We start from the raw sequence: 57,671 nt of genomic DNA, 5'->3' as shown, positions 1-57,671 counted from the left end.
ACTACTAAATTATCGGTTTTCGTGGCTATTTTTCGTTACTTTTTAATACTTTTATTACAATTATTTCTATAAAATACTAAATAATTGCTTAATTTTATATTTCATTTATTGACTTTCTAATATTTGTATGGTATTTTATTTAAGTATTGTAGGAGGTACATATATATGAAAAGCACAGGAATTGTTAGAAAGCTTGATGAGTTAGGAAGAATAACGCTTCCCATCGAGCTCAGAAGAACACTTGGAGTTGGGGAAAGAGATCCCCTTGAAATCTTTGTTGATGAGGACAGAATCATATTAAGAAAATATGAGCCTGCTGATATCTTTAACGGATCCAAAGATAATCTTATCGATTATCACGGAAAGAAGATTTCTAAAGAATCCATTATGGAGCTTGCAAAATTAGTAGGTATTATCGAATAATACAGCTCAAAGGAAAAGCCTGGAGAGATATGTTTTCAACATACAGTTCACTCCAGGCTCATTCTTTGCCTGAAATTCGTTTCCTTATTCCGATAACAGCTGCTGGTAAATCTCTCTCTTGGAAACACCTCTGTCGGCAGCTACTGCCTTCATGGCTTCTTTTTTATCCATCCCTTTGTCAAGGTAGAGCTTCATATGGTCATTAAGAGACAGGTCCGCATACTTTTCTCTTTCTTTTTCGGCCAATTCTTCAGCCTTCAGGCCATCTATTACCAAAACGCATTCACCCTTTGGCTCCTCTTCCTCATAATACCTTACGGCCTCCGCAAGGCTTGTAAGAAAAGCCGTTTCATGCTTCTTGGTCAGTTCTCTTATAACGGTCGCCTTTCTGTCTCCCAGATTCTCCGCCAGCTCCTTTAAGGTCCTCAGCAGTCTGTGGGGAGCTTCGTATATGATGATGGTTCTGGTCTCCGTCTTTAATCCTTTTAATATATTCTGCCTTTCCTTCTTATCTGAAGGCAAAAAGGCTTCAAAAGCAAAGCGCCTGGTAGGAAGACCGGAAAGGGTAAGCGCGGTAACAACCGCAGAAGGCCCCGGAAGGGAGGTTACGGCAATTCCCTCCTCATAGGCCATTTTAACAAGCTCTTCCCCCGGGTCTGAAATCCCCGGAGTACCGGCATCGGTAATCAGGGCTATATTTTTCCCTTCCTTTAAAAGTCCTGTCAGGTAATGTCCCTTGTCTATCTTATTATACTCATGATAGCTGGTCATGGGCGTATTTATTTCAAAATGGTTCAATAGCTTAATGCTATGCCTTGTATCTTCCGCCGCAATCAAATCCACCTCTTTTAAAGTACGAAGGACCCTTAATGTGATGTCTTCCAAATTGCCTATGGGGGTGGCACACAGATATAAAGTTCCGGCCATGGCTATCTTGTCCTCTTTTCTATATCAGTTGAATTCTGGTTTTTTCCTCTTCCAGATATAAAAGCCTGGAATATTTGGAATTTCTAGACTGCTGCAAATTGTATTCACTTCCGGAATTTAATAACCGTAAAGGTCATAGATTTCATCGGTATAGCGGTTCACTTCCCTGTAGACAATGAGCGGAGGTTCCACACTTAGCATGGAGCCTCCTCCCTTTACTGCTTCGATTAATACCATGTTAGGTTCTTTATCAACAAAGGGATGAACCATCTTCATCCTCTTGGTTTCCAGTTTATAGGCAGTCAGGGTATTGATGATTTCAATCAGCCGGAAAGGCCGGTGAACCAGATAAAACCTTCCGCCGGTCTTCAGGACTCTGGCCCCTTCCCTTATAACATCTTCCAGCGTACAGTATATCTCATGCCTTGCTATGGCCTTTGGCAGGTCCGGATTCTTAAGCCCATGGAGATTATTCATATAGGGCGGATTGCTGGTAACAACATGAAAGGAAGCTGCTCCGAAGATATTTCCCGCTTCCTTGATGTCTCCCGTTACGATGGATATCTTTTGTTCCAGCTTATTAAGCCTTACGCTTCTCCTTGCCATATCGGCACTTTCTTCCTGCAGTTCAAGCCCTGTAAAATGCTGCCCCTTGGTTTTCGCTTCCAAAAGTATCGGTATGATTCCCGTTCCGGTACCAAGGTCCAGCACCTTTTCTCCCTCTTTTACTTTCGCAAAGCCCGAAAGAAGTACCGCGTCCATGCCAAAGCAGAACTTTTTACTGTTTTGTATGATCTTATAGCCGTTACGCTGCAGCTCATCTATTCTCTCCCCTGGTAAAAGGGAACCTTCTTCACTTAGAGAAGCATCTTCACTTAAGGAACCAACTTCACTTGTGAAATCATCTTCCCTTGGGGTATTATTCTTATCACTCATAGCTTATACATCATCCAGATGGGACTTCCCTTCCTTCATCTCAAGCATTTCAAGAACCCGCAGCTCTTCGTCAAGAGCAACCTTTTCTTTCCGTTTTTTCGCTGTGAACTTAAGAGTAGAAGCCTTGTATTCCCGAACTTCTTTTTCATCGTTTTCAAGGGTCACGATTACCTTTACCAGCTGTTTTAATACCGTGACGCTCTGCACTTCACCCCGTAGGCCTTCACTTGTTGTAACCATATCACCAACACTGGGAAGTTTGCTGTTCAAATCCTCATAAGCTTCCTCCTCATGCTTTAAGCAGCACATAAGGCGCCCGCATACTCCCGAAATCTTGGTGGGATTCAGAGAAAGGTTCTGCTCCTTTGCCATCTTAATGGACACCGGAGCAAATTCAGAAAGGTGGGTATGGCAGCATAGAGGTCTTCCGCAGATACCAATGCCTCCGACCACCTTCGTTTCATCCCTGACCCCAATCTGTCTTAATTCAATACGGGTCTTAAATACACTTGCCAGATCCTTTACAAGCTCTCTGAAGTCAATTCTTCCGTCTGCTGTAAAGTAAAATAATACCTTATTGTTGTCAAAGGTATACTCCGAATCTATCAGCTTCATTTCCAGCTCATGCTTTTTAATTTTCTCCAGGCAGATTTGGAAAGCTTCCTTTTCCTTGACCTTATTTCTGGCCTCTATTTCATCGTCCTCTACAGTGGCAGTCCGGATAACCGGCTTTAAGGGCTGGATAATCTTATTTTCTTCCACATCCCTTGGCCCTATGACAACATTTCCATATTCAACCCCTCTTGCAGTTTCAACAATTACGTTGTCACCCTGCTTTATCTCATATCCGGCAGGATCAAAGAAATAAATCTTGCCGGCCCTTCTGAAGCGAACTCCTATTACATTCGTCATACTGATAACCATACCTTTCCCATATCCTGCAACCTTTGAGCCGCAGGCACTTTCCTTAGTTTTCTTTTATGGTAAGAAACATAAGCTCCATTACAATGTCAAAATTCACGTTGGCTTTAATCCGAACTTTTGCTTTTTCAACTGCCTTAATAATTTCCTCCAGGCCTTCATAGCTCCTCATATTAGCCTGCTTTAATATCTCCGAGTATTCACCCTTATATAATAAAAGGTTGATATCCTTTGTCACCTTGAACATCAGAATGTCCCTGTACCACAGGGTAATAAGATCAAGATATTCCTCTATGTTTTCTTTTTGCTCCGATATATCCTTAAGTCCCTCTATTAATTCATACAGCTCCATCTGGTCGATATAACGCAGCAGATGAAGAACCTTGTCCTTCATGGCTGCAAAGTTCTCGCTGGAAGCATAAGATACTGCTCTTCCCAGATTCCCCTGGGAAAACGCAGCGCTGAGCTCTGCCTGGTAATCAGGAATCTTATGAACCTCCATCAGATAGTTTTTGATATCTTCCTCTCTCACAGGATTTAATTTGAGAATAACACATCTGGAAAGAATCGTGGGAAGAAAGGCATTGATGTTATTTGTAAGCAAAATAATAACTCCATAGGCGGGCGGAGTTTCCAAAGTCTTAAGAAGGGCGTTCTGCGCCTGCTCCGTCATCTTTTCTCCCTCCTCTACAATATACACCTTTCGGCTGCTACTATAGGGCTTTACTAAAATATCGTTATTTATCTGATTTCTGATATCATCCACACCAAGACTGGCTTTTTCGTGGGTTACATAGATGATATCCGGATGATTTTTTGATTCCGCCTGCATACAGGATTTACAGCTGCCGCAGCTGTCCCCGTCTTCCTTTCCGCTTTCGCACTGGATTCCCCTGGCAAAAGCTGAGGCCAGTGTCCTCTTTCCCATGCCGTCTTCCCCGGCAAGGATATAAGCGTGGGAAACTGTCTGGGTCCTGATGGCAGTCTTTAAATGTTCTATTATTTGCTCATGACCAATTATCTGATGAAATCCAGCCATCCTTAACCCATCCCTTCGTTACGCAAGTATATCCAAAAGCAATCCCTTAATTTCATCTATTTTATTTAGTATCAAAATGGTATCCTTCTCATCCTTGATTAATTCCAGCGCCAGTTCATCCAGATTCTTATCGATGAGCTTTATCATGCCGTATACCCTGTGGCGGCCCCTTCTGTCCAGAAAATTTTCTCTGCTGAACTTATGGGAGCGGTTTACTATTTCGTTCATGAATTCCTTGATGAGCTCCCGGTATTTTTTCATGTCCCGGACATCCATGTGTTTCCCCAGCTTCTTGCCCTGCTGGGTAATTTCCTCCATCATCAGGTTCAGACGTTCCTTCAGCCCCTGCTCCTCAATATTGCTGATTAAAGTAAATTTAAAAGAGCCATCCGCCTCCGGTAGAGGTGCTGCGGGCTGGGCCTGTGTGACAGGCTGCATTTGATTTACCTTTATGTCCATCCTTTCCTCCCCCTTCCCTGGGCAGTTACATCCCTTAAATAATTTATATGAATAAAAATGAATATACAATTTCCAGTTTCCATTATAGCATAACAAAGGTAAAATAAATAGAAAAATTTTAATTTTCCATATTTGCCCTGATGTCCCTTATGATTTCCTCAAGGCAGCTTTTACTGTCTTCGTTTCTGTACCTTTTACCGACTCCAAGCTCCTTTAAATATTGTTCCTTAAAATCCTCTTCATCTGCCAGGAACCGGCGGCAAAGCTCTGCATACTTGGGCATTTTCTGAGTTTTCTCACGAAGGAGAGCCCTTTCTAAACGAAGCCCGTCTTCTACCTCCAGATAGACCGGATAAACTCTGTCTTCCCCGAAGTATTTACGAATCTGCCTATAGGATTCCAGGGTGCCGATCATAATAGAGCTGCCCTTTTCCAGGTCGACCTGTCCGTCATCCACGGTAAAATAATCCCATACGCCATGCATAGTATCATAAGCTCTGTGCTCAATGACCTTATCCGCCCTCTGATAGTCGGAAAGCCTTTCCTTGCTTACAAAGAAGTATTCCTCTCCATCCTTTTCCCCATCCCGTATGGGTCTTGTGGTGTAGCCTACGATTGTTTTCAAGGAAAGCTCTGAACTATGTGTGATTTCCTTAAATACCGTGTCTTTTCCCGATGCGCTTTTGCCCATAACAACAAACAGCTTATGCATACTCTTACCTAGTCCTTTTATTTATATTTGCTTCGGAGGTCAAATCTCAACTCTTATCCGAAGCATATTTTTGGTTTCAGTCCACAACCTTTATCCTATTGGCGCTGAAATCACACATTCCCTGAAGTGTAAGCCCCTGTTCCTTTAATGCTGTCATTTTAAGAAGAAGCTCTTCCGTTATTTCCTCCCCCGGTACCAAAAGAGGTATTCCCGGCGGATACAGGTATACATATTCCGCGGAAACTTTTCCTTTACTATTGCTTAGGGGAATACTTTCAGACGGAGCATTCAGTGCCTCCTCACAGGACATAATGACGGGGGGAGAGATAAATTCCATATTCCTTTCCTCCTGCACATCTTTCCGTACATCCTTCTGAATATCTTTCTTCCCGGACATCTCTTTATCTATTCTGAAAAGGGCCTCCCGCAATCTGTCGAAGCCTTCTTTTCTGTCACCAATGCTGGTCATCCCCAGGCAATAGTCCCCGGATACCATTTCCATCTGAATCTTATAGGTATTTAGAAGCTTCTCATACAGCTCTGTTCCGGTACACTCTGTTCCCTTTACGCTGAGAACAAGCTTGGAAGGATCAAAGCCAAAAGCGCCTTCCTCCCTTACAAGGTTATCGGTTAATAACCGGATATTCTTAAACTCTCCTGCTGCCTTGTAGAATTCCATTAAGAGATTATAATAGCTGTGAAAAAGTTCCTCTCCCCTGTTCTCCAAAAGCTCCCTGCATTGCTCCATACCTGCCATTAATATATAGGAAGGGCTTGTACTCTGGTAAATGGATAGGTATCTTAAAAGCTTTTCCTCCTTTACCAGGCTGCCGTTGGCATGAAGAAGGGCACTTTGGGTAAAGGCAGGCAGGGTCTTATGGATACTGTGTACAACAATATCAGCTCCCTGGGTGACAGAGCCCTTTGGAAATCCGGGATAAAGCCCCAGATGGGCACCGTGGGCCTCATCCACCATAAGAGGTATTCCATGGCGGTGGGCAATTTCGGCAATCCCTTCTATATCAGAGACTACCCCTTCATAGGTCGGAGAGGTTATGACGATAAGCTTGATGTCCTTCTCCCTCTTCAGCAGCTCTTTTGTAGCTTCTAAGGTAATACTTCCATTTATTCCAAAGGTCTTAATCATACGAGGATAAAGGTATATCGGTTTTAAGCCGTTTAAGTATATGGCATTGTAAACGGATTTGTGGCAGTTCCTGGCTACCAGGACCTTATCCCCTCTATTGGTACAGGCCGAGATGCCGGCCAGGATTCCCGCCGAGCTTCCTCCCACCAGGCAATAGGTATGCCTGGAATGATAGATTTTTGCCCAGTCCTCCATACCGCTTTTTAAAATACCCTCCGGCCTGTGAAGATTGTCAAAGCCCTCAATTTCTGTAATATCAATGGAATAGGGATTTACCATGGTAAGCAGCTCCGGATTTCTCTTATGCCCCGGCATATGCATGGGATAGCAGTCCTCATCCCTGTATTTTAATAAGCTGTCATATAGATTCACCTGAGTGTACCTGCCCTTTCGTCCTTGTGCTGTTCTTCTGATTTGTTATTTAACATCCATTGTATCAAATCCCCTGATAAAAACAATCTTTTTTCCTCTTTTCCGGAAAGAAATTACGTGATATGATTTATTAGGTAAAAACCAATATTACAGGAAACGAGGTGCCCTATGAAGGTTTTACTAATTAACGGAAGTCCCAATATACACGGCTGTACTTATACAGCACTGGAGGAAATCGCCAAGGTCTTGGAGGCAGAGGAGATTACAGCTGAGATATTTCACATAGGAAATAAACCCATCAGAGGATGTCTGGATTGCGGAGTCTGTTCCAAATTTCCCGGCAAATGTGCTTATGACAACGACACGGTCAACAAAGCGTTGGACCTGGCAAAGGAGGCCGACGGCTTTATCTTTGGCGCTCCTGTTCACTATGCTTCTGCCGCCGGAGCCATTACATCTTTCTTAGACCGCTTCTTTTATTGCGGCAATGATTTTTCCTATAAGCCGGGAGCTGCTGTGGTAAGCTGCAGGAGAGCCGGCTCTACGGCTTCCCTGGATCAGCTGAACAAATATTTTACCATTTCCAATATGCCTGTAGTATCTTCCCAGTACTGGAACATGGTACACGGAAATACGCCGGAGGAGGTTAAGCAGGATTTAGAGGGTATGCAGATCATGAGAACCCTGGGTAAAAATATGGCCTGGCTGTTAAAGTGCATAGAAGCCGGAAAGAAAGACGGTATTACTCTGCCTGAGAGGGAAGAGAGGGTATTTACAAATTTCATAAGATAACTGTTACTGACATAATTGCCTTAACCGAATTAAGTTAAAAGGCTGATAAAGTACATTTTGATTTTTAAACCAGCTACCAGTGCTTATTACAAGCATCCATAGATACCACTAAAGTAAAATGCAGAAAATACATAGCATTTTTATAGCCAAAGCAAGGGCTTCCTGTTTTCATCTCTAAAATTAGAGAAGTGAAGACATGAAGCCTTATTTTTTATAAGTAAATTTGATTCGGGTGTCAATCTCAGCTTTCATCTATGTATATTTGGAGTATAAAAATGCAACGAAGCGACTTTCACGGAGCTGAGTGTATTTTTATACCCCATGTATACATTTCTTAAACGTAACATTGACTTATGACATCTGAATCAAATTTCCCATTCACTATAAAATTATGTATGAAGCCTTGCGTAACCAAAGGTTTGGAATTATAATGTTTATATATTCCATATTATGGAATTATACTTTGTATAATAAGTAAGGAGGCTCTTATGAAAACAAGATTTCGTAACCTTTTGTCTGTACTGCTTACTCTGGCTCTGGTATTCGGATTGCTTACAGTTCCAGGCAATACAGCAAAGGCAGAAAGCAGCAGTGATGTAACCTTTACCCTGCTGGAAACCACAGACCTGCACGGACATATGGCAGAGGTCACCAATTTATCGGACAAGTCCACCAATCAATACCGTTTGGCTTATATGTCGAAGGTATTCGCTGACTACCGCAGCAAAGGGAATGTAATCCTATTAGACAGCGGTGATTCCTTCCAGGGAACCCCAATCTCCAACTTCTCCTATGGTAAATATGTGGTACAGGCATTCAATGCAATGGCTTATGATGCCCACGGACTCGGCAACCATGAATTTGACTGGGGCCTTGATACCGTTTTAACCAAGGACGGTACCTATCTTAACAGCACCGCGCCCGTACTGGCCTGCAATGTATACGCTGCGGGAACGAATAAAAGAATCCCCTATACCAAGGATTATACCATTATAAACCGCGGCGGAAAGAAGATTGCAGTCATAGGCTGGGCTGCTGAATACTCCGTAGATATCATGGCAGCCATGGTCGCACCCTACACCATCAGTGAGGATGTAAGCCTGGTGAATAATCTTGCAAGGAAATTAAAGGAAAGCAAAGAAGCAGATGCCGTTATCGTACTGGCCCACCAGGATGCCAAAGAAGCAGCTGAATTATTTGACCATACTTATGTGGATTTCTTATTTGGCGGCCACAGCCACAAGATAGAAAGCGGTAAAGCAGACAGCGGAATTCCCTATGCGGAAGGCAATTGCTATGGTTACGGCTATGCAAAAGCTGATATGACAATAAAGGCAAACGGAACCGTAACTGTGGAGAATCCGTCCTATGTATCCGTTTATGATAAAGCTAACCTTTCAAACCTGTTAAATACCCCTGAAAATGCCGCCAATCTGGACAGCCAGATAGTGACTATCAGCAACCTTTCCATTGACAGTGTTGGTCCGAAATTAAATAAAGTAATCGCAGACCTGCCGGTTGCCTTGACCAGAGATTACATCGGTGATTCCCTGACTACAACTATGGGAAACTTCGTAACAGACCTGATGCTGTACGGTGAGAAGGATGTGGATTTTGCCTTCTGCAATGACGGAGGTATCCGCTGTAACTTTGATGCCAAGAAGCTGACGGCATATGACATGTATACGGTCTTTCCTTTTAATAACCGGTTGTTTAAGGTCCAGATGACAGGCACCCAGGTGGTTAAGCTTTTGGAGCAGGTTGTCGGAAATGATTCCTCCAACATGCAGATGGCAGGTCTTACTGCCAAATACGACCTCACCCGCCCGGAGGACAATCAGGTATTTGATGTCCGCCTTGCTGACGGTACCCCTATGGACTTACATAAAACCTACACCGTCCTGACCAATGAATATATTGCTACAGGCGGAAACAAATACACCGTATTCCTATCCGATATTATTTCAAATAAGAATACCAATGCCCTCGACAATGAGACCGTCATAGCCTCCCTTAAGAAAATCGGTGAAGAGGGCATTTTAAATCCTGACCTCAATGCCAGATTCATTAAGGGTACCATGGAAATCCCCAGTACTACAGAGAAAGCTGCTATCTATGAAGGGAACAGCCTGCAGCTGGTATTGAATAATTTACTCGGAACTGCCAGGGTCAGCTACAGCAGCAGTAACAAGAACATTGCAACGGTAAGTACAAACGGATTAATAACCGCTATCAAAGCAGGTACCGTAACCATTACCTCTGCCGTTACCCAGGGAGCTATTACCTATAAGCTCCAGACCAATATTATAGTTAAGAAATCACACCTTACCCTTACTGCTTCAACCGGAACTATCAAGCTCGGTAAGAGTTTTACCTTCAAGGTAAGTGCCACCGGTGTAGCCGGTACTGCTAAGTGGACTTCCAGTGATAAATCCGTAGCTGTTGTTACAAGTACCGGCAAGGTAATCAGCAAAAAGGCGGGAACAACTGTAATTACTGCATCCATCGGAAGCCTTACGGTATCAAAGAAAATAAAGGTCGTAAAATAATAACCGGCATTATCCTTGACCCTGCACGATGAAAAAAATAACTGGTTGGAAAAGCTTTAACTTAAGGCTTCCCCAACCAGTTTTCTTTCTAAAAGAGGATACGGTTGACAGAATTTAATTTTTATCAGATTATCCATTGATACCCGAATCAAACTGATTAACTAAAGTATAAAATCTTATCCTTTCCGAATCTTTTATCAATCTCCTCCAAAAGGAACCGTTCTCCCTCTTCCCGTAATTCCGGCCTGTAGCAGTATTTTCCCATTCCCCTGCCCTTCATAAGCTCTTTATCATAAAGCTCCAGAGCTTCGGGAAAGGCTTCGTTGTTAATGCTTCTGTGAATAAAGCTATAGGTCATGAAAATAATTTCAATGAACATGGTTTTCTTTACCCTGGGTGAAAGCTTTTCCGCCAGTATATCCAGAAGCTCCGTATAAAGCGCCTTCCAGCCCTCTGTAAAGATAACCGGGGCTATTAATATTCCCACCGGGTAATCTGCTTCTGCCACTTTATTTAAGGCTTCTATCCGGTTGGCTAAGGATGCCGTTCCGATTTCCACATTATTGATGATAAAGGGGGGATTTACGGACATTCGAAAGATAATCCTGCCCTGATGGTTTATATTTAACATAGGCTCCACCATGCTGAATTTCGTTGGAAAGGTCAGTTTGCCCTTTTTTGCCTTTAAGAATTCTTCCAGTATCCAGGGAAGATTCCCCGTAACCGTATTTTCCAGCAGAAGGTCACTGTTGCTGCCTATTTCAAAGACATTTTCCTTCTCACTCTTTTCAGAAAACCGGATAAGCTTATTCATCATTTCCTCTCTGTTTACAAATACCCTGAGATAGGAGCATTTATTATAGTTGCAGACCAGGTAACAGTAAAGGCACATGGCTGTGCAGCCGGAAGAGGTAAAGGGTACCAGGTAATCCGACACCTTGAAATTCGGTGAATATTTATGGGTTTTCCTGGTGCCAAGGATAAGGAGGGTCTTTAACTCCTTAAACTCCTTGTTTTCCTTTGTTCTAAGCTCTTGAATATTGTTGTGGCTTTCGATTGGCACCCAGGGAAGATCTTTGTATTTCTCCTGCAGTTCCCTGCCTAACTGATAAGTTAAAACATCCGGCTCATAGTATATCTTGGAAGGTTTCATTCTGCTATCCTTTCTTTTATCTATCCGATTTATGATTGAATCTGCTATTAGTATCTTCCAAGACTTTATTATTTACTATTTTCAGGAATGGTTTTTTTAATTTATATTGATTTGGGTGTGTAATGTCATGTTTATTGAACTTATATTTGATTCGGGTGTAATAAGTCAATCTCAGCTTTTATCTATGTACATTTAGGGTATAAAGTGCAGCAAAGCGACTTTCACGGAGCTGAGTGTATCTTTATACTCCAAGTATACTTTCATTAAACATAACATTAACTTATGACATCGAATCAATATTTTTAGTATTAGAGCCAATCCGTTCTACTCCATATATCCGCCTTTCATAGGTGATACCGCATGCTTTGCATATATGTTTAATACACCAGTCCTGTACTTTGGTTCCCTGGGCTTCAGATGCTTTCTTCTTTCCTCCAGAACTTTCTCCATCTCTTCTTCCGTTAAGGGCTGTCCATTTACTCCTGTAAGCTTCAGAACACGGTTCTCGATATCCAATAATATCAAATCCCCTTCTTCCACAAGGGCAATGGGTCCCCCTTCCGCTGCCTCCGGTGAGACATGTCCGATAGCGGGCCCTTTGGAAGCGCCTGAAAAACGTCCGTCCGTAATGAGGGCAATTGTCTTGCCTAGCTCAGGGTCGGAAGAAATAGCCTCCGTAGTATAGAACATCTCCGGCATACCGCTCCCCTTTGGCCCTTCATAACGGATAATAACCCCATCTCCCGGCTTTATCCTCTTACTGAGAATTGCCTCTATTGCATCTTCCTCACAGTCAAAGGGTCTGGCAGTAAGAACCGCCTTATGCATTTCCCTGGGAACTGCCGAATGCTTTACCACAGCTCCTTCCGGTGCTAGGTTTCCCCTTAGAACTGCGATTGTTCCGTTCTTTCCGATGGGATTATCATAGGGACGGATAATATCTTCTTTCTTAAGGCCTGTCCCTTCCAGATAGGAATAACATTTCTCGTAGTAACCGTCTTTCTTTAATTCTTCCAGATTCTCTCCCAGTGTCTTTCCGGTAACCGTTAATACCTCCAGATGGAGGCTCTTCTTGATTTCCTCCATGATTGCCGGCACCCCTCCCGCATAATAAAAATACTGTGCGGGCCATTTTCCGGCAGGCCGTATGTCTAAAAGGTAATGGGCTCCCCGGTGGAGTCTGTCAAAGCTGTCACTGTCAAGATCTATTCCAAATTCCCTGGCTATGGAGGGCATATGCAAAAGACAGTTCGTAGATCCGGATATGGCCGCATGAACCATAACCGCATTCTCAAAGGATTTCAACGTTACAATATCCCTTGCTTTTACTCCCTCCTTTGCAAGCTTTACAACCTGTTCTCCCGCTGCCTTTGCCTGGGCCGGCAGGTCCCTGCACATGGCCGGCATCAGAGCACTTCCGGGAAGCATAAGTCCCAGAGCCTCTGCCATAATCTGCATACTGGAGGCTGTGCCCATAAAGGAGCAGGCCCCGCAGGAAGGACAGGCATTGTATTTATAATAATTTAACTTTTCTTCCGTTATCTCTCCCCGCCTGTACATAGCACTGTAGGCTCCTATCTGTTCCAGCGTTAACAGATCCGGTCCCGCATCCATTACTCCTCCTGTAACCATAATGGAGGGTATATTTACCCTGCCAATTCCCATCAAATGGGCCGGGACTCCTTTGTCACAGCTTGCTATAAAGACCCCGCCGTCAAAGGGAGTTGCCCCGGCATGAATCTCAATCATATTTGCAATGGTTTCTCTGGATACCAGAGAGTAATTAATCCCGTCATGGCCCTGTGCCATGCCATCGCAGATGTCCGTGGTAAAATATCTGGAGGCCTTGGCTCCCGTTTCCTCAATCCCCTCAACCGCCTTTTCCACCAGTCCAAAGAGATGGGCACTTCCCGGATGGCTGTCTCCGAAGGTACTCTCTATCATTATCTGCGGTTTCGATAAATCCTCCACACTCCAGCCCATTCCTCTTCTTAATGGGTCCAATTCCGGTGCAATCTTGCGTAGTCTCTGGCTTGGCAGCTTTTCTAAATCCATCTTATGTACTCCCTTCTGCGATTCCTGTTGATATTTTAAATAATTTTCATAGTTTCTAAAATATTTTTATATTATTTTTCTATATTATTATCCTGCTCTCATTACACTCATTTTGTCAATACTATCACTGCCGTTTTTTCTCAAAAGGGATATATCCCTGCATACATAAAGGCAGTTCCAGATGATTGGCTTCCAAAAGCTCCCTGTCCTTTAGAATGTCCACTGCCGGACCTTCCTTTACAATCCGTCCTTCGGAAATCAATACCACTCTGGAACAGGTCTCAAGAATCAAATCCAGGTCGTGGGAAGCAATCAGCTTTGTTAACTCCAGTCTGTTAAGGACATTGATAAGGGTCCTGCGGTTACTTGGGTCAAGGGCAATAGAAGGCTCATCAAATAAAAGAATATCCGGTGTCATAGACAGCAGGGTAGCAATGGAAGCCATCTTTTTCTCACCGCCCGACATTTTATATATCTGCTTGTCCTTTAAATGTGTAATGCCCATAGTGTGAAGGGCATCCATAACCCTTTTGTCAACCTCTTCCTCTCCAAGGCCATAATTTCTCGGAGCAAAAGCTACGTCCTGGTAAACGCTCTGGGTAAAAAGCTGATTATCGGAGTCTTGGAACAAATATCCCGCATGGGCTCTTACAGCCGCCAAGGTATCCCTTTTTACAGGAATCCTATCTATGAGAACCTCCCCGCCGAAAGCTGTTTCAAGGCCTACCAGGATTCGGAGAAGGGTGGATTTACCTGCCCCATTGGCACCTACTATACCAACAGCTTCCCCTTCCATAGTGGAGAACGTAATGTCCTTCAGTATTTCCGCCCCTTTCTCATAAGAAAAAGACAGCTGGCTGCATTCGATTAATCCCTTAAACTCATTCTCATCGTTTCTATTCTCATTGGTATTACTAATGGATTCCCTTCCCTTTGCCAACCTCATATTTACACCCATTGATACCGCAGGCAAGCCTGCGATACTGCCACAAAATAAAACGAGTGAAAGAATCTGTAAGTGGCATCCTTTCAAAATGATTTTTCCTTTCACTCTTCCCAATGCCTCTTTTTGGCATCACAAAAATAATGCATCCCAGACAATGCTGGAAGTCTTTCCCTAAATTAACAGCTTTATGCCAACATAAAGCACAGCAAACATTCCAAGCCACACAATAAGATAGACATAATCCTGTCCCCGTGCCTTTGTTCTCTTTATATAAGTAAATTCTCCGTTAAATCCACGCAGCAGCATACTTTCATATAGATTTCCCGCTCTGTCGATGGAGCGAAGCAACAACTGCCCCAGAAGAGAGCCCCATATCTTATATTTTACCCCTTTCTCTCCCGGTGCCCTTAAGGAATAGGCCTGGTATACCCCGTTGGCTTCCGCCATAAGTACCGTAATATAACGGTAGGTAAGCAATAGCTGTGTTACCAGTATGTTGGGCACATGCAAAAGCCTTAAGGCATAACAAATACCGTCAATCCCCGTAGTAGAAATTAAAAGAAAAGAGGCTGCTATACAATACATCCCCTTCAGGAACAAGGTAATCATGGAAATAACACCTCCGGATATTCCAAGACTGCCCATATACACAAGTGGTGCTCTGTCAAATATAGGATTGAAAATCCCTATAAATAAAAGCAGGGGAAGCAGTCCTTTTATTTTTTGCAGGCAGGTCATGACCGGAATGTCAGACAGCTTTAGGAGAAGTAAGGGATATAGAATAAACGGAAGCAGACCCAAAATATTATATTTATGAAAAGATACTACTATTATCATATATGTTAAGGTAACGACAAGCTTTACCAAAGGGTGCACCCTGTTAACCTCAAGCTTTCTTTCTGCCATTTCCTCCAATTCATGGACTGCAAATATAGCATCCGTAATTTTAGCCATAGTGTAGCTCCTTTCGTAAATAGCATATCTTGAATGATGGATTTCTATATGATGCATGAATAGGAAGGCAGTTCCCCTCTATGAAGAATCCGCCTTCCTAATTAAACCTGCTATCTTGAAAAATAAATTTCGATTCGGGTATCACACTAACTTTCATACCTTCCCAACGCGCCGCAAGATTGGGCTGAGGATTAGTAACTATTCAATATACATGACATACTTTTTCAATTATTAAGGATAAGTCTATGTAGTACTATCTTTTTTCCGGAACATTTTAAATAATACACTGCATCCGATGGTAAGAGCCGCCACGATTGCTGCCCCGATTATTCCGGAAAATGAGGTTCCGGCCGGAGAACTGCTGTCCGGGAAGGAATAATCCGGTAAGAGTGCGGTTTTTTCCTGTACCTTGGCTGCTGTCTCAACCGTATCTGCATATTTATCTTTTGTATCTACTTCGGTATTGCCTGTGATTTTTTCAATCGACCATTCAAGGCCGTCGGGATTTTTTGATGCCGCTAGGGATAAGCCGCCACCAATTAAAAATACTGCTATGCCAAGAATCACCATGACCTTTTGAAAGCTGAATTTTCCTTCCGGCGCATCCTTTTTAAGAAGCTCCGGTCTCGTATTATACAGGAAGATAACCACCGTTCCCGTAATCAGTCCCTCTACCGTACCAATGGCAAGGTGAATCGGCTGCATCAGTGCTAAAAACTGTCCAAAGGAAAGTGCCGTAATGCCGGAAAGTAATGTTTCCAATGTCACGCTGAAGGCCCCCAGCTGCAAGCTTATAACACTTCCTAAAACAGATGCTATCATAATTCTTTTTCGATTGAAAGTCTTTTTCGTCAGAGGACGATAGATTAAAAGATATCCTACAAAGCATCCGTAAAAGGCCATATTCCATATGTTAGCGCCAAGGGCTAATAAACCTCCGTCCGCAAACAGCAGGCATTGTATCAGAAGAACTGATACCATGGAAAGAAACCCTGCGTAAGGTCCCAATAATATGGATAAGAGCAGCCCTCCGCATAAATGGCCGCTGGAACCGGTGCCTGGGATGGTAAAATTAATCATCTGGGCAGCAAAAACAAACGCTGACATAATACCCATGGTCGGTATTTTCTTAGGATCATTTTCAAGCCTCACCCTTTTAATCGAGAAGGCCGTTGTCGCACCGGAAGCAGCATACATCGTTGCCGCAACAGCGGGTGCAATCAGAGCATCTGCCATATGCATAACTGATAATCTCCTTTGTGTTTATTAATCGATTAATCTATCCCCATGCAAATCGCAAGTTTACTTGCGATACTGCTTAAATAGAAATTTGAAAAACGCTCCGCATTTTTCAATCTATCTGAATTATAGCGGACTTCCGGCAGAAAACAAGCCTGTGGGGGGGATATTTTAGAGAAAAAAATAAGAGCAATTCAGATTGGTATTTAAAGGTATTCCGGGAGGTAAAATTCCAGAATTAAGATATTTGGAAATATAATATGCCCCGGATGGGGATAGGGGCATATTGTAAGACTGCACTTTAATATTTGCAGTAAATGTTCGTCTTATTTATTTAATAAATCTGTCTATGGCTTTATTCAGGTTCTCGATGGATTTATTATCCCCTGACTCAATAGCATCCACAATGCAGTTCTGTATATGGTCTTCCAGTATTATCTTACCCGTACTGTTAAGGGCAGCAATTACAGCAGAAAGCTGAATAAGCACCTCACTGCAATCCTTTCCGTCTTCTATCATACGTTTAACGGACTCAAGATGGCCTGATGCACGGGACAGACGGTTTAATACCGCCTTTGTATTTTGATGGCTGTGCTTATGTTCCGTACCATCCTCATGGCTGTGGACGCAGGTGGTACCGTCCTCCATAATATGTGGATGCACTTTGCTATTGGAACGGGCCGTATTTTTCTTTTCCATTTCTTTTCCTTTCTAATAAAAAGGATTTTCTTATCATGTCAGGAGCAAACCAGCAGTACTTTTGAAATCCTTTCATAAGCAGATATTACCCCTATCATAACATACTTTCCGTAAAAGCAACAGAATTTTATAGATTCAACCCCTCTTCCTCCTGGCAGCCAAGCATCAGGTTCAGGCATTGAATCGCTGCACCGGAAGCTCCCTTGCCCAGATTATCAAACTGTGCGGATAAAACAACCCTTTCCCCATTGCCGGTAACATAGATTTTAAGGCCGTCCCAGCCGGAACAGTCAATTCCGCTTAAAAAGCCCTTTTTCTCAGCTTCCCCGCCAAATGGCATGACCTTTATAAATAGCTTATTTTTATAATAGTCGGCAAAAAATTCATGAATAAGCTCCGGTGTCTGCTTTGCTGCCAGCATATCCGTATAGAAAGGAAGGGAGACCAGCATACCGCTGTAATAATCTGCTACAATAGGTGAGAATAAGGGCTCCCTTTTAAGTCCGGTTATAACCTTCATTTCTTTTAAATGCTTATGCTGCTGGTTTAAAGCATATTCTCTGGGCGCATCGTATTCGGCCGGACGGTTTTCCTCTTCATATTCTGCAATCATCTTCTTTCCGCCGCCGCTGTATCCGGTAAGGGAAAAACCGCTGACAGGATAGTCGGCAGGAAGAATTCCCTTTGCAATTAACGGATACACCAAAGAGATAAAGCCTGTTGCATGGCAGCCGGGTACAGCAATGCGTTTTCCCTTTTGAATCTTAGCCCTGTGCTCCGGGGAAAGCTCCGGGAAACCATATGCCCACTCGCTGTCCGTCCTGTGGGCTGTAGAGGTGTCAATAATTTTTACCTTCTCATTTTCCACCATGGCTACGGATTCCTTCGCAGCCGCATCAGGCAGGCAAAGGAAAGTAATATCGGAAGCATTGATAAGCCTCTTCCTTTCGGCTTCATCCTTTCTTAATTCCGGTGATATGGTCAGCAGCTCAATATCCTGGCGTTTCATAAAGCGTTCATGTATTCGAAGGCCGGTAGTTCCTTCACTTCCATCCACAAAAATCTTCGTTTTCATCTGTGATTCCTCCTCTGACTGGGCTGTTTTTCTTGCACATGTATAATTATTCAATGTTGAAACATACTACCATTGTATGTACGGTAACATATCTGTATCTTTAATATTGATTTTTCAGTATGTATTATAGCACTCAGAATATATTTCTGCAATAAAAATGTCATCTATATGCATTTTTATAAAATTATTATTCATTTTATTAACATATTCCTTTTATAAAAATCATTGCATAATATCCATGCATTTCACAAGTATATTTATGACCCTGGTCATATTTCCTTTTATGCGTCACACCATTACCAATCAACCTATAATAAAAGCTCCAATCCCAGATAGTAAACTTCTAAGATGGAGCCTGCAGCTGTGTGAATATTTACTTGAATAATTATCATATCAGACATGCTGTTTTAATGTTTTCAATGCTTTTACACCCAGCCATAGCATTGAAAATTCTTGTCATACTCCATCTCCAGGACTCCTCCGTATGCTATCACTCCTATGCCTGTATACCTTCTGATGACACCCCCATGAGCAACAACAATAATCTTTTCATACCCCAAATCATAATACTTATCCATTACAGGCTTGGTACGCAGTATGATTTCCGATATTGTTTCCCACTTTCTGGTCTCACCCTTTGGATATTCACCCATGCATTTTATAAAATCCTGATGCAGCAATGAATTCTCTTCCTCGCCCTTTACCATAAATGTCTTATCCGGAAAGAATTCATGTAAATCAACTTCAACAAGGATGTCAAGTCCAATATTTTTGGATATGATAGCCGCAGTATATAAGGCCCGTGTATAGGGGGAGGAAATAATGATCTGTCCTCCATGCAATAATGGACTGCCAGAAGCTTCCTTCGCCTGGGCAATTCCCGTATCTGTCAACGGAGCCATATCCCTTCCCAGTCCAATAAAGCCCTTTTCATCCACATAAGTTTTATCCGGCTCCCCATGTCTTACAAATATAATTTTCATAGAGCCTCCTTTCACGAGCAGTTAGTCTTTTGTATAGGCAAAACCTCTATCGTTTCACCGCGATATAATCAACAAAGCCCTGGCGGATGGGTATTCCTTCGAATATTCTTTCCACCACCCGGGTCTCCTTGAACAATATCTTCATATCTTTAAAATAGACGTCCGCTTCCTCTTCCTCATAATACGAATGTATAACCGGCATATTATCGTCCAGCTGTTCATATTGATTATCTCCCAGGTTGCCGCCCTGACCGCACCGAAAATCCTTTACCGTGAGAAAGTTAACAAAAAACAGTCCGTCTTTTTTTAATACCCGTTTCATTTCGTTGACGGACTTTAAAACTTCCTCCTTTTTCATATGAAACACTGAGTTATATGAATAAACAAAGCTGAATGTTTCATCGGCAAACTTTAGTTTTCTCATATCACCCTGTTCAATATTCAAGTTCTGGTTCTTCTTTTTTGCATACTTTTCCGCTTCTTCAAGCTGGCTTGTACTAAATTCAATTCCTTGGGTAAGGTATCCATATTCTGAAAATAAGCTTAAGGGCGGACAGTCTCCTCCGGCTCCGCAATCCAATACCGTTTTATCCAGTCCGGTATCATCACAATATGAAATAAAGCGGTACAGTGGTATTTGTTTAAATATTTCACTCATTGACCTTTATTCCTCCTTTAAGATAATTTCTAATACCTTTTAAAATTTCTGCTCCAAGGTTTCTCGAAAGATTGCTTTCAAAATCTCCTCCGGAATTGCCTGGTTATGATAAATTTGCAGCATGCCCTTTGGCGTTATCTTATATTCCCCTAATTCACCCTTACGAGAAAGGACTGCCTTTGCTTCTATATTAATATGGTCCTTAAATGGAATAATGCGAATAAAATTATTCTTCACGTAAAAGGACGGCAGCTTAGCCCATAACTTCTCATTGATACTTTGGGAGGTGCTTTCATAGATAAGTACATAAAGCTTGTGAAAACGCTGTCTGGTTTGTTCCTCAAACTTATCCAGACAGTTACAAACCTCTTCTGTCATTTATTCTCTCCTTCCCTTTCTTAACAAGTTATTTCAACCGATAATGGAGTATCATAAATTTTTTTGTGTGGTTTGTATTAATTATATAAAACTTTCCAGAAATTTTCTACCTTTTCTACTAGTTAAATTCTATAAAATCCCATTATATCTTTTCCTTAATAAATCCGTACAATTCCATTTTATCCAACCACTCCTCGGTACCTAATTCAAGTTTCTTTTTATTTGAACCACAGGGTTTATTTTCGTATAAAAAGGGACTGCCCACTAACTACTTTGCGGGGCAATCCCTTTTTACTTTTACCTTTTTACTTTTACCTTTTCAATTTATAACCCTATATTTTTAATTACAGCATCACTGCTATTCCAAATCTCTCTATTTTCTCCGGATACCCAGTATGTCAGCCACATCCATGATATTTTGTACATCTCTTTCCGATAACCTTCCCCGGGTGTCAGGGGGGAGGTTCACCACCATCAGATTATCCTGGGCTGTTACCTGCCTGTAGCAATCCGCTATATAATTCTTATCAATTAACGGTTTTTCCTCATATTGATCGGAATAGAACCAGCTGAAACCGTCTCTTGAGCAGATGGTCTGTTCAAAGGGCATATAGTAATTCTTTCCTTCACAGGTATAGATCTTAGGATCATCCTTTCTGCAGATATGGGGGTCCCATAGCCTGAAATCCGAAGGGTAATTTCTGATTGGGTCATATAACTGATAATTTTTCGGAAGATAACGCTCGTCCGGGTCACCAAGGCCAGGCTCCCCAATTGTATGGTTAATGCCTATCTGGCACTGGGGCTGCAGCCTTTTCACCAGATCATAAATCAGCTCATAACGCCACTGGGGGCACAGCTTCTTCCAGGGCCCGTCCATCCATAACTCAACGACTTCACCATATCTGCCATCCATCAGTTCTTCCAGCTGCTTTAGCATATAATTGATATAGCCCCTGTCAAAATTATCTGCAAAAGACGGTTCATGCTCATCCCACAGGGAATAATATAAGCCGAAGCTCAGGCCATATTTTTTGCAGGCCTCAGACACTTCTTTTACCACATCTGCCGTGTTTGGACTGTATTTAACACTGTACCTTGTCGTATCCGTATCCCACAGGCAGAAGCCGTCATGGTGCTTGGTTATCAGAATCACGAAATTCATGCCGGCTTCATAGGCCGTTCTGACCCATTGTTCCGCATCGATTGCAGCCGGCTGGTAGCTTTCTATGGGAATCTTTCCATCCGACCACTCCACATTGCCGAAGGTATTTATACCGAAGTGAAGAAACATCCCATATTTTCTGGCAATCTGCCTTTTCTGAGCTTCATTGGGCTCTGTGGATGGTTCCATTATAATTTTATTATTGCTGTCTCTTAGCATAATAACTCCTTTCCTGAATATTCGTTAATCCAGTCGAATAATCCAGTTTGTTTTAATACGCTCAATTTTTTTATCCCTTTACCGCCCCCGCCATAACACCGCTGATAATATATCTTTGCATGACCAGATATAATATAATAATCGGAATCATCGCCAGAACAAAGGCGGCAAATGCCATATTTAACTTAATACTGTATTGTCCGAAGAAGAAATACTGGGTCAGAGGAATTGTTCTGACAGCCTCCTTTTGTGCGATAATCAGGGAAATCTGAAAATCATTCCATACAGCCAGGGCATTCAGTATCAGGGTCGAGGAAACGATAGGCTTTAGCAGGGGGAAAACAATACTCCAAAAGGTCCGTAACCTGCCGGCACCGTCAATAAAGGCAGCCTCTTCCATTTGTATGGGGATACTCCTGATAAACCCTACGTAAACAAATACATTATATGCCAGCTGGAAGCCGCTGATGGTTAATATAAGCCCCAGCCTGCTGTTAAGCATTCCCGTACCTTTCAGCTGAACATAAAGAGGAAGCATAACTACCTGGAAGGATAAAAGAATGGCTCCCAGAAATATATAATAAATGCATTGATAGAATCTGGAGTGCATATTTCTGGCGATTACATAGGCTGCCATACTGCAGGCTATCATCAGCAAGGCCACACTGAAGACTGTCACGATAAGGCTGTTTTTTGTTGCATTCCAGAAATTAGACACTCTGATTGCTTCGGTGAAATTCTCCCAATGTATGCCAGTTGGAAATGCAAGGCCTGTTCTTGCTTTTTCCTCCGGAGATTTTACTGCGTATACAACAGCAATGTAAAACGGAGCCAGGAAGACCAATGCCATTGCAATCTTTCCAAGAGAAGCTGCGGCTGTTTTCAGTTCTTTTCCCATTACATGTCCACCTCCCGCTTTCTTAACAGTGTCGTAATCACACCGGTTACAATGAATATGGCAAACATCATCAATATGGCGGCTGCCTGCCCGTATCCCGCCCGGTTATAGGGGAAGGTGTAATTATATACATAAAGTGCCATAGTCTCCGAGGCTCTTCCCGGGCCGCCGTTGGTAGCAGCCATAACATAATCAAATACCTTTAAGCCCCATCCCAGGAATAGGGTAATATTAATGGTTATGGCAGGCGCCAGTAAAGGAAGGGTGATGTTGGTAAACCGTTTAAAGGCTCCTGCTCCGTCAATCTTGGCAGCTTCGTAATAGCCTTCGTCAATCCCCTGAAGCCCTGCCAGATAGATTAACATGGAATATCCGGTATCTCTCCAGACGCCCATAATGCAGACGCCCAGCATAACTGTTTTGGCATTTCCCAATAAGCTCTTTATGCCGAAAATTTTATATAATACGTCACTGTACATATAGCTCCACATAAATCCCGTCAGCACAAGGCTGATTACAAAGGGCATAAATACAAATGTACGCAATGTTTTGTTTAATTTTGTGTTGTTCTTTAAAGCCATCGCCACCAGCAAGCCTAACACATTATCTACGATAACTGTTACTACTGTGTAAAAAACGGAATTTTGAATCGGTCTTACAATACTCGGGTCCTTTAAAATATTGGTGTAATTTTTTAAGCCAATGTAATGATAAACCGGTGAGAATCCATCCCAATCCGTAAAGGAATACCTGATACCTTTAACAAAAGGCACCGCAACCGCAAATAGAAACAAGGCCATGGCTGGAAGTAAAAACAACAGATTCACCGCAGTTCTTTTTAAATGTGATTTCTGATACATATTAACTCCCATCTGTGCGCTTTCCCGCACATAGTAAACTGCCGCCGGCAGCTCTGCAATAGTACTGCCCGGATATATTTTACCGGGCAGTACCAGTGACTATTTACCGCTGACTTGAATTGCCTTTATCTCATCATCGAGCTTTTTGATATATTTGTCCACGTCTCTGTCCGTATCTGCTGCAAATTCTTCCTGCCATTTACGGAAGGTCGAATCAAACTGTCCTGTAAAAATTCCCTGGGCTTCATAATTATAGACCTTACCGTTTTTCTCGATATCAACAATTTCCTGTACAATCGGTGACAAAGTGCTGCTGTCAACCTCCAGGGAGCAGGGAATATCTTTTCCACCGGTATTCCACATGGCAGCTCCTTCAGGAGTCGCTAAAAATTCAATGAATTTTAAAGCTGCTTCCTTATGCTCGGATTGTGCGCAAAGCATATAGCTTCCATCGGAAGCAAGGCCAAGCACCGGGTTACTGTCATCAGAATTAGGTGTTGCAAAAAATCCAACCTTGTCATCCGCACCAAGATTAATAAATTCGCCAATTTCCCAGTTACCGCTGACAAGCATGGCAGCCTTTCCGTTAATCAGCATTTCCCTGGCCTGGGCACTGTCGGTACCAAAGTCATCACCGCTTTCAAAGCCCAGTCTGTCCGCTGTTCTTTGCACAACTTCCCTGAATTCCGGATAATCTGCAAACTGCTTTTCACCGGATTGGATTTCCTCAAACATCTTAGGGTTTTTCTCCAGGCAGTAACCATATAAATCACTTTGGATTTCACACTGTGCCGGCCAGGAATCCTTGTAGCCGTGTGCAAAGGGATAAATACCTGCATCCTGGAATTTCTTGCTGGCTGCCAGTAATTCCTCATGGGTCTTTGGAATTTCCACCCCATTCTTTTTGAAGACCTCTTTATTATAGAAAATACCCATTCCGCTCATATTGGTAGGTACGCCGTATACATTCCCGTCAATTGTCATGGACGCAAGGGATTCCTGTGAGACCTGGTCAAGGAAAGGCTGTCCTGATAAGGATTCAATATATCCGGCATCTATCAGATTCGCATACATTTTGGGCCGTCCCATAATGATATCCGGTGCATCTCCTCCTGCCAGTTTTGTCTTTAATATCGTATCATACTGGCTGTAATCGATGCCCTGTGCTTCAAACTTAATGCCCGGATTTCTTTCCTCCAGCAGTGCAAGCATCTTATCGAGATTATCCCTTCCGGTCTGCTCACCGATGTGATGGAAGATGGTTACTGTAATCTCTTTTTCGCCGCCTTTTGTGCCACTGTCATTTTTGGCATCACTGCTGCCGTTTTCTGTCTTTGCAGCATTGCCCGTACCGCTGTCAGCAGGTTCCGATTTGCTGCATCCGCCAAACATCCCAATTACCATGCACAAAGATAATACCAATGTAACAAGTTTCTTTTTCATAACTTTCCCTCCTTCATTTGATATATCCATTGTAGCTTTTTGGGATGGTAAAACCATTTTACTATTTTTACAATATATAAGTTTTTTTTACGGTTTTTATCAATTCGATGTATTTATTCACTGCTTAATCTGTCTGCGGTATTCACTAGGCGAAATCCCCTCGCTTTTACGGAATACTTGAAAGAAATATTCATAATTATTGTAACCGACAAGCTCTGTGATATCGGTAATCCGGACTCCCGGTTCATGAAGCAGCTGCTTGGCCCGCCGTATTCTGATATCCATCAGGATGTCCGTAAAATTTTCCCCGGTCTCCTGCTTTAACAGGCGGCTTAAATAGGAAGGGTTTACGGCAAGAAAGTCCGCCACCATAGTCAGGGATATGTCTTTCCCGTAATTTTCCTGGATATACTTTATAGCATCCTGCACCAAAGGATTGTACTGTACCCTTTCCTGCTTTAAATCCTTTCTGATTTCATCCATAAATTCATTTACATAGGCTCCTGCTGCTTCCAGATTAACCAGATTATCGATTTCATCAATCAGCTTTGTAATTTTCTCGTCCTTTCCCTTCTGGTTATAATGCCGGAGCACCGTAATACACAGCTCACTGAGCAGGCATTTAATCTGAAAGAGGTTGCCCCCGGTTCCCCTGGCAATATCCTCCACAAGCTTCTGCACCTCTCCCCTGATATTCTCCCGGTCGGAAGCTTCCAGTGCCAGAAACAGCTTATCAAAATCAGGAATTCTATAGCTGCTTTTCTTTCCCTTAAGCAGCTGATAATTTTCAACCTCCAAAATCTCTTCTTTTGTCATAAAAAAGTTATATTCCAGAACCTCCATTACCTGCCTGCCGCATTCCACTGCCTTCTCCAGCTGATTCGTCACATTTCCGATACATGCACAGATTTCAGGAAGCAGCTCATTCCGCAGCTGCCTGTTCATATAGATAATCTGATTCTTCATATATATTTTATGGGATCTGGAGCTTTTCTTCTCCTTATCCAGGACAAAGAACAGGATATCCTTCACGTTCCTCACTTCAAGGACCCTGACGTTTTTCGCTTTCTCATACTCATACATGTAGAAAATAATCTGATTCCAGACAGCCGTGCTCATTTGTTCATCCGAGGAACGCACTCTTGCCCCAAGGACCTGGATATGAACACCTGCAAGTCCCATTTCCTTTAGATACTCTTTGGAATACTCCCCGGAATTTCCCCTTCCCAGAAATAAATCGGAAAGTATTTTTCCCTGTATAGCCCTGATGGAGCTTCTGACCTTTGTCTGATAATCCGCATTTTCCTGCAGCAGCTTTTTCTCATACTCGGCGCGCTTTTCCTGCTGCCTCAATTCCTGTACGGTTTCGGCCACCACCCGCATTACATAATCGTTATTCAGAGGCTTTAAAAGGAAATCCTTCACATTCAGCTGTAAGGCCCTTCTGGCATATTCAAATTCCTGAAATCCGGTTATAATGATTACCTTGGAATCCGGCAGTATCCGGTTACTGTATTCTGTCAGCGCAAGTCCGTCCAAGCCGGGCATCCGGATATCGGCAATAAGTATTTCCGGCCTGATTTTGTCTATCATTTCTTTTGCTTTCAGCCCATCCTCCGCTTCTCCTGCAATGATACAGCCCAGCCGCTCCCAGGGAATCGATTTGATAAGTGCTTCTCTTATTAATGGAGTATCATCTGCTATAAACACTTTATAATGCTTCATCTTCTATTTCCCCCTCAAACCGGATCGGCATCCTGACTATAATGCTGGTTCCTTTTCCTTCTTCGCTTTTAATCTTTAACCCGTACTTTTCACCATAAAGTATCTGTATCCTTTTATGGACCGACATAATGCCCACCTTTGTATGCAGGGGGCTCCGGTCATCCGTTTCCATCAACAGGCCGTCCTTCATCTTCTCCGAAACAATTCCCATGCCGTCATCCTTCACCACAAGCAGCATATCCGTTCCTTCGCATACTGCATTCACCCATATATAACCCTTTCCAACCTTTGGAGCGACCCCGTGAATGAACGCGTTTTCGACCAGCGGCTGCAGAATCAGCTTTGGTATCAGCGTATCTGTCAGGGATTCCTCTGCATGAATCAAGATGTCTATTTTGTCTCCGCAGGATACCTTCTGGATTTTGATATAGTTCTGGATATTCTCAATCTCTTCCCAGAGATATACATATTTCCGTTTATTGCTGATGGTATCCCTTAAATAATTTCCAAGGAGATAAATGCTGTCTGCAATCTGTTCTTCTCCGTTGAGCTTTGCCATGCTGTTAATGCTTTCCAAGGTATTATATAAAAAATGGGGATTGATTTTAGCCTGTAGGGCATCATATTCGAACTGCAGTGTCTTTATCTCTGCGGATTTCATTTTTGTTTTTTCCTCACTGACTATCTCAATGAGATTCTGAATCTGCTTTGACATTTCATTGAATTTTAAAGCAAGCACACCTATCTCATCCTTGGATGCGGGAATGATTTCCGTTGTAAAATCCCCTCTTCCTATCATTTGGATTTTATGAAGCAGCTGTCCGATAGTACCTGCAATTCCCCTGGAAATCCCCCAGGCAATCAGCCCTGACAAGGCGCTTGCCAATATTGCGATATAAATAAAGGGCTTTAAAATCTTTCCCGATTCCTTTGAGATTACATCCAGGTCAATCAGCTCCATCAGCCAGAGGTTGTTGTCCTTTGAAAACCAGGTCACATAAATATAAGGCGTATCATGGTAATAAAACCTCCGCTGTCCCTGTACCGACGGCTGATAATACTTGACGGTAAGCTCGGCAGCCTCCCTTTTTGTCTCATCGGAAGACAGCATTATCTGATTATCGTCATTGAACAGAATTAAGGTATTGGCTTCCTCCGTTAAGGCATTTTTATAAAGCTCTTTCAGATATTCGGCATCGATTCCTATTGTAATGATACCGACCTTGTTCATACTGTTTTTATCAATAATTGCCCTGGATGCGAGAACCACTTGATTGCCGCAGGAATACAACTCGGTCTTCCCCCACCTCCCAAGGGTTTTCTCATAAGGAATGCTCCCGGTAATGTCCTGCTCCTTCACCGCCAGCCTGCTGTCTGCGGCATAATACAGTGCCTCCTTTAAATTTGAAATGACCACAAGCTTGATATTGCTGTTATAATTCATCAGATTATAGCTAAAGCTGCTGAAGAATTTATTCATCTCATATTTTTCTTTCCTCGTGGCCTTCCCATTGGACAGGAAGCTTACCAGCTCAGAATCAAAATACTGCCGGAACACAAAATCTGTAATCGTAGTTATGGCAGAATCATAGTTCTCACCCAGCTGCTCTACCACGCTGATGCTGGAAGTCTGGGATTTTTTCGTCAGCAGGTTCTTTACAAAAAGGTAGCCGGTCAGGCCAAGAAGCACCGTCATAATCAGAATAATGCTGATATTCATGATGTATAGCTTTTTTCGGATACTGTAATCCATAAATCTGTGATACAGGTACATAAATCTTCTTTTCATCCTTTACCCCCAATGCTGTACTTAAATTTCAGTCCTTTGGTAAACCATATCTTCCCTGCTAAGTCTGTGTAACGAATCCCGCTTCAAGTCCATAGCTTTAGTTTATCATAAAACATGAATTTTGTCAGTTTTGAAAGATAAATAGCATTTAAAGAGTTATTTGTTGTTAAAAAATACTTATGGTTTTATTAAATTCCATTACTGTTCTTAAATGCTGCACAAATAAGTAGAGTAAAATGCTATTCCTTTCATACCGGTGCTTGCAACCTATGACCCTTCTGGTACTGTATATTAAAAAAGCTGCGGTAACTCCAGTTAATATCAGAAAAAGCAAGAACTTTACTTTTACCGTATATAACTGCAATCACAACAGCTTCAGGTATTTATTATTTTGATATCTGCTTTAATTTACCGTCTAAAGCAACGCCGCCTCCGGCAGGAACATATATTTCCGTCAGAATATCCTTATATCTTACTTTGCAGTGTCCTCCTGTCTTAGAGGAGATAACAGCCCTTTCCAGTCTTCCCGTTTTCCATTTCATATCAACGGTAAAACCGCCCCTGGCACACAAGCCCATAATGGCATCAATTTGCAGGACGTCTTTTACCAGCAAGCTTGCGCCAAATGACTCTTGCCATAGCGGAGCAGCGGATTATTTTAGTCCGCGCCTTTTATGAAAAGCTGTTAAACGGAGCCTTTAACAATGAATTGGAGATTCTGGTAAATGCAAAATACCTGGAACTGGACTTAAAGGCTGACATGTATGCCTTTATCCTGTTTTCCTTTGGTACCGTCTTTCTATGAGGATATGGTAACGGAGCCCTCCTATTATTTCTATCCTAACGTAATAGAAATGAAGCTAAAGGGCCTTGTCGGCGCCGGAAATTTAGAAGAAACGGAGCAGTTACTGGATTATATCTTTACCGAGAACCTAAAGAAGAGGAACCTCTCACAAAGTACCATCATAAAGCTGTTTATGGATATGCAGACCGGCATTATCCGGCTTTTGCAGGAGTTCAAGCTGAATATCCATATACACGGGCTGTTTAAGGTTAATTTGAACAATCTGAATCCTGAGAATGAGTGTGACCGTATCCTGGAAGCATACAGGCGCATTATCGCTGCCATTAAGAGCACTCCTTCTGACAGCCTGCTCTTTGAAGATATGCTCCACTTTATAAATGAAAACTATCATGATAATTTACTGAGCGTCAGCCTGATGGCCAGAGAATTCCATATGTCGGAGTCCTACTTTTCCCAGTATTTTAAGAAATACGTGGACCAGACCTTCAGTAAGTATCTGGAGGCATTAAGAATTAACAAGGCCTGTGAGCTGATAAAACAAAGGGATACTACCATAGAGGAAATCGCCGAAAAGGTCGGCTATACCAGCTCCTTATCCTTTCGCAGGGCTTTTAAAAAGGTGGTAGGCATACCGCCTTCCGGTTACCGTTAGCTGCTATATTGGGGAATGATTGCTTTTTTGTTTAACAGAATTTTCCTAAGTTCCTTGACAAGCTTCAAATGCCCTACTACAATTAACTTACCGGTATGTTAATTATAGTAGGGAGGGATAACAATGACAAAGGATGTATCCAGGCACACACTCATTCAATCAATAATTCTGCACCTTTTCCCCGGAATTATAATGGTAATGGTAGACTTTCTTTTGGTGCCCCTTATCATGGGTTACGGAGTCCCAAACGATTTAGCCTATAATGCCGATACCGTACTGGCTCTGGTCCCTATACAGCTGGGAATATTGCTTTATGTTACAAAACGGAATACCGGTACCTATAAAATAGCCAGCCAGCTGCCCTATCTGGAAAAATCCAGCCTGAAAGAATACCTGATTTTCATACCCCTCATGGCTATCTGGGCAATTGCGGTAAATGATGTACTTACCCCTCTTGAAATCAATTTCAGGGATACTGTATTTACCTTCATTCCCACCAAATATTTTATTGGCAACTATGACCTGTCCTCCTTTTCTAATTGGAAAATCATCCTGACAAGCCTTGTCTGCTTACTCTTAAACGGCTTTACGGCCCCTATTATGGAGGAAATATATTTTCGAGGATATTTACTCCCACGCATTAATCTTTCCCAGAACAAGGCCATTCTCTTAAACGCCGCTCTATTTTCCCTATATCACTTTTTTACACCCTGGCACTTTTTCAGCCGCCTTCTTATGACTATTCCCCTGTATTACTGGGTCGTAAAAAAGAGAAATATCCGCTTTTCCATCGTCGCCCACATTATTGCCAATAGTGTAACGTCTTTGTCCATGCTGCTCTATTTGTCCTGATACTACAGCCGTTACTTTTCGGGTTCAAACGAAAAATGGGCATGCATTACTTTCCATATTCCATTGGTACATTCCAAATACAATGTGCTTCTGACCGCTGGAACAGGAAAACTTTTATATCTTGAAAGAAAGCATAGGCAAGCAGCCTCGCCCTTATGAAAAACATTGAAATTTTCTATAATGAGGGGTTCTACCTCACCGACTTCCGTTAATTTTCCATTGTTAAAAAAGTCAGATATCAATTTCAAATGTTCTTCTAAACTATAGGTATCATTATTTTTATGATTATCAAAATATATCAGGATATTATCATTTGTATCATAAAACTCTTTTAGACTGGCTAAATCCTTTTTGTAAAAACACTCGTTATATGCATTCAAAAAGTCCTTAAAAAGTTTTTCTGTGTGTTTATCCTGCAAAGCTTCTCCTATCGTTCTTTTAGAAAATCCCTGATACCCTTTTTTCATTTCTTCTTCCAGCCCCAATATCCCCTTTGCCTTCCAGCAATCTACCAAATAGAGCATTCCGCACATGCATGCATATTTATCATAATAGTTACCATATATTGCATCGTATAAGTATTTCTTTTGCTCAAGACTGTCAGTAGCAAATAAAGCCGACCTCATCATGCTTTTGCTTTTTGCTTTTACCTTCTGCAAGCTTTCACTATCCCATTGGACCATGTCGATATCCTTGTCATCATAAGAAACAAGATGTGCGAAACCTTCATGAAAGGTATTAGCATCAAGATTTATTATATAATCGCTGCTTTCTATATCAGCATCAATATCTTTAATTGTTTTTCCTATGCACACATGACATAATTCATGTGTAAGCAGATTATGTATAACACCTGTAATATCACATTTCCCTTCATATTTTGTCCATAAGCCTAAATCCAAAATAACATTATTCTGTCCATCAGGTTCTTTTAACACCGTAGCGTCATTAGGCTCCGGATACCCAATAATAAGATTAATTATAACGCTATCAAGTATTTCCTTCCAATTTGGGAACAAGGCATCCCATATTTTAAGATTGCAGGGGATAAAATTATCAATACTGTCTTTTATTTGTGTATAAATTCGCCTCACCGATTCTATATGGTCACTTTCATATGATGGTTCTGCATAGGAATAGCCCTGTGTATTAAAAAACCATTTATCACTATATGATATAATAGACTTTCCCTCTATATAATCACGTACAATATCTGCATTGATTTTCATTTGAACCTCCACGAAATAAACATTTAATTTATAAATTTACATAATATAATGCCTTCTAATTAATTAATGCTGTAAATTCCTATCTATCATTAGAAGCAGATCAATGTTCTAACCATACATCCGCATGATGGCCGCCCATCATATACCATCGAGGGCTGTCTAACTTCCATGGTTCTTTGCTGTTATACTTCTTCAGCAAGGCATTGGCAGCCTTGTGAGGGATAAAGCAATCGCGCACAGTTTTCATTTTGCCTTTTACAAGCTTCTCCTCTTTCACATAAATACCGACAGCAGTTATAATCTTATCACCCTGTGACTTTGCAGAACTGCTCACATTCCAATGCAAATTATTAGAAATGACAAATTGACCATTAATATATTGATAAATAGAGTAGTCGTGATTGTCCGCACCCGAACCTCCGCTGGAATAAATACATTGCTTATCCCAGTCAATAGCGGGGTTGCAGATTTCGGTAAAGGATTTGGAATAAATAAATGACGATGTCTTGGTATCCCACAGCCAGCAGTCATACCATGAATTAGAGTGAGCGCCGCTAAAACTGTTCAAAATAATTACATCCTTATAACCGTCGAAGTTTACATCAACAACGTGCAGACCCATCGTGTCTATCATTTGGTAGTATATTAGATTTCCTTCTACCTCATTCAAAGTGTCCGTAAAATCTTTCGAGAGAATTGCTGAACCGTTTTCATCGTAGACGGACAGACCCGTCACAAAAGCTGGTGCCCAATCACCCTCTGACATCGCCACATCTGTCGCCTTCCCCGTTGCAACAAAATGGTACTCAGGGAGACTTTCATGGAGACGGGCACGGACTTCGTATGTATATGTTTTCGGTGCGGGTTCTGACTCATTCTTTAGCTTTAGCGTTTCAGAAGGTGCAGATGATTCGCTATGACCTGTAATTATCTCCGGGGTATTGGGCACATTTCCTGCACCATTCTCCACCCGGGTACTACAGCCGCCTGCGCTTAGAAGAATTATGAGAAGAACAGAGATATAAACGATTTTTTTCATGTTTCACCACTCCCACTTTATATGAATTTTCTAACACTTTAATTGCTTTACTAAATTCTTATTTTATCGTTGGATTACTTCAATAATCTATTGACTCGCCCTGTCGGGTATCACCACTTTTAATCCAATAATTTTAACAGCTTAACCCCTAAAACAGTTGCAGGAATTCTGTATCCCGGAGGAAGATTGGATAATATTACAACAGCCGTACCCTTTTTTAAGTTGAATCCAATATAACTGTTATAATTATCAGTTCCTCCGTTGTGCCAAATTATATTATTTTCTTTATCTATAATCCATGCCATGCCTATTGCATCCATATTGATATCCATCATTTTATATTCTTCCGTTGATGCATTAATTTCCTTAATACTTTCATGGCATTGTTTAAAATAGTTATCTTCCTCCAGTTGCATCTTCGCATACGCTAACATATCAGAAATATCCGAGGTAATCGCTCCCGCTGATAAATAAGCATCTTTTTCTTTCCAATCCCAGTAATTGCTCAAATCACCATTTTTATCAGAAATTCTTGTATTTTTGAGTTGTAAGTCCTCCTCAATGAATTGGTTCATTAATACCCTATAATCTTTTTGGTATACTTTTTCAAGTAATAGACCTAATACGGCATAACCATAATTGGAATAATGAAATGGATGTTCATCAGCCGGTAAATCTATTGCAGATGCTTTATTCAAAACCATTTTCTTTGTGATACCATAAAAATCATTTCTCCTATATAAAAAATTTGAACTCATTGGATTTTCAAAATAATATGCCTTATACCCAGATGTATGGGTTAGCAATTCTTCTATGTCAGGATAATTCTTTCCTTCAGCCAAAGGAAGGTATTTATCAATCGTATCGTTTATATCTATTTTACCTTCTTGTATTGCTTTACTTATCATTGCAGCGGTGAAGGTTTTCGTAAGTGAACCAATCTCATAGGTGTGCATTTTTGCAGGCAGCTCTTTCCCATTCTCTCCATAGAGTGTATAGGCAGCTTGACCATCCTTAATAATTCCAACCGATATGATTGCATCTTCATTATTTTTCGTGGTATATTCAAGTGCATCTTGAAATGATAGTTTAGGAATCTTTCTCATTTGATGCATACCCCAAATATACCAGCCAAATACAGCAAGTACTGCAAAACCTGCGATACATATGATCACTCTTAATTTTTTTCTGTTCTTCATTTTTCTTAACCTCATTATCCCGCCAAGGTTATGCCCTATTACTGTCTCATAGAACTGATGATGATCATTCTCATAGACCCACTCACTGATATCAGTTACTTCCATGGCCTTTATTTTTTGTTTGTTCACATTTTTGATTATTCTTTTGCATGATTTAGTGGGGGTATTTTACATAATCGACCTCATACTCACTTAAATATAATATTAATAGCCCCATGCTTTATTAATGTAATTTACTCCATGCATCATTAACAATCCTATATTTTCCTTTGATATGAACTATACCTTATACGATAAAAATACTAATTTAAGATTAATTTTAATTGAAAGTATTTAACTTTACTATACCCTAAATGATATATTATCAGCTTACCATCCCGGACGCAACAAAAAGCCCTAACCCAGCAGCTCATCCGTCTGCCAACCTAGGACTTCATAGTGCTTTTTAGGCATATAGCTTGTATTTTTTGTTCGACTGGCACAATCTCCCTGTTTTGTACATAATAAGAAAGGGCCAACATCTGGAAGTTCATCCAGATGTTGGCCCTCTATAAAGTTATTAGTAATCATTTTTTTTACAACTTAATTAGAAAACTGGAATTTTTTGGTCTCGTATTACAGTTTTCTTGCTTTAAAGCATAGTGAAATAGGTATCATTTTTGCTTTCCTTGTCTTATCACTTATATCTTCCATTGATTCCATTGTTGCTGTGTCGTTTTGTTCAATCATCTGTTCAATAACAAATCCAGCCTTAGCCAAAGCATTAACATATGTTGATATTTTACGATTACATAAAATTATTTCACTATCATCAACAGGCATTGTAAAATACGATTCATCAAAATAGCTTTTACTGAAAACTAATTTGTCACTTTCAATAATATCTTTGCGTTCAGCACAAGACCACGCTACACAATAATTTAATGTATGATGCCAACTAAAGATTAAAATCCCATCTTTCCTTAAGTAGGAAGCTATCTTATCAAAAGTACCCTGTAAATCAGTTGTCCAACCTATTCCATAAATCGAATATACATAATCAAAATAGTTCTTAGGGACATCAAGTTCTGCTTCCATAGGGGAACATATAAGTTTTGCTGTATATCCGTTTTCAGATAAAAACTTTTCCGCATTATCGAGCTGTTTTTGAGATAAATCGACACCCCAAAGTTCACCTGCGTTTCTATCTGCATGATATTTTAATGAATGCCCACTACCACAACATATTTCCAACATCTTCTTACCCGAGACGTCTCCAAACAAATGCAAATCATCTTCTGTCACAAATTTCACTCCATATTCTGGAAGGGCGGTTGTTCCAAACCAAAAATCAGCATTTGCATTCCAATAGGATTTGTTATTTTCAATAATTTTACCATTATTCATCAAAGTTTCCCTCTCAAACAAATTCAAATTTATTAATGTTTTTCATCAATAGTTTTAGCCTATATCAATTTATGTAATTTTAAAACAAAATACATAATTTTACCATACCCAAATACTCCAAATACTATTTTAAGAAAAACCCAAATCTTATCCTTACCTATTCCAGATTATAATATAATCTTAAACATCTATTAGATACCTATTCCCCAATCACTTTCTACTATATTATAACATTCTTTTCACCCAATCTTTATTTTTTGACCGACGCTTGACCAACGAAAAAACAACACATTTTTCAGATTTGACCGACAAATGACCGACAAAATCATCTCCCCGACCTGTTCAGTATCAACTTGCCATGTCGGGTATCATCCCTTTAAAGTCAATTTTTCTCCTCATTCCACACTTCCCCGCAACCCCATGCAAACCCTCATTTTCACAGACCTTTTGTTGACTATCTCCTTATCAACCCGAACACAACAAAAAAGCCCTAACCCAGCAGCTCATCCGTCTGCCAAACTAGGACTTCATAGTGCGCCAACATTGGATTAAGTCTCTTTTTCTCTTAATGTATATATTTTTTATTCTCTTATTTTGCGACTATATTTACATATACATAGTAGCTCATGTTATATTTTCCCAAATACGGCACCTGTGTTTGAATTACGAAGCCATATCGACCAAGTGGTGCATTATTGGTAACATTGCTATTAATAATAATAGAGTTGTCAGTAACTTGGTAATCCACTCCTTCTACAAATTTATCTAAAAAGGGATTAAAGCCATTTTCATCCACTGAATCCATTACTAAATTCCATATAGCAGTGATGTCCTCAGCACCATTTAAATTATTCCATGCCTTTACATTAAATGTTATTGCACTACCCGTTGTTACATTTATGACTGTCTCGGGATTTTCAAGCTCAAAAGTATTAACGGCAGCTGGTGCAGATACCGGAACATAGTATTTCTTAGCAATTCCAAAATCCTCTTTATTCGTAGTAAACTCATAGTAGGTTCCATCAGCATTTAATGAAGGATAATCTGCTACTAACAGTTCTTGCATTATAACATTGGTAAAGTAAGGATTGTCTTTTATATAGCGTTCGTTTGATTCAAATATTTCCTTTGACTCTTTTTGTATTTCAGCGTAATTACTTTCTAATTCCGGAACCGTTTTGCTATTATTTATTAGACCGACCCATTTTGCCTCATTTCCATTAAGATATGCTATCCACTCACTATTAGATTTGTATTTATAAATTTTATCTGATATGTCAGCAACCGCATCCATGTACTTTGATTGCAGGACAACCAAAGTTGTGTCTGGCGTCGGAGTTGCAGGGGTTGATGGCGTGGAATTACCACCGCTTGAGTTATTATCGGAAGGAGTGCTTGTAGGTTCCGCTGTAGGTGTTGGGGTTGGGGTAACTGTTGTTTCAGGTGCAGTTACTTTCCGTCATTCACCGTTGTACTTTTGAATTCACCATTATTCACTATCGTTGCGTTGGGTGCTGTAACAATTAATTTTATATTGGTGTAACTTCCTTCGGGAATAGTCAGCTCAACATTAGCTTTCGTGTTAATTGTAACTGCAGTGACCTAATGCTGCTGCCAATTCAGGGCTATTGATTAATCTTCTTTCATAAAGTAAAGATGTCTTACGTATTAACCTAGATTCAACTACCTGGATTCTTTTCTTTGCTAATTCCGCTTGAACTGGTATTTTTACATCTGAAAATTTTCGTAATAGCATAAAGTCTTCACTTTGGTAAACTGTTTTCCCCATGTCTTTTCCTCCCTATTTGCGCACAATAAGAAAGAGCCAATACCCAGAAATTATTTATCCAGGTATTGGCTCTTTTTATGAAGTTATTAGTAATCATTATTTATACAACCTGATTAGGCACATTGAAAGTTAGCAATCTTTCTTATAAATAAACATTCCATTGCCATAAGGGTCATCTTCAGCTCCAAATTCTTCCTTGGCAAATTTGTAACCATTCTTCTCAAGAACTCTTATAGATGCATTATTCCCATGCATAACACGACCATATAAAACATTTATTTTAAAAGTCTCAGCTATAAATTCTGACATTGACCTTAAAACTTCAGTAGCATAACCTTTTCCACTATGTTTCTTACATATTCCGTAACCTATTTCTACTTCATCTGGGTTTCCTTCAACTTCGTTTACACCTGTATCACCTATCAGTTCACCTGTTTCCTTTAACTCAACAGCTAATACATATGGTAACTGTTTGTTATTCACACAATTAATATAGAAGTTGATAGCTTCTTGCGTTTCTTCAATATCGGCATAACTTTCATTTGGAATCCATTTTTTAACTTCTGATTCCAAATGGTTTTCATATAAGCATTGAGCATCTTCAATCTCGAATTTTCTAATTCCTAAATGCTCTGTTTCAAATATATAATCCATTTTTCTCCCCCCATAAATTGGAATCTATCGCAGTAAGCACAAACTACAACTTTTTCTTTAAGTACATTCCATAATCCATTTCTTTCAGGAAAATATACCCGTTTTTAGAATATAATCTTTGAGCAGGTTCATTCTCTTTTGCCACAAATAAAACACATTCCTTACAACCAAATTCTGTGGCATTCTGTTCCATTACATATAGAGCCTCTGTCGCATATCCTTTTCTACGTTCTAATTCATCTATTACTAAATCACATAAAAAAACCTGCTGAACACCATGGGTCTCTTCATACAAATACCACATAAACCCAACGTTTCTATTATCTAATACATTTTCTATAACCATCAAAGAATTATTTTCAGTATTTATTCCATCAGGGAGCATCTCCTTTACTTCCACTTCAGTTTGACTTAATGCATCCTCTAAAGACATATTCGTATCTTTTATCAATTCTTTTACATGATTATTTCTACTCCATTTGAAAAATTCATCATATTCGTTTGATGTCATTTTTCTAAGACTAATACTCATTGAATAAACCTCCTCAGTTAAATTCTGACTTGTCGATGATTTGCATTAATAATCTTTATTTTGAATCACATCATGTAAGTATAAATCAAAATACATAATTTTAACAAATCTCAAATACTATTTTAAGAAAAACCTAAATCTTATCCTTACCTATTCTAAATTATAATATAAACTTTAATATTCATTAAATACATATTCTCCAATCACCTTCTACTATATAAAAAAGCCTTCTTCACCCAATCATTATTTTTTGACCGACGCCTGACCAACGAAAAAACAACCCTTTTTTCAGATTTGACCAACAAATGACCGACAAAATCCTCTCCCCGACCTGTCCAGTCCCTCCTTACCATGTCGGGTATCATCCCTTCAAAGTCAATTTCCCCCTTCTCCTCACACTTCTCCGCAACTCCATGCAACTCCTCATTTTCACACGTCTTTTGCCGACTATCGACTTGCCATCCCGGACGCAACAAAAAAGCCCTAACCCAGCAGCTCATCCGTCTGCCAAACTAGGACTTCATAGTGCGCCTCCAGGGGCTCGAACCCTGGACACCCTGATTAAGAGTCAGGTGCTCTACCAACTGAGCTAGAAGCGCTTGTTCTTATTTCCCGAACGCAAAAATGATTATATAATATATATAAACAAATTGCAAGCATTTTTTTAAACTTTTTTAATTTTTATTTTTATTCTTTATAAATGCTTTATTTTTCTACAAAATATATCCAATTCAGCCAACCCCTTTTACCCTTTTATCATAGCCGGCAAATATAACCATTAAAAGGAAACAGAGCCCTTCTGTTAATAAGAAGGGCTCTGTCCGATTAGGCTGCCTATTTAATTTATAATCTTTATTTAATCTTTTCAATCTTATCCGTTAACTGTGCTTTGGGTACAGCACCGATTACAGTGTCTACAACCTGGCCGTCTTTAATAAATAAAAGAGTGGGGATTGACATTACCCTGTATTTGCTGCTTATGTTAGGTGCTTCATCCACATTAAGCTGCCCTACCTTAACAGTTCCTTCATATTCCGCTGCAATCTCTTCAATAACAGGAGCCATCATCTTGCAGGGGCCACACCAGTCCGCATAAAAGTCTACCAGTACAGGAACCTGAGATTGCAGTACCTCTTGTTCAAAATTATCGTCCGTAAATTTGTGAGCCATATTGACTTCCTCCTACGTTTATTCACTTTTTTATTTTTTAAGTCCGCTATTGTTTTCCGCTGCCTTTCTTTTTAAAACCCTTACCTAAAAGGCTATTTACTTCATCCAAGGAATTCTTCATCTGAATAGCTTTTTTATTAAGTTCCATATTGCTGCTAAAGGATTTAGCAAGCTGAGACTTTATTGTATTCTTCATTTTAATCCCCTATTTAGACTTCATATATATTATATGCAGTTTTTTATGAATTGTACAGGGGTAATTAAAACAGCTCCTAAGACGGAAGCTTCTGCCCTATCACCATCCGGTGTATGGGATTTCCAAGCCCGGAGAATTTCTCTTCATACTCTGTCATAACATTGCCCTCTGCGTATTCACTTCCATGGAGGTCATAGGTGCAATTCTTAAGCTCCCAGCCGGCAATATCCGCTTCTTCTAAAGAAAAATCAAAAAGTCCGCGGTTATCCGTTTTGAATATGACCTCGCCCTCTTTCTTTAAAAGCTTTTCATATCGGGATAAATACTCTCTGGAAGTCAGTCTTCTTCTGGCATGCCTGTCCTTGGGCCAGGGATCGGAAAAATTCAGATATACCCTGTCCACTTCCTCTTTATCAAATACATCGTTTATAAATTCCGCGTCCAGTCTCAAAAAGTAGAGATTCGGAAGCTCAAGCTCCTTCCTTTTCTCAATCCCACGGATTAAGACACTGGAATATTTTTCAATTCCCAAAAAATTAATATCCGGATTATTTTGGGCCAGCTGGCATATAAACATTCCCTTTCCCATACCTATTTCTATGTGAAGGGGATTTTCATTCCGGAAGAACCTATTCCAGCTTCCCTTATGCTGTTCCGGTTCATGGACAACAAATACATTTTTTTCTATTTCTTCCCTGGAACCGCGTACATTTCTCAATCTCATAATAATGTCTCCTACAAAACTACAAATTATTATATTATACGACCTAATTCTTATTGAAATTTTTGCTAATTCATTATATCATACAAATAAAGAATAACAAGTGATTTATACACGGCAATTTATATATGATTTTATATGCTTATAATAATTTAATTTTTTCATTATTTCATTTAATTATTATTAATAAATTGTTAATAAATTATCGAAATTTGTACATTTTAACGATAGCATTTTTTAATTTCTGTAGTATTATATAGCTGTGTTCCAGCTTGAAAATAGGAATTTTATTAACTATTTTTTGTCTGGTAATAAGGTCACATGCTTTATATTCTTTCAAGGTTAATTCTATCTGGCTTACAATTATTATATATACTGCGTATATTATACGTAAGCCGAACAAAAAATAAACGCAAGGAGGTTTAACATGGAAAATGTAATTGGTCTTTTACACGACATTGAAGAAAAAGCAAATCTTATCATTGCACGTGCCAACGATGAAAAAGTGAAATTACACGAAGCCTTAAAAAACGATTTGGAAAAGTTGGATAAAGACGTAGCTGATAGCACTAATGCAAAACTTCTTGTATTAAAAAATCAGGTAAGCAAAGAATTAGCCGCCGAAAAAGAAGCTATAACAAAAGACTGGGAAAAACAACTTGCCGACTTGGAAGCTAATTATACCATGAACCATGATATGTATGTCGATAAGATAATACAGGAAATCATAAGTGAGTAAACAATTAGTTCAGGGAGGTTTGTTATGAGCAATTTATTAGTCTATAGCGGGATTGTTACAAAGACCAGGGCCCTGGAGGCGAAAGCTGTAAAAGGCGCAGAATATCAGACAATAGCAAACTTTGAATCTACAGCTGATTTTATTGCGTACTTAAAATCTCATCCTGGGTATGACACTATATTTGGGGGAATTGATGAGAACCTTATTCACCGCGGACAGGTTGAAGCAATGATAACCAACTGCCTGTACAAGGATTTTTCCAAATTATACAGCTTCTCAAATCCCGAGCAAAGAAAAGTACTTGATATTGTCTTTCTCCGCTACGAAGTGAACATATTAAAATACTGTATGCACATGGTCTACAATCAGCACAGGCAATATGATCTGGACAGCATAGCCGATTTCTTTCACAGGCATTCAAGTATTGATATTACGTCACTTGCCACTTCAAAAACCATGGAAGAATATGTGGAGCATCTTAAGGGAAGTGATTACTATCAGGCCCTTACCAGTATCCAGAAAACGGATATTACTTCCTTTGATTATGAGATGAAGCTTGATATTCAGTATTTTATGAAAGCATGGAAGTTGAAGGACAAGGCACTTTCCGGCGATAATTTGGATTATGTTACTACTACCTTGGGTCTTGAAATAGACCTGCTAAACATAATGTGGCTATACCGTTCCAAAAAGTTTTATAATCCTCAGATTAAGGATTCATACGCCTACATTATTCCCATCACTTATAAATTAAAAAAGGATAAGTTGATAAAACTGATGGAAACCTCCACCATTGATGAGTTCAGCGGGGTATTAAGAACAACTCCTTATGAGTTTATGATTCCTTCTCTCGCAAATGGAACAGTCGAAAAGGTATATCAGAAGACTCTATATAAGAATTATAAGCTTTTTAGTGATAAATACCCGAATTCCATGGCACCCATCAGTTATTATTTGTATCTTAAGAAGTCCGAAATAGACAGGCTTACATCCGCACTGGAATGTATCCGCTATAAACTGGACCCTCAGGATACACTAAAATACATTACAATTACTTGAATCGGAGGTGCAATAATTGATTGAAAAGATGAGATTTATCACCATTACCGGTCCAAAAGCTGAGTTTGACAGAGTTGTAGGCGTATATTTGAACAAATATGAAATTCACCTTGAAAATGCTCTATCCGAACTTAGTTCCGTTCAGGATTTAAAGCCCTTTGTTGAAACAAATCCCTATAAAGATGTTTATTCAAAGGCTCTTGAACTGGCAGAAAGGTTTGATAAGAAGCAGCCCGCTAAAGCAATTAACATGACCCTTTCCGAAGCCTCCACGATTATACTGTCGGCTTCCAGGGAAATGGAAGATTTGACCTCTCAAAAGAAAAAGCTGGGAGTCGAAAGAGAGCATTTACTGGAGCTTCAGAAAAGAATTGAACCCTTCCGTCCGCTGGACTACGAAATTGATAAAATTCTGGCTTTCAAATTTATTAAATACCGTTTTGGACGAATTTCCACTGAGTATTACACCAAATTCTCAAAATTTGTGTATGAAAGCCTGACCACAATGTTTATTGAATGTGGAAAAGATACGGACTATGTCTGGGGTGTGTATTTCGTACCGGAAGCAGAGGCTGAAAAAACAGATACTATATTTTCCTCTCTTCATTTTGAAAATATATCCCTTACCTCAGAATATGAAGGAACGCCGGAACAGGTCTATAATTCCATCATCAAAAAATTGGAGGATAACCAAAAGGCAATTGACAGCCTCAACGAGGAAATGAAGAATCGTCTGAGCAGCAGGTCCGAGCAGATATTAAATGCCTATGAAACCATCTGTGTATACTCCAATAATTTCGATGTCAGAAAAGTGGCTGCCTGTACGACTGTTTCAAAAAGAAATGCCTTTTATTTCATACTCTGCGGATGGATAGCGGAGGACAGTATTGAAGAACTGCTCCGCGACATAGACAAAGACAAGAACATTTACTGTATGACGGAAAAGGATATTTCAAATATCAAGACAAAGCCGCCTACAAAGTTAAGAAACCTTAAAATATTCAGGCCCTTTGAAATGTTCATAAAGATGTACGGCCTGCCTGCTTACAATGAAATAGATCCTACGTTTTTTGTTGCGATTACCTATTCGATCATCTTTGGTATCATGTTCGGAGATGTAGGGCAGGGACTGTGCCTTGCAATAGGCGGTTGCCTACTTTACTATTTTAAAAAGATACCTTTGGCAGCTATTATAGCCACAGCCGGTATTTTCTCCACAATAATGGGCTTTATGTATGGCAGCATATTTGGATTTGAAGATATCCTTCCCCATATATGGCTAAATCCAATGGAGAATGTCATGACAGTGTTGCTGATAGCCGTAGCTTTCGGTTCCGGCCTTATCATAATAGCCATGGTCATTAACATCATCAACGGAATAAAAATGAAAGATGTTGAAAAGATTTTCTTTGATACCAACGGTGTAGCCGGCCTTGTATTTTACGTCATGGTACTTGTATGTGTCGTATTGGTAGCAACCGGTAATCCTATGCCTGCCGGGATTGTACTCCTTGTCTTCCTGGGAATTCCTCTTATACTTATCTTTTTAAGAGAGCCCCTTTCCCATTTGGTAGAAAAGAAGGCAGAAATACTACCCGAGCAAAAAGGAATGTTCTTTTTGGAATCATTTTTTGAACTGTTTGAAATTGTTTTAAGTTATCTTACAAATTCTATTTCCTTCCTGCGTGTCGGTGCATTTGCAATCAGCCATGCAGCCATGATGGGCGTCGTTATGTTATTTGCCGGAGCCCATTCAGGGAACCCTAATATATTGGTTGTAATTATTGGTAATATCTTTGTAGCAGGTATGGAAGGCCTGATTGTTGGTATCCAGGTACTGCGTCTTGAATATTACGAAATGTTCAGCCGGTTCTACAGTGGGACAGGAAAAGGATTTAAACCATATAAAAGTAAATAATAGTTAAATTTAAGGAGGAACATATTATGACAATGACAGTAAAAATCATCTTAGTAGTAGCATTAGTATTAAGTATCGCAATTCCCTTTGGAGCATTCTTACTCAGTGAAAAGAAAAAAGGCAATTTCAAAGCAACCGTACTCGCAAACACATTTTTCTTCTTTGGTACCTTAGTAATCGCTCACATTATATTGTTCACCGGTAAAGTATCCGCAGCAGATGCAACTGCTGCAGCCGCTACTGCTGAAGGTTGGAAATACTTAGCAGCCGCTCTTTCAACCGGTTTATCCTGTATCGGTGGTGGTATCGCCGTTGCTTCCGCTGCTTCCGCTGCCTTAGGTGCTATGAGTGAAGATTCCAGCATCATGGGTAAAGCACTTATCTTCGTAGCTCTTGCAGAAGGTATTGCTCTCTACGGTTTAATCGTATCTTTCTCTATATTAGCAAAATAAATATGATAAAAGGACGTGTGAAGGTAAACTGCTTTCACAATTGCTTCCCTTGCATACCGCAGACTAATCTGCGGTACTGCCTTAAATAAGGGAGCAAAATGTGAAAGCGCCTTTCTTTCGCACCTAACTTCATGTAAATCGCAAGATAGCTTGCGAAACTGCTTAAATAAGGGGTGTAAAAATATATATTGCTTTTACACTGCTTTGCATAAGGCTTTTCTCTTACTAATTAAGGAGGTAACTGTATGCGTATGTTTCTTATCAGTGATAATGTTGATACCTACACCGGAATGCGTCTTACAGGCGTTGACGGGGTTGTCATACATTCCAGGAAACATTTAAAAGAACAACTGGATAAAGCGCTTGCAGATAAAACCATCGGAGTTCTTCTGATTACAGAAAAATTCAGCCGTGAATTCCCTGATATTATAAATGATGTAAAATTAAACCGAAAGCTTCCGCTGATTGTTGAAATTCCTGACCGCCACGGAACGGGAAGAAAGCCTGATTTTATTACTTCCTATGTAAATGAAGCAATTGGAATAAAGTTGTAAAGGGAGATGTCTATGACTTTAGATGAAAAATTAGAACAATTTTATAATTCTGCAATGGAAAGCGCTACTAGTCAGAATATTGAAATAATAGAAGAATATCAGAAGTCTCTGCAGCTGATATATGATGAGCACAAGGAAGAGGAAATAAGGAAAGCTGACGCAGCTTACCGTGCCGAATCCGAAAGGCTTCTTCGTGAAAAGAACAAGGATGTGGCCAGTGAGTCCATCAACCTGAAAAGGAAGTTAAGTGACAGGGCATATGATTTGAAAGCCCAGTTATTCGGGGATGTATCTACTAAGCTGCAGGGCTATATGAAAACTTCTGAATATAATGATCTTTTAGCAAGGCAGATAAAAACTGCAAGAGATTTTGCAGGCAAAGATAAGATCACAATCTATATCAATCCTACGGATGCTGCCCAGAAAGCTTCTCTGGAAGCCTCAACCGGCGTGGAATTAACCGTAAGTGACCGTGATTTTATAGGTGGTATAAGAGCTGTTATTCAGGAAAAAAGCATTTTGATAGATAATTCATTTCTGACCAGAATGGAAGAATCCAAGAATAAATTCGCTGTAGGTTAATTATTAATAACTTATAAGCCAGTATCATAACTAAAAATGCCATGTGAAAGAAGAAAGGGGAGTTATCTCCATTATGAATATAACAGGAAAAATATACGGAATTAACGGACCAATTGTATATGTGGCAGGCAATCAGGGCTTTAAAATGGGCGAAATGGTTCTTGTTGGCAAAGAAAAGTTGGTCGGAGAAGTAATCGGTCTTACAAAAGATAGGACCACTATTCAGGTATATGAAGAGACCACTGGTATGAAACCTGGTGAAATAGTATATTCAACAGGTGCTGCTATTTCCGTAACCTTAGCACCCGGTATTATCAGTAATATTTTTGACGGTATAGAACGTCCTTTAACAGAAATCGCAAAAGCTTCGGGAGCCTATATCTCCAGAGGTGTAAGTGTTGATGCCCTTGATACCACTAAGCTTTGGGATGTACATGTAACGGTAAAGGAAGGGGATAAAATATACGGAGGCACTATTATTGCCGAAGTTCCCGAAACCCGTGCTATTGTGCATAAATCCATGGTACCTCCGGATGTTACCGGTGTTGTTGTAAAAGCCGTAAGGGACGGACAATATACCATAAACGATACCATTATTACAATTAAAACACCCGAGGGTGAAGAAAAAGATTTAACCTTAACACAGAAGTGGCCTATTCGTGTTCCAAGACCTACTTCCAAAAGATATCCTGCCGACCGTCCTTTGATTACCGGACAGCGTATCCTGGATACCATGTTCCCTATTGCAAAAGGCGGTACTGCTGCTATTCCCGGCGGTTTCGGAACCGGTAAGACAATGACACAGCATCAGCTTGCAAAATGGTCCGATGCAGATATCATCGTATATATCGGCTGCGGTGAGCGTGGAAACGAAATGACAGAAGTATTGGAGGACTTCTCCAAGTTAGTGGACCCGAAATCCGGCAATCCCTTACTTGACAGAACAACCCTTATTGCCAATACCTCCAACATGCCCGTTGCCGCCCGTGAAGCAAGTATTTATACCGGTATTACTTTAGCGGAATACTACCGTGACATGGGATACCATGTAGCAATCATGGCGGACTCCACATCCCGTTGGGCAGAGGCTCTTCGTGAATTGTCCGGACGTCTGGAAGAAATGCCTGCAGAAGAAGGCTTCCCCGCATACCTGGCCTCCAGGCTGTCAGCCTTCTATGAAAGAGCCGGCTTTATGCAGAACTTAAATGGAACAGAAGGCAGTGTATCCATTATCGGTGCCGTATCCCCTCAGGGCGGTGATTTCTCCGAACCCGTTACACAAAATACCAAGCGTTTCGTTCGCTGCTTCTGGGCTTTGGATAAATCCCTTGCTTATGCAAGACATTTCCCCGCCATTCACTGGCTGACCAGCTACAGCGAGTACTTGAATGACCTGGCTCCCTGGTACACAGAAAATGTCGGCAGCGATTTTATAGACTGCAGAAATCAGATTTTAAGTCTGCTGACCCAGGAAAACCAATTAAATGAAATCGTAAAGCTTATCGGTAGTGATGTACTTCCCGACGACCAGAAGCTGGTACTTGAAATTGCCAGAGTAATCCGTCTGGGCTTTGTTCAGCAGAATGCTTACCATCCTTCCGATACTTATGTACCTTTGGATAAACAGCTTAAAATGATGCATACCATACTTTACCTCTATTCCAAATCAAAGCAGCTCATTGGTATGAATATGCCTATGTCACTGTTAAAGCAGGAGGATATCTTTGAAAAGATTATATCCATTAAGTATGACGTTGCAAATGACGAACTTTTCAAATTTGATCACTATACAGCTATGATTGATGACTTCTATAATCGCATCATGGCCAAGAACGGTTAAGGAGGATTAAAACTATGGCAATAGAATATTTAGGATTAAGTGAAATAAACGGCCCTCTTATTGCTATTGAGGGTATACGTGATGCCTCCTATGATGAAATCGTAGAACTGACCGTAAACGGAAGTAGGAAAATCGGTAGAATTGTAGAAATATACGAAGACAAAGCAGTTATACAGGTATTCCAGGGAACAGAAGAAATGTCCCTTAACAACACCCATACCAAGCTTACCGGCCATCCCCTGGAAGTAGCTCTTTCACCGGATATCTTAGGCCGTGTATTCAATGGTATCGGCCAGCCTATTGACGGCCTTGGCCCCATCGTACCCGAGGTCAGCAAGGATGTAAATGGTCTTCCCTTAAATCCCTGCACCAGAGAGTACCCAAGAAACTATATCCATACAGGTATCTCTGCAATTGACTGTCTGACGACCTTGATTCGTGGTCAGAAGCTTCCTATCTTCTCAGGAAATGGTCTTCCCCATGACCAGCTGGCAGCACAGATTGTTAAGCAGGCTTCCTTAGGTGAGAACAGCGATGAAGAATTCGCTATCGTATTTGCCGCCATGGGTGTTAAGCATGATGTTGCTGATTTCTTCCGCCGTACCTTTGAGGAAAGCGGTGCAACACCTCACGTAGTAATGTTTTTAAATCTTGCAAATGACCCTGTAGTAGAAAGATTAATCACCCCCAAGGTAGCGTTAACCGCAGCAGAATATCTTGCCTTTGAAAAGGGAATGCATATTCTCGTTGTATTGACCGATATGACCTCCTTTGCAGAGGCCATGCGTGAGGTATCCTCCTCCAAGGGTGAAATCCCCAGTAGAAAGGGTTATCCCGGTTACCTCTACAGTGAACTGGCAACTATTTATGAAAGAGCCGGTATCGTTAGAGACCGCAAGGGTTCTGTTACACAGATTCCTATCCTTACAATGCCAAATGATGATATTACCCATCCTATCCCCGACTTGACCGGATATATTACAGAAGGCCAGATAGTACTTGACCGTTCCATTTATCAGAAAACGGTCTATCCTCCTATCAACATCCTTCCTTCCCTTTCCCGTCTTATGAAGGACGGTATCGGTAAAGGATACACCAGAGAAGATCATCAGGATCTATCCAGCCAGTTATTTTCCTCTTATGCCCGCGTGGGAGATGCAAGAGCCCTTGCCAGTGTAATCGGCGAGGATGAACTTTCTCCTATCGATAAGAAGTACCTGAAATTCGGTGAAGCTATGGAACATGAATTCATTGCCCAGGGAATGAATGAAAACCGCAGTATTGTTCAAACTCTTGATTTAGGCTGGAAACTGCTTCGTATGCTTCCAAGAGAAGAGCTGGATAGAATTGATACCAAGATTCTGGATAAATACTATATCGAATCAGACGCTTCCAAATAAGTACCTGAATTAAGTTCATCCGTGAATACGGATGCAGCAGAAAGGCATGGGTGTAATATATGGATCCGAATACCTTCCCCACCAAGGGAAATCTAATATTAGCAAAAAACTCTCTTGCCTTAGCCAAACAAGGTTACGAGCTGATGGACAAGAAAAGAAATATCTTAATCCGTGAGCTTATGGAGCTGATTGATAAGGCAAGGGATATCCAGACAGAAATCGATGGAACTTTTACCAGTGCATATTCCGCTTTGCAGAAAGCCAATATTGAAATGGGAATCCGGAACGTAGAGGATTTAAGCTTTACTATTCCGGAGGAAAATTCCATCGAAATAAAGCAAAGAAGTATTATGGGTACGGAAATCCCCCTGGTCGAATTTGAACTGGAGGATGAAAAGCCTACCTATTCCTTCTTCAATACCAGAGTATCTCTGGATGAAGCTACCAGCAGCTTTCGAAAGGTAAAGGAGCTTACCCTCCGGCTTGCCACCATTGAGAACTCAGCTTACCGTCTGGCAGCAAGTATAAACAAAACCCAAAAACGTGCCAATGCCTTAAAGAACATCACTATCCCTAATTATGCCCAACTTGTCCATGACATACAAAATGCCCTGGAAGAAAAGGAAAGGGAAGAGTTTACAAGGCTTAAGGTAATTAAGAACTGGCGCGATAAATAATTAATCTATATAATTAATCAAAAAAATATATCAAAATATGCATTATCTCTAGTAAAACTATTTAGAGATAATGCGTTTTTTTTACTTACGGATATTAATTTTTTCTTAACCTCTGATAAAGTCTTGATACAACCTGTGAAATCATCTATAATATATTAATATAATGTAAACTCCGTCTTATACCGGACAAACCGACAACATAGAGAAATTGCATCTGAGAAAGCTTTCAAGGAAGTTAATTCTTTAAAAGCCAATTTGAATAATAACTAATAAATATCAAGAAAAGTCTCATACTATAATTATTGCCTTTAAAGGAGCTGTTATGAAAAAGTCACTCTTTCTTATAAGCGCATTATGCATGCTTATTTTAAATACAACCCTTACCAATGTACAAGCCCAGACTATCTCCTCTGATCAAACAGTAAATACAGCGTCTGCCGCCGATAAAACAACGGACACCCCGTCAAAGACCTCTACCCCTGATGACAAAAAAACTACTGAAAAGAAAAACACCACGACCTCAAAGAAGGAAAATCCCGCTCTCAATGCAGGAGATAAGCCTTCCGTAGCTTCAGAGGCTGCAATCGTCATGGAAGCCTCTACCGGTGCCATACTGTATGCCAAGAATATACATGCAAAGCATTACCCTGCAAGTATAACCAAAATACTGACAACCCTGGTAGCACTTGAAAATTCAAATCTCAGTGATGTCGTGACTTTTTCTAAAAATGCAGTATACGACGTGGATTTACAAAGCAGCCGTTTAGGCGTTGATGTAGGAGAAAAGCTTACTATGGAACAAAGCCTTTATGCCGTAATGCTTCAATCGGCCAATGAGGTTGCCTACGGTGTTGCCGAACATATATCCGGCAGTGTTCCCGCTTTTACAGCACTTATGAATAAGACTGCTAAAAGCCTTGGGTGTGTGGACTCCAATTTTGATAATCCCCACGGACTTCCGGATGAAAACCACTATTCCAGTGCCTATGATATGGCTCTTATATCAAGAGCAGCAATCAATAACGAAGCCTTTCGAAAAATAACCGGAACCAGAACCTATGCTATTCCTCCCACTAACGTTCATACCGATACTACCTATTTAGCAAACCACCATAAAATGATTAAAGGTGTCATCCCCTATGATGGAATCATCGGCGGTAAGACAGGATATACCTCTAAGGCAAGATATACCCTTGTAACCTTCGCAGAGCGTAACGGTATGACATTGATCAGTGTTATCATGTGCTGTGACAGTATTCCCAATGAATACGGCGATACCAAAGCACTTCTCAATTACGGCTTTGAAAATTATAACCTTTATAATATATCAAAAGAAGTAAACCCTGACAAAGAGGGGTCAGATTCTTTATTTACAAAATATGCTCCTTTGTTTAACAGGGAAACTTCCTCATTAAAATTAAGCACCAAAGGAAGTGTCGTATTACCCAAAGGTGTGGCCTTCTCCAAAACAAAGAAAACCATCTCCTATACACCTGCTGAAAATATTAAAAGCGGTGAAAATGTCATAGGAGCCATGCGTTTTACCTATAATAATACCTTTGTAGGCTCCGCAGACATCGTATATACCAAAACAGCGTCCTCCAATATGCTAAATAATAAAATCATCCCGGAAACCCCTAAGACCATCGTTACAAAGGGAGTTAAAATGCCTGTGGACAGTAATGCCAATAACCATAGATTACGTATCATTATCATATCAATTATTGTCATCGTAATCCTTGTATCGGCGGCCTTGTATCTTTTATTTGTGGAATTGCCCTATCGAAAGCGCAGGAACGCTTATACTGCCAAAAGAAAGAAATCCAAAAGCTACTTCTCTAAAAATGACTATTTGGACTTATAAAGATATAACAAGCAAGAAAGAAACGGTTCCTTAATAGATATTGGTAAATATGAAAAATGTATCCCATTATTGATAAGGAACCAGAAATAAAGGCTGTTGAAGAAATTCTTCAACAGCCTTTCGCGTTCCCGACACGATTTGAACGTGCGACCTATCGCTTAGGAGGCGATCGCTCTATCCTGCTGAGCTACGAGAACGTGCTTTTATAAGCAGCTGCCTGCAATGGACATTACAAATGGCAGCAAAAATATTCTACTATTTTCAGGACAAATAGTCAACCCCAAAACATAACAAAATTTCAATTTATGCATTATTAAAGCTAAAATCAACAAATCCCTGGAGCCATATATTTCCTTTAAATCTTCTTCCCACTAAGGGCTCACCGTAAAGGTCATTCTTATTAATTGCAACCTGAAAGACAACGTCATTACAGGAAATGCCCAGGTTGTAAATCTCTTCACCGGTAATATCATTCTTTAAAGTCTCAAAATCAAGTATCGTTCCCAGAATCGTATAATTATCGGATTCCGAGCCATAGGGCGTAAAGGAGGTCTCAACTATTGTATAGATATCCTCCACCTTGGCACGCCTTGATATCATAGCATACATATCAATATCATCAATTGTAAGACTGTCTATCGCTTCCTGGTTTCCCTTTTTGGCCTCTGAAATCAGCTGCCTTCTGTATTGAACCTCTGCCGAATTGCTTTTAGCCAGCTTCTCATCTCTTTCTAAAGGCAGCAATACCTTTCCGGATACTGAAAGGGCCGATAAATATATTGGATATGGCCGATCAAGCTGTTTTTTATTTTTTATTTCATCAAAATAATCCACCACATTCTGCAGATAAAAGATTAATGAAACGCCTAATCTGACATCATCGCTCATGCCTGTATATGCGTCTGTATCCACCCTTTTAATAATAGATACATCTTCCTTTGTACTCATATAGCTTCCTTTGATATAGGGGAAATAATGCTCCATATAGAACTTACCCTCTTTATCAAACTCACCTCTGACAGTAATGCCTATTTGCTTGCTGAAAAGCTTGGTAATCTCAGCCAGTGTCCTGCCATCCTGTAATGTATAACTTCTCTTTTCAGAAGAAGACTCAGTAATCAACTGTATTAAGTTTTCTAGATCCAATCTATCTTTAACATTTGAAAACCCAATTGCTCTCAAAAAACTATGCATAATAACCTCATTTCTGAATAATCAAGCTCATTGAATATTCACTAATACGTAGCAGTTCCCTTTTTATATCCCTATCTTTCATAACCGGAATATCAGGTTAGCGTGTGAAAATGACCTTGCATTTACACAAATACCCTTTGCAAGCCGCATCGGTTAACTTATGGCTCTGCTATAAAATAAAAGTGTAAAATGTATTGTTTCACACTAACAGCTATGCTTTCCCAGCACGCCGTAAGATTGGGCCGAGGATTTCACAGGCACAACAATCTTGTGTGTGAAAATGCTTTTTAATTTTCACACTACCTCCTGCTAAATACAATAATTAGATTACCTTATTATATGGAGGTTAGCTTATTTAACATACCCATAAAAATAAAAACAATAAATATGAATTACTTATAACACATTTTATGAAAGCTGGCAAGATAAATCGCTTGGTTTTAATAGTATTCTTCTGTATCTAAGGCATCTACTATCATAACGGAAAGCTCTACCTTTAAATCCTTTTCAATCCAGTTGACAAAGTCATTGCCATCGGCGTCTGTCAGCATACGCAAAACCGGTCTTGTAGGGCATTTTGTGTTTTGTCTTAATACAATTCCCTTCTCACCTTCATTGGTTATAACGATGGTTCCATTGGGATAAGCCGCTACCAGCTCAATAAAACAATTTACAACATCAAAATCAAACTTAATGCTTGCCTGGCTCAGGATATAATCCAGCGCATGATGCACTTTAAGCTTTGGCATCATAAAGCCGTAGGTCAGACTGTCAAAAGTATCACAAACAGCTACTATTTTACTTCCTATTTTTATTTTATCTCCTTTTTTATGAAAAGGAAAGCCTGTACCATCATTTCTTTCATGATGGCAGAGAATAATATCCTTGGAAGCTACCGGGAGCCAGCTCTCCTTTATAACAGAAGAATAACCATAAACAACATGTTTCATTAATTCCTTCTGTTCCTCTTTGCTTCCATTTAAATAATTGAAATCCTGATAATCGATTTTGACAAGGTTATACCCCATATCGTGAAGCAAGCTTCCTATAGCTATCTGCCTGACCTTTTCCTTAGGCAGCTTCATCCTTAAGGCTATCAGAACAGACATAGCGCATACATTTAAAGAATGGGAATAGGTACTCTCACTCTTCTTCCGAATGCCGGATATGCTGTATAATACGTTAGGAGAATTAACTATATCACAAATGATATTCTCTGCAATATTTTTAATTTCCTCAAGCTCACCATAACCCTGATAAGTATACCGTTCAATAATATCCCTTACGATATCCTGGCATTCTTCTTTAATTTTTTCTTCAAGATTCTCTTCTTCGTTTATACCTCTGGATAACTCATCTTCCACACAGATATAACTATATCCTAACTCTTTTAATTTTCTGGCATATTCTATCTTTACAGGGGAACCTGCTGTCATTATCACAATACCGCTATCTGAAACAACATCCCTCGCAAGTAATTCATGACCCTTGATTGAATCAAGTAAAACCTTTCTCATACAAACACCTCATGTATATACAAAAGGAATTTGCCATCATCCTTTGTATTCTCTAATAAAGATTGATATATTTGGCTACTACATAATACAATATCTAATAATTCTTACTATGTCAATAAGGACATAAAAAATTGTTTTCTTTACTTGTTAATAAAATAACAATATTGTCCTAAAAGCAATCTTTTTTTATGCAAAATAACCCATGCCAAATAAAATGCTGAGGGCATTGTTATAGCACTTGTGCATGATGTATATTTTCACTTACTAATGGATATAATATTAGTTAGTAATTTATGCATTGTTTACAAATGATTTGTTTGACAAAATAATTATAATCTGGTATATTGAAGATGTTAAGAGATACAAATCAACTTGTTAATTATTTAACACATTATACATTGCCACAAAATAAGGAGGATTACCATGAGTGAAAAGAATCAACCTACCCCTCAGGAACATGTAGATGAACTGGTAAAAAATGCTCAAGTAGCTTTAAAGGAATTCATGAAATACGACCAGGAGCAAATCGATGTTATTGTTCATGAAATGGCCCTGGCAGGTCTCGCTAAACAGCAATATCTTGCAAAATTAGCTGTGGAAGAAACCCAAAGAGGTATTTATGAGGATAAGATAACAAAGAATATATTTGCAACAGAATATATCTGGCACTCTATTAAATATCAAAAAACTGTAGGCATCATTGAAGACAACGAAGAAGAAGATTACATGACAGTTGCTGAACCTATCGGTATCGTAGCTGGTGTTACTCCGGTAACCAATCCTACTTCTACTACAATGTTTAAAATATTATCCTGTATTAAAACAAGAAATCCTATTATCTTTGGTTTCCATCCAAGTGCCCAGAAGTGCTCCAAGGCTGCCGCACAGACCTTATATGAGGCAGCTATTAAGGCTGGTGCTCCGAAAAACTGTATTCAGTGGATCGAGTATCCTTCCGTAGAAGCAACCTCCGTACTTATGAATCACCCCGGTGTTGCTTGTATCCTTGCTACCGGTGGACCTGGTATGGTAAAAGCTGCTTACTCTTGTGGAAAGCCGGCTCTCGGTGTTGGTCCTGGTAATGTTCCTTGCTTTATAGAAAAAACTGCTGTTTTAAAACGTGCAGTAAATGACCTTGTTTTATCAAAGTCCTTTGATAACGGTATGATTTGTGCTTCCGAGCAGGCAGCTATTGTAGAAGCACCTGTTTATAAGGAAGTAATTGAACTTATGAAAAAAGCTGGCTGCTTCTTTGCAACCAAGGAAGAAATCAAGAAATTAGAGCCTGTAGTTATTAATATGGAAAAGAGAAGTGTAAATCCTGCTATCGTAGGCCAGTCTCCTGCAGCTATTGCAGCTCTTGCCGGATTCACTATTCCTTCAGATACAAAAGTACTATGCACAGAGATCGAAGGCGTAGGCAGGGAATATCCACTTTCTATTGAAAAGTTATCCCCCGTTTTAGCAGTAGTAAAAGCAAAAGATGTGGAAGATGGTATGGTTCTTTGCGAAAAGATGTTGGCAAATGGTGGTATGGGACACTCTTCCGTACTTCATTCAACAAATCAGGCGGTTATTGAAGAATTCTCCAACCGTATGAAGACAGGCCGTATTATTATAAATTCTCCTTCAACTCATGGAGCAATCGGTGATTTATATAACACCAATATGCCTTCCCTGACACTTGGCTGCGGTTCCTATGGCGGAAACTCCACAACGCATAATGTATCAGCCGTTGACCTTGTAAATATCAAGCGTGTAGCTAAGAGGAGAAACAATATGCAATGGTTCAAGATTCCTAACAAGATTTACTTTGAATCAGGCTCAACAGCTTATCTTGCCAAGATGCCTGATATAACAAAAGCTTTTATCGTAACAGACCCTGCCATGACACAGCTTGGCTATGTTAACAAGGTGCTTTATCAGTTAAGAAAAAGAGAAGAATATGTTCACTGTGAAATATTTGACCAGGTTGAACCCGATCCTTCATTAGAAACAATCATGAAGGGCGTGGATTCCATGAACAAATTCAAACCTGATGTAATCATAGCATTAGGCGGTGGTTCAGCAATTGATGCTGCAAAGGGTATGTGGTTATTCTACGAAAACCCTGAAGCAGATTTCAAAAACATGTCACTTAAGTTCCTGGATATCAGAAAGCGTGCCTATAAATTCCCTGAGTTAGGAAAGAAAGCTAAATTAGTAGCTATTCCTACAACCTCCGGTACCGGTTCAGAAGTAACTTCCTTCGCCGTTATTTCAGATAAAGAAGAGAATAAGAAATACCCTCTTGCTGATTATGAGTTAACTCCGGATGTTGCAATCATTGACCCTGATTTTGTAATGACAGTACCTAAGAACTCTACTGCTTGGACAGGAATGGATGTATTGACCCATGCAATTGAAGCTTATATATCAATACTTGCTTCAGATTATACAGATGCCTTAGCTGTTCATGCAATTGAAATGGTATTCACTTATATAAAGAGATCTTACGAATTTGGCGAGAAGGACCCGGTTGCAAGAGAGAAAATGCATAACGCTTCTACCATTGCCGGTATGGCCTTTACAAATGCATTCCTTGGAATAAACCATTCCCTTGCTCATAAATTAGGCGGTGAGTATCATGTTCCTCATGGCTGTGCCAATGCAATATTACTTCCTCACGTAGTACGTTACAATGGTACCTCCTGCCCCACCAAATTTACTTCCTGGCCTAAATATGAAAGCTATATTGTAGGCGATAAGATCTTTACCTTAATGAAGAAATTAGGTTTTGCACCTAAGAATAATGATGATGCGGTTGAAATCCTGGCTACTGAGATTGAAAAGTTAAATGCCTTTTTAGGAATACCTGCAACATTAAAAGAATATGGTTTAGAGGAAAAGAGTTTCCTTTCCAAAGTAAACAGTTTAGCAGACTTAGCCTTTGGTGATCAGTGTACAACAGCCAATCCCAGACTTCCATTAGTATCTGAGTTAGAAGAGTTATATTTAATCGCATACTATGGAAAGAATAATATACCTGCCAAGAAATAATAGATAAGTGTTATACAAGAAGGCCGCCTTGAAAGGCGGCCTTCTTGTTATACTAACTCTATTTATTTTTATATTTCTCTTTTATATTTCTCTTTT

General features: G+C 40.2%; 55 protein-coding genes and 2 tRNA genes. 18 read left to right on the top strand and 39 right to left on the bottom strand.

Annotation, left to right across the window (positions count from 1 at the left end; all coding sequences use genetic code 11):
- The first annotated feature begins 165 nt into the window (after positions 1-165).
- Complete coding sequence (locus tag BUB77_RS11410) at positions 166-423, top strand: AbrB/MazE/SpoVT family DNA-binding domain-containing protein (protein ID WP_073275942.1); 258 nt, start codon at positions 166-168, stop codon at positions 421-423.
- Positions 424-507: 84 nt separating this feature from the next.
- Here BUB77_RS11410 and rsmI read toward each other — a convergent pair whose 3' ends face one another.
- From rsmI to BUB77_RS11375, 7 genes are all read right to left on the bottom strand, one after another.
- On the bottom strand, positions 508-1,350 hold the full coding sequence (gene rsmI / locus BUB77_RS11405; protein WP_073275940.1) for a 16S rRNA (cytidine(1402)-2'-O)-methyltransferase: 843 nt from the start codon (positions 1,348-1,350) through the stop codon (positions 508-510).
- Positions 1,351-1,467: 117 nt separating this feature from the next.
- On the bottom strand, positions 1,468-2,286 hold the full coding sequence (locus BUB77_RS11400; RefSeq protein WP_084124141.1) for a tRNA1(Val) (adenine(37)-N6)-methyltransferase: 819 nt from the start codon (positions 2,284-2,286) through the stop codon (positions 1,468-1,470).
- A gap of 3 nt (positions 2,287-2,289) precedes the next feature.
- A complete protein-coding gene (locus BUB77_RS11395) occupies positions 2,290-3,198 on the bottom strand; it encodes a PSP1 domain-containing protein (RefSeq protein ID WP_073276282.1) in 909 nt (302 codons plus the stop codon).
- A gap of 55 nt (positions 3,199-3,253) precedes the next feature.
- Entirely contained in the window at positions 3,254-4,246 is a 993-nt protein-coding gene (gene holB / locus BUB77_RS11390; RefSeq protein ID WP_073275938.1) for a DNA polymerase III subunit delta', read from the bottom strand.
- An 18-nt stretch (positions 4,247-4,264) separates the two neighbouring features.
- Positions 4,265-4,705, bottom strand: coding sequence for a YaaR family protein (locus tag BUB77_RS11385; protein WP_073275936.1), 441 nt, complete (start codon positions 4,703-4,705; stop codon positions 4,265-4,267).
- Positions 4,706-4,823: 118 nt separating this feature from the next.
- Positions 4,824-5,417 carry a nucleoside/nucleotide kinase family protein gene (locus BUB77_RS11380; protein WP_073275934.1) on the bottom strand — a complete coding sequence of 198 codons (594 nt, stop codon included), beginning with the start codon at positions 5,415-5,417 and terminating at the stop codon, positions 4,824-4,826.
- A 76-nt stretch (positions 5,418-5,493) separates the two neighbouring features.
- Positions 5,494-6,936 (bottom strand): aminotransferase class I/II-fold pyridoxal phosphate-dependent enzyme, encoded by a 1,443-nt coding sequence (locus BUB77_RS11375; RefSeq protein WP_242962474.1) that lies wholly within the window; start codon positions 6,934-6,936, stop codon positions 5,494-5,496.
- A 168-nt stretch (positions 6,937-7,104) separates the two neighbouring features.
- Here BUB77_RS11375 and BUB77_RS11370 point away from each other — a divergent pair, with 168 nt between their 5' ends.
- Both BUB77_RS11370 and BUB77_RS11365 read left to right on the top strand, forming a co-directional pair.
- Positions 7,105-7,728 carry a flavodoxin family protein gene (locus tag BUB77_RS11370; protein ID WP_073275930.1) on the top strand — a complete coding sequence of 208 codons (624 nt, stop codon included), beginning with the start codon at positions 7,105-7,107 and terminating at the stop codon, positions 7,726-7,728.
- Between the two features lie 488 nt (positions 7,729-8,216).
- A complete protein-coding gene (locus BUB77_RS11365; protein ID WP_073275928.1) occupies positions 8,217-10,277 on the top strand; it encodes a 5'-nucleotidase C-terminal domain-containing protein in 2,061 nt (686 codons plus the stop codon).
- A 157-nt stretch (positions 10,278-10,434) separates the two neighbouring features.
- Here the strand turns inward: BUB77_RS11365 and BUB77_RS11360 are convergent, their stop codons facing one another.
- The 17 genes from BUB77_RS11360 to BUB77_RS11280 all read right to left on the bottom strand — a co-directional run bounded on the left by BUB77_RS11360 (position 10,435) and on the right by BUB77_RS11280 (position 29,130).
- Positions 10,435-11,430, bottom strand: coding sequence for an SPL family radical SAM protein (locus BUB77_RS11360; protein WP_073275926.1), 996 nt, complete (start codon positions 11,428-11,430; stop codon positions 10,435-10,437).
- A gap of 324 nt (positions 11,431-11,754) precedes the next feature.
- Positions 11,755-13,485 (bottom strand): dihydroxy-acid dehydratase, encoded by a 1,731-nt coding sequence (gene ilvD, locus BUB77_RS11355; protein WP_139241161.1) that lies wholly within the window; start codon positions 13,483-13,485, stop codon positions 11,755-11,757.
- 124 nt (positions 13,486-13,609) lie between these two features.
- Positions 13,610-14,431: an energy-coupling factor ABC transporter ATP-binding protein gene (locus BUB77_RS11350; RefSeq protein ID WP_084124164.1), complete on the bottom strand. Its 822-nt coding sequence runs from the start codon at positions 14,429-14,431 to the stop codon at positions 13,610-13,612.
- Positions 14,432-14,602: 171 nt separating this feature from the next.
- Positions 14,603-15,385, bottom strand: a complete 783-nt coding sequence (cbiQ, locus tag BUB77_RS11345) for a cobalt ECF transporter T component CbiQ (protein ID WP_073275924.1) — start codon at positions 15,383-15,385, stop codon at positions 14,603-14,605.
- 243 nt (positions 15,386-15,628) lie between these two features.
- Positions 15,629-16,627, bottom strand: a complete 999-nt coding sequence (locus BUB77_RS11340) for an energy-coupling factor ABC transporter permease (RefSeq protein WP_073275922.1) — start codon at positions 16,625-16,627, stop codon at positions 15,629-15,631.
- A gap of 327 nt (positions 16,628-16,954) precedes the next feature.
- A complete protein-coding gene (locus tag BUB77_RS11335; protein ID WP_073275920.1) occupies positions 16,955-17,323 on the bottom strand; it encodes a metal-sensing transcriptional repressor in 369 nt (122 codons plus the stop codon).
- A 127-nt stretch (positions 17,324-17,450) separates the two neighbouring features.
- On the bottom strand, positions 17,451-18,398 hold the full coding sequence (gene argC, locus BUB77_RS11330) for an N-acetyl-gamma-glutamyl-phosphate reductase (protein WP_073275918.1): 948 nt from the start codon (positions 18,396-18,398) through the stop codon (positions 17,451-17,453).
- A 425-nt stretch (positions 18,399-18,823) separates the two neighbouring features.
- Entirely contained in the window at positions 18,824-19,381 is a 558-nt protein-coding gene (locus BUB77_RS11325) for a histidine phosphatase family protein (RefSeq protein ID WP_073275916.1), read from the bottom strand.
- Positions 19,382-19,427: 46 nt separating this feature from the next.
- Complete coding sequence (locus tag BUB77_RS11320) at positions 19,428-20,039, bottom strand: class I SAM-dependent methyltransferase (protein WP_073275914.1); 612 nt, start codon at positions 20,037-20,039, stop codon at positions 19,428-19,430.
- Positions 20,040-20,078: 39 nt separating this feature from the next.
- The gene (locus tag BUB77_RS11315) at positions 20,079-20,417 is read right to left on the bottom strand and encodes a DUF1801 domain-containing protein (RefSeq protein WP_073275912.1); all 339 of its coding nucleotides are present in this window, start codon (positions 20,415-20,417) and stop codon (positions 20,079-20,081) included.
- Between the two features lie 373 nt (positions 20,418-20,790).
- Positions 20,791-21,801 carry an alpha-L-fucosidase gene (locus BUB77_RS11310; RefSeq protein ID WP_073275910.1) on the bottom strand — a complete coding sequence of 337 codons (1,011 nt, stop codon included), beginning with the start codon at positions 21,799-21,801 and terminating at the stop codon, positions 20,791-20,793.
- Between the two features lie 70 nt (positions 21,802-21,871).
- Entirely contained in the window at positions 21,872-22,699 is an 828-nt protein-coding gene (locus BUB77_RS11305; RefSeq protein ID WP_073275908.1) for a carbohydrate ABC transporter permease, read from the bottom strand.
- On the bottom strand, positions 22,699-23,559 hold the full coding sequence (locus BUB77_RS11300; protein WP_084124139.1) for a carbohydrate ABC transporter permease: 861 nt from the start codon (positions 23,557-23,559) through the stop codon (positions 22,699-22,701). Before BUB77_RS11300 ends, BUB77_RS11305 begins: the two co-directional genes overlap by 1 nt.
- A gap of 99 nt (positions 23,560-23,658) precedes the next feature.
- On the bottom strand, positions 23,659-25,002 hold the full coding sequence (locus tag BUB77_RS11295; protein ID WP_073275904.1) for an ABC transporter substrate-binding protein: 1,344 nt from the start codon (positions 25,000-25,002) through the stop codon (positions 23,659-23,661).
- A gap of 117 nt (positions 25,003-25,119) precedes the next feature.
- Positions 25,120-26,727 carry a response regulator transcription factor gene (locus BUB77_RS11290; RefSeq protein WP_073275902.1) on the bottom strand — a complete coding sequence of 536 codons (1,608 nt, stop codon included), beginning with the start codon at positions 26,725-26,727 and terminating at the stop codon, positions 25,120-25,122.
- Entirely contained in the window at positions 26,714-28,516 is a 1,803-nt protein-coding gene (locus BUB77_RS11285) for a sensor histidine kinase (protein WP_073275900.1), read from the bottom strand. Before BUB77_RS11285 ends, BUB77_RS11290 begins: the two co-directional genes overlap by 14 nt.
- 386 nt (positions 28,517-28,902) lie before the next feature.
- The gene (locus BUB77_RS11280) at positions 28,903-29,130 is read right to left on the bottom strand and encodes a glycoside hydrolase family 95-like protein (protein WP_073275898.1); all 228 of its coding nucleotides are present in this window, start codon (positions 29,128-29,130) and stop codon (positions 28,903-28,905) included.
- An 11-nt stretch (positions 29,131-29,141) separates the two neighbouring features.
- Here BUB77_RS11280 and BUB77_RS11275 point away from each other — a divergent pair, with 11 nt between their 5' ends.
- From BUB77_RS11275 to BUB77_RS11265, 3 genes are all read left to right on the top strand, one after another.
- Complete coding sequence (locus tag BUB77_RS11275) at positions 29,142-29,321, top strand: hypothetical protein (protein ID WP_073275896.1); 180 nt, start codon at positions 29,142-29,144, stop codon at positions 29,319-29,321.
- A 4-nt stretch (positions 29,322-29,325) separates the two neighbouring features.
- A complete protein-coding gene (locus tag BUB77_RS11270) occupies positions 29,326-29,973 on the top strand; it encodes a helix-turn-helix domain-containing protein (RefSeq protein ID WP_073275893.1) in 648 nt (215 codons plus the stop codon).
- A 123-nt stretch (positions 29,974-30,096) separates the two neighbouring features.
- The gene (locus tag BUB77_RS11265) at positions 30,097-30,825 is read left to right on the top strand and encodes a CPBP family intramembrane glutamic endopeptidase (RefSeq protein ID WP_073275891.1); all 729 of its coding nucleotides are present in this window, start codon (positions 30,097-30,099) and stop codon (positions 30,823-30,825) included.
- Between the two features lie 11 nt (positions 30,826-30,836).
- Here the strand turns inward: BUB77_RS11265 and BUB77_RS29130 are convergent, their stop codons facing one another.
- The 5 genes from BUB77_RS29130 to BUB77_RS11240 all read right to left on the bottom strand — a co-directional run bounded on the left by BUB77_RS29130 (position 30,837) and on the right by BUB77_RS11240 (position 36,972).
- Positions 30,837-32,054 (bottom strand): DUF5700 domain-containing putative Zn-dependent protease, encoded by a 1,218-nt coding sequence (locus tag BUB77_RS29130; RefSeq protein ID WP_084124134.1) that lies wholly within the window; start codon positions 32,052-32,054, stop codon positions 30,837-30,839.
- Positions 32,055-32,154: 100 nt separating this feature from the next.
- Positions 32,155-33,093: an XAC2610-related protein gene (locus BUB77_RS11255; protein ID WP_242962472.1), complete on the bottom strand. Its 939-nt coding sequence runs from the start codon at positions 33,091-33,093 to the stop codon at positions 32,155-32,157.
- Positions 33,094-33,212: 119 nt separating this feature from the next.
- Positions 33,213-34,421, bottom strand: coding sequence for a serine hydrolase domain-containing protein (locus BUB77_RS11250; protein ID WP_139241160.1), 1,209 nt, complete (start codon positions 34,419-34,421; stop codon positions 33,213-33,215).
- 486 nt (positions 34,422-34,907) lie between these two features.
- On the bottom strand, positions 34,908-35,678 hold the full coding sequence (locus BUB77_RS11245) for a class I SAM-dependent methyltransferase (protein WP_073275889.1): 771 nt from the start codon (positions 35,676-35,678) through the stop codon (positions 34,908-34,910).
- 589 nt (positions 35,679-36,267) lie between these two features.
- Complete coding sequence (locus tag BUB77_RS11240) at positions 36,268-36,972, bottom strand: hypothetical protein (RefSeq protein ID WP_073275887.1); 705 nt, start codon at positions 36,970-36,972, stop codon at positions 36,268-36,270.
- Between the two features lie 61 nt (positions 36,973-37,033).
- On the opposite strand from BUB77_RS11240, the gene BUB77_RS30680 reads away from it, so the two are divergent.
- Positions 37,034-37,159, top strand: a complete 126-nt coding sequence (locus BUB77_RS30680) for a hypothetical protein (protein WP_278277715.1) — start codon at positions 37,034-37,036, stop codon at positions 37,157-37,159.
- 101 nt (positions 37,160-37,260) lie between these two features.
- Here the strand turns inward: BUB77_RS30680 and BUB77_RS11230 are convergent, their stop codons facing one another.
- The 7 genes from BUB77_RS11230 to trmB all read right to left on the bottom strand — a co-directional run bounded on the left by BUB77_RS11230 (position 37,261) and on the right by trmB (position 40,743).
- A complete protein-coding gene (locus BUB77_RS11230; RefSeq protein ID WP_073275883.1) occupies positions 37,261-37,467 on the bottom strand; it encodes a hypothetical protein in 207 nt (68 codons plus the stop codon).
- A 129-nt stretch (positions 37,468-37,596) separates the two neighbouring features.
- On the bottom strand, positions 37,597-38,121 hold the full coding sequence (locus BUB77_RS11225) for a GNAT family N-acetyltransferase (protein ID WP_073275881.1): 525 nt from the start codon (positions 38,119-38,121) through the stop codon (positions 37,597-37,599).
- 43 nt (positions 38,122-38,164) lie between these two features.
- Positions 38,165-38,653: a GNAT family N-acetyltransferase gene (locus tag BUB77_RS11220; RefSeq protein WP_073275879.1), complete on the bottom strand. Its 489-nt coding sequence runs from the start codon at positions 38,651-38,653 to the stop codon at positions 38,165-38,167.
- A 526-nt stretch (positions 38,654-39,179) separates the two neighbouring features.
- Positions 39,180-39,252 (bottom strand) — tRNA-Lys (locus BUB77_RS11210).
- A 253-nt stretch (positions 39,253-39,505) separates the two neighbouring features.
- Positions 39,506-39,823, bottom strand: a complete 318-nt coding sequence (trxA, locus tag BUB77_RS11205) for a thioredoxin (RefSeq protein WP_073275875.1) — start codon at positions 39,821-39,823, stop codon at positions 39,506-39,508.
- 46 nt (positions 39,824-39,869) lie between these two features.
- A complete protein-coding gene (locus tag BUB77_RS29890) occupies positions 39,870-40,019 on the bottom strand; it encodes a hypothetical protein (protein ID WP_170866639.1) in 150 nt (49 codons plus the stop codon).
- 76 nt (positions 40,020-40,095) lie between these two features.
- Positions 40,096-40,743 carry a tRNA (guanosine(46)-N7)-methyltransferase TrmB gene (trmB, locus tag BUB77_RS11200; protein ID WP_073275873.1) on the bottom strand — a complete coding sequence of 216 codons (648 nt, stop codon included), beginning with the start codon at positions 40,741-40,743 and terminating at the stop codon, positions 40,096-40,098.
- Positions 40,744-41,167: 424 nt separating this feature from the next.
- On the opposite strand from trmB, the gene BUB77_RS11195 reads away from it, so the two are divergent.
- From BUB77_RS11195 to BUB77_RS11150, 10 genes are all read left to right on the top strand, one after another.
- Positions 41,168-41,479 carry a hypothetical protein gene (locus BUB77_RS11195; RefSeq protein WP_073275871.1) on the top strand — a complete coding sequence of 104 codons (312 nt, stop codon included), beginning with the start codon at positions 41,168-41,170 and terminating at the stop codon, positions 41,477-41,479.
- A gap of 24 nt (positions 41,480-41,503) precedes the next feature.
- Positions 41,504-42,538 carry a V0D/AC39 family V-type ATPase subunit gene (locus BUB77_RS11190; protein ID WP_073275869.1) on the top strand — a complete coding sequence of 345 codons (1,035 nt, stop codon included), beginning with the start codon at positions 41,504-41,506 and terminating at the stop codon, positions 42,536-42,538.
- Positions 42,539-42,554: 16 nt separating this feature from the next.
- Positions 42,555-44,456 carry a V-type ATP synthase subunit I gene (locus BUB77_RS11185; RefSeq protein WP_073275867.1) on the top strand — a complete coding sequence of 634 codons (1,902 nt, stop codon included), beginning with the start codon at positions 42,555-42,557 and terminating at the stop codon, positions 44,454-44,456.
- A gap of 26 nt (positions 44,457-44,482) precedes the next feature.
- Entirely contained in the window at positions 44,483-44,908 is a 426-nt protein-coding gene (locus BUB77_RS11180) for an ATP synthase subunit C (RefSeq protein WP_073275865.1), read from the top strand.
- Positions 44,909-45,153: 245 nt separating this feature from the next.
- Complete coding sequence (locus BUB77_RS11175) at positions 45,154-45,462, top strand: V-type ATP synthase subunit F (RefSeq protein ID WP_073275863.1); 309 nt, start codon at positions 45,154-45,156, stop codon at positions 45,460-45,462.
- 12 nt (positions 45,463-45,474) lie between these two features.
- Complete coding sequence (locus BUB77_RS11170) at positions 45,475-46,044, top strand: V-type ATP synthase subunit E (RefSeq protein ID WP_073275861.1); 570 nt, start codon at positions 45,475-45,477, stop codon at positions 46,042-46,044.
- A 73-nt stretch (positions 46,045-46,117) separates the two neighbouring features.
- A complete protein-coding gene (locus BUB77_RS11165) occupies positions 46,118-47,884 on the top strand; it encodes a V-type ATP synthase subunit A (RefSeq protein WP_073275859.1) in 1,767 nt (588 codons plus the stop codon).
- Positions 47,885-47,898: 14 nt separating this feature from the next.
- The gene (locus BUB77_RS11160) at positions 47,899-49,284 is read left to right on the top strand and encodes a V-type ATP synthase subunit B (protein ID WP_073275857.1); all 1,386 of its coding nucleotides are present in this window, start codon (positions 47,899-47,901) and stop codon (positions 49,282-49,284) included.
- Between the two features lie 59 nt (positions 49,285-49,343).
- Entirely contained in the window at positions 49,344-49,961 is a 618-nt protein-coding gene (locus BUB77_RS11155; RefSeq protein WP_073275855.1) for a V-type ATP synthase subunit D, read from the top strand.
- 322 nt (positions 49,962-50,283) lie between these two features.
- Positions 50,284-51,825: a D-alanyl-D-alanine carboxypeptidase family protein gene (locus BUB77_RS11150; protein ID WP_073275853.1), complete on the top strand. Its 1,542-nt coding sequence runs from the start codon at positions 50,284-50,286 to the stop codon at positions 51,823-51,825.
- Positions 51,826-51,948: 123 nt separating this feature from the next.
- Here BUB77_RS11150 and BUB77_RS11145 read toward each other — a convergent pair.
- The 3 genes from BUB77_RS11145 to BUB77_RS11135 form a co-directional block, all read right to left on the bottom strand.
- Positions 51,949-52,022: transfer RNA gene (locus tag BUB77_RS11145), tRNA-Arg, on the bottom strand.
- Between the two features lie 106 nt (positions 52,023-52,128).
- A complete protein-coding gene (locus BUB77_RS11140) occupies positions 52,129-53,019 on the bottom strand; it encodes a DUF3881 family protein (RefSeq protein ID WP_073275851.1) in 891 nt (296 codons plus the stop codon).
- A gap of 440 nt (positions 53,020-53,459) precedes the next feature.
- Positions 53,460-54,536 carry an HD-GYP domain-containing protein gene (locus tag BUB77_RS11135; protein ID WP_073275849.1) on the bottom strand — a complete coding sequence of 359 codons (1,077 nt, stop codon included), beginning with the start codon at positions 54,534-54,536 and terminating at the stop codon, positions 53,460-53,462.
- Positions 54,537-54,959: 423 nt separating this feature from the next.
- Here BUB77_RS11135 and adhE point away from each other — a divergent pair, with 423 nt between their 5' ends.
- Entirely contained in the window at positions 54,960-57,575 is a 2,616-nt protein-coding gene (adhE, locus tag BUB77_RS11130; protein WP_073275847.1) for a bifunctional acetaldehyde-CoA/alcohol dehydrogenase, read from the top strand.
- Positions 57,576-57,671 lie beyond the last annotated feature (96 nt).

The organism is Anaerocolumna jejuensis DSM 15929 (assembly GCF_900142215.1).
Taxonomy (GTDB): Bacteria; Bacillota; Clostridia; order Lachnospirales; family Lachnospiraceae; genus Anaerocolumna; species Anaerocolumna jejuensis.
This window is presented reverse-complemented; position numbering and strand designations above follow the sequence as displayed.

Coding starts and splice junctions, on each gene's coding strand:
- BUB77_RS11410 (WP_073275942.1), top strand. CDS start 166: ATGAAAAGCACAGGAATTGTTAGAAAGCTTGATGAGTTAGGAAGAATA.
- rsmI (WP_073275940.1), bottom strand. CDS start 1,350: ATGGCCGGAACTTTATATCTGTGTGCCACCCCCATAGGCAATTTGGAA.
- BUB77_RS11400 (WP_084124141.1), bottom strand. CDS start 2,286: ATGAGTGATAAGAATAATACCCCAAGGGAAGATGATTTCACAAGTGAA.
- BUB77_RS11395 (WP_073276282.1), bottom strand. CDS start 3,198: ATGACGAATGTAATAGGAGTTCGCTTCAGAAGGGCCGGCAAGATTTAT.
- holB (WP_073275938.1), bottom strand. CDS start 4,246: ATGGCTGGATTTCATCAGATAATTGGTCATGAGCAAATAATAGAACAT.
- BUB77_RS11385 (WP_073275936.1), bottom strand. CDS start 4,705: ATGGACATAAAGGTAAATCAAATGCAGCCTGTCACACAGGCCCAGCCC.
- BUB77_RS11380 (WP_073275934.1), bottom strand. CDS start 5,417: ATGCATAAGCTGTTTGTTGTTATGGGCAAAAGCGCATCGGGAAAAGAC.
- BUB77_RS11370 (WP_073275930.1), top strand. CDS start 7,105: ATGAAGGTTTTACTAATTAACGGAAGTCCCAATATACACGGCTGTACT.
- BUB77_RS11365 (WP_073275928.1), top strand. CDS start 8,217: ATGAAAACAAGATTTCGTAACCTTTTGTCTGTACTGCTTACTCTGGCT.
- BUB77_RS11360 (WP_073275926.1), bottom strand. CDS start 11,430: ATGAAACCTTCCAAGATATACTATGAGCCGGATGTTTTAACTTATCAG.
- ilvD (WP_139241161.1), bottom strand. CDS start 13,485: ATGGATTTAGAAAAGCTGCCAAGCCAGAGACTACGCAAGATTGCACCG.
- BUB77_RS11350 (WP_084124164.1), bottom strand. CDS start 14,431: ATGAGGTTGGCAAAGGGAAGGGAATCCATTAGTAATACCAATGAGAAT.
- cbiQ (WP_073275924.1), bottom strand. CDS start 15,385: ATGGCTAAAATTACGGATGCTATATTTGCAGTCCATGAATTGGAGGAA.
- BUB77_RS11340 (WP_073275922.1), bottom strand. CDS start 16,627: ATGCATATGGCAGATGCTCTGATTGCACCCGCTGTTGCGGCAACGATG.
- BUB77_RS11335 (WP_073275920.1), bottom strand. CDS start 17,323: ATGGAAAAGAAAAATACGGCCCGTTCCAATAGCAAAGTGCATCCACAT.
- argC (WP_073275918.1), bottom strand. CDS start 18,398: ATGAAAACGAAGATTTTTGTGGATGGAAGTGAAGGAACTACCGGCCTT.
- BUB77_RS11325 (WP_073275916.1), bottom strand. CDS start 19,381: ATGAAAATTATATTTGTAAGACATGGGGAGCCGGATAAAACTTATGTG.
- BUB77_RS11320 (WP_073275914.1), bottom strand. CDS start 20,039: ATGAGTGAAATATTTAAACAAATACCACTGTACCGCTTTATTTCATAT.
- BUB77_RS11315 (WP_073275912.1), bottom strand. CDS start 20,417: ATGACAGAAGAGGTTTGTAACTGTCTGGATAAGTTTGAGGAACAAACC.
- BUB77_RS11310 (WP_073275910.1), bottom strand. CDS start 21,801: ATGCTAAGAGACAGCAATAATAAAATTATAATGGAACCATCCACAGAG.
- BUB77_RS11305 (WP_073275908.1), bottom strand. CDS start 22,699: ATGGGAAAAGAACTGAAAACAGCCGCAGCTTCTCTTGGAAAGATTGCA.
- BUB77_RS11300 (WP_084124139.1), bottom strand. CDS start 23,559: ATGTATCAGAAATCACATTTAAAAAGAACTGCGGTGAATCTGTTGTTT.
- BUB77_RS11295 (WP_073275904.1), bottom strand. CDS start 25,002: ATGAAAAAGAAACTTGTTACATTGGTATTATCTTTGTGCATGGTAATT.
- BUB77_RS11290 (WP_073275902.1), bottom strand. CDS start 26,727: ATGAAGCATTATAAAGTGTTTATAGCAGATGATACTCCATTAATAAGA.
- BUB77_RS11285 (WP_073275900.1), bottom strand. CDS start 28,516: ATGAAAAGAAGATTTATGTACCTGTATCACAGATTTATGGATTACAGT.
- BUB77_RS11275 (WP_073275896.1), top strand. CDS start 29,142: ATGACTCTTGCCATAGCGGAGCAGCGGATTATTTTAGTCCGCGCCTTT.
- BUB77_RS11270 (WP_073275893.1), top strand. CDS start 29,326: ATGGTAACGGAGCCCTCCTATTATTTCTATCCTAACGTAATAGAAATG.
- BUB77_RS11265 (WP_073275891.1), top strand. CDS start 30,097: ATGACAAAGGATGTATCCAGGCACACACTCATTCAATCAATAATTCTG.
- BUB77_RS29130 (WP_084124134.1), bottom strand. CDS start 32,054: ATGAAAATCAATGCAGATATTGTACGTGATTATATAGAGGGAAAGTCT.
- BUB77_RS11255 (WP_242962472.1), bottom strand. CDS start 33,093: ATGAAAAAAATCGTTTATATCTCTGTTCTTCTCATAATTCTTCTAAGC.
- BUB77_RS11245 (WP_073275889.1), bottom strand. CDS start 35,678: ATGAATAATGGTAAAATTATTGAAAATAACAAATCCTATTGGAATGCA.
- BUB77_RS11240 (WP_073275887.1), bottom strand. CDS start 36,972: ATGGATGCGGTTGCTGACATATCAGATAAAATTTATAAATACAAATCT.
- BUB77_RS11230 (WP_073275883.1), bottom strand. CDS start 37,467: ATGGGGAAAACAGTTTACCAAAGTGAAGACTTTATGCTATTACGAAAA.
- BUB77_RS11225 (WP_073275881.1), bottom strand. CDS start 38,121: ATGGATTATATATTTGAAACAGAGCATTTAGGAATTAGAAAATTCGAG.
- BUB77_RS11220 (WP_073275879.1), bottom strand. CDS start 38,653: ATGAGTATTAGTCTTAGAAAAATGACATCAAACGAATATGATGAATTT.
- trxA (WP_073275875.1), bottom strand. CDS start 39,823: ATGGCTCACAAATTTACGGACGATAATTTTGAACAAGAGGTACTGCAA.
- BUB77_RS29890 (WP_170866639.1), bottom strand. CDS start 40,019: ATGAAGAATACAATAAAGTCTCAGCTTGCTAAATCCTTTAGCAGCAAT.
- trmB (WP_073275873.1), bottom strand. CDS start 40,743: ATGAGATTGAGAAATGTACGCGGTTCCAGGGAAGAAATAGAAAAAAAT.
- BUB77_RS11195 (WP_073275871.1), top strand. CDS start 41,168: ATGGAAAATGTAATTGGTCTTTTACACGACATTGAAGAAAAAGCAAAT.
- BUB77_RS11190 (WP_073275869.1), top strand. CDS start 41,504: ATGAGCAATTTATTAGTCTATAGCGGGATTGTTACAAAGACCAGGGCC.
- BUB77_RS11180 (WP_073275865.1), top strand. CDS start 44,483: ATGACAATGACAGTAAAAATCATCTTAGTAGTAGCATTAGTATTAAGT.
- BUB77_RS11175 (WP_073275863.1), top strand. CDS start 45,154: ATGCGTATGTTTCTTATCAGTGATAATGTTGATACCTACACCGGAATG.
- BUB77_RS11170 (WP_073275861.1), top strand. CDS start 45,475: ATGACTTTAGATGAAAAATTAGAACAATTTTATAATTCTGCAATGGAA.
- BUB77_RS11165 (WP_073275859.1), top strand. CDS start 46,118: ATGAATATAACAGGAAAAATATACGGAATTAACGGACCAATTGTATAT.
- BUB77_RS11160 (WP_073275857.1), top strand. CDS start 47,899: ATGGCAATAGAATATTTAGGATTAAGTGAAATAAACGGCCCTCTTATT.
- BUB77_RS11155 (WP_073275855.1), top strand. CDS start 49,344: ATGGATCCGAATACCTTCCCCACCAAGGGAAATCTAATATTAGCAAAA.
- BUB77_RS11150 (WP_073275853.1), top strand. CDS start 50,284: ATGAAAAAGTCACTCTTTCTTATAAGCGCATTATGCATGCTTATTTTA.
- BUB77_RS11140 (WP_073275851.1), bottom strand. CDS start 53,019: ATGCATAGTTTTTTGAGAGCAATTGGGTTTTCAAATGTTAAAGATAGA.
- BUB77_RS11135 (WP_073275849.1), bottom strand. CDS start 54,536: ATGAGAAAGGTTTTACTTGATTCAATCAAGGGTCATGAATTACTTGCG.
- adhE (WP_073275847.1), top strand. CDS start 54,960: ATGAGTGAAAAGAATCAACCTACCCCTCAGGAACATGTAGATGAACTG.